This is a genomic window from Streptomyces sp. V1I1 (assembly GCF_030817355.1).
GTDB lineage: Bacteria > Actinomycetota > Actinomycetes > Streptomycetales > Streptomycetaceae > Streptomyces.
In genome coordinates this window covers 4,377,501-4,433,173 of the sequence record NZ_JAUSZH010000001.1, presented here as the reverse complement: position 1 = coordinate 4,433,173, position 55,673 = coordinate 4,377,501, and the positions used below count along the sequence as shown (strand labels likewise).

53 protein-coding genes, 2 rRNA genes and 4 pseudogenes (2 of these 59 cut by a window edge) are annotated in these 55,673 nt (G+C 69.2%); 28 read left to right on the top strand and 31 right to left on the bottom strand.

The features are described from left to right. Window positions 1-127, bottom strand: the start of a protein-coding gene (locus tag QFZ67_RS20920; RefSeq protein ID WP_307662595.1) for a carboxymuconolactone decarboxylase family protein. The gene continues 329 nt to the left of window position 1, outside the view; only the first 127 of its 456 coding nucleotides appear in the window; the start codon lies at window positions 125-127; its stop codon lies beyond the left edge, outside the window. Between the two features lie 162 nt (window positions 128-289). Between QFZ67_RS20920 and QFZ67_RS20915 the strand changes: the two genes are divergently transcribed. Further along, window positions 290-796, top strand: coding sequence for a DinB family protein (locus tag QFZ67_RS20915; protein ID WP_307662594.1), 507 nt, complete (start codon window positions 290-292; stop codon window positions 794-796). An 89-nt stretch (window positions 797-885) separates the two neighbouring features. Here the strand turns inward: QFZ67_RS20915 and QFZ67_RS20910 are convergent. Together QFZ67_RS20910 and QFZ67_RS20905 are read right to left on the bottom strand one after the other, a co-directional pair. Further along, a pseudogene (locus tag QFZ67_RS20910) lies at window positions 886-1,425 on the bottom strand (AAA family ATPase); the annotation flags it as partial. A 65-nt stretch (window positions 1,426-1,490) separates the two neighbouring features. Next, window positions 1,491-2,099 carry a TetR family transcriptional regulator gene (locus QFZ67_RS20905; protein ID WP_307662593.1) on the bottom strand — a complete coding sequence of 203 codons (609 nt, stop codon included), beginning with the start codon at window positions 2,097-2,099 and terminating at the stop codon, window positions 1,491-1,493. A 127-nt stretch (window positions 2,100-2,226) separates the two neighbouring features. Between QFZ67_RS20905 and QFZ67_RS20900 the strand changes: the two genes are divergently transcribed. Further along, on the top strand, window positions 2,227-3,198 hold the full coding sequence (locus tag QFZ67_RS20900) for a zinc-binding dehydrogenase (RefSeq protein ID WP_307662592.1): 972 nt from the start codon (window positions 2,227-2,229) through the stop codon (window positions 3,196-3,198). A gap of 47 nt (window positions 3,199-3,245) precedes the next feature. Here the strand turns inward: QFZ67_RS20900 and QFZ67_RS20895 are convergent. Continuing rightward, a pseudogene (locus QFZ67_RS20895) lies at window positions 3,246-3,624 on the bottom strand (TetR/AcrR family transcriptional regulator C-terminal domain-containing protein); the annotation flags it as partial. Between the two features lie 158 nt (window positions 3,625-3,782). On the opposite strand from QFZ67_RS20895, the gene QFZ67_RS20890 reads away from it, so the two are divergent. After that, window positions 3,783-3,923 (top strand): hypothetical protein, encoded by a 141-nt coding sequence (locus QFZ67_RS20890; protein ID WP_307662591.1) that lies wholly within the window; start codon window positions 3,783-3,785, stop codon window positions 3,921-3,923. 20 nt (window positions 3,924-3,943) lie between these two features. On the opposite strand, the pseudogene QFZ67_RS20885 reads toward QFZ67_RS20890, so the two are convergent. The 4 genes and pseudogenes from QFZ67_RS20885 to QFZ67_RS20870 form a co-directional block, all read right to left on the bottom strand. Next, window positions 3,944-4,817: pseudogene (locus QFZ67_RS20885) on the bottom strand (GntR family transcriptional regulator). A 50-nt stretch (window positions 4,818-4,867) separates the two neighbouring features. Then, window positions 4,868-6,112, bottom strand: a complete 1,245-nt coding sequence (locus QFZ67_RS20880) for a GNAT family N-acetyltransferase (protein WP_307662590.1) — start codon at window positions 6,110-6,112, stop codon at window positions 4,868-4,870. Window positions 6,113-6,187: 75 nt separating this feature from the next. Further along, window positions 6,188-7,154 (bottom strand): annotated as a pseudogene (locus QFZ67_RS20875) (asparaginase). Between the two features lie 63 nt (window positions 7,155-7,217). Beyond that, window positions 7,218-7,859: an AmfC protein gene (locus QFZ67_RS20870; RefSeq protein ID WP_307662589.1), complete on the bottom strand. Its 642-nt coding sequence runs from the start codon at window positions 7,857-7,859 to the stop codon at window positions 7,218-7,220. A gap of 147 nt (window positions 7,860-8,006) precedes the next feature. Between QFZ67_RS20870 and dtd the strand changes: the two genes are divergently transcribed. Then, complete coding sequence (dtd, locus tag QFZ67_RS20865; RefSeq protein ID WP_307662588.1) at window positions 8,007-8,432, top strand: D-aminoacyl-tRNA deacylase; 426 nt, start codon at window positions 8,007-8,009, stop codon at window positions 8,430-8,432. A 74-nt stretch (window positions 8,433-8,506) separates the two neighbouring features. On the opposite strand, the gene QFZ67_RS20860 is transcribed toward dtd, so the two are convergent. The 3 genes from QFZ67_RS20860 to QFZ67_RS20850 form a co-directional block, all read right to left on the bottom strand. After that, window positions 8,507-9,472 (bottom strand): folate-binding protein YgfZ, encoded by a 966-nt coding sequence (locus QFZ67_RS20860; RefSeq protein WP_307665906.1) that lies wholly within the window; start codon window positions 9,470-9,472, stop codon window positions 8,507-8,509. A 13-nt stretch (window positions 9,473-9,485) separates the two neighbouring features. Next, window positions 9,486-9,923 (bottom strand): Fur family transcriptional regulator, encoded by a 438-nt coding sequence (locus QFZ67_RS20855; RefSeq protein WP_307662587.1) that lies wholly within the window; start codon window positions 9,921-9,923, stop codon window positions 9,486-9,488. Between the two features lie 136 nt (window positions 9,924-10,059). After that, window positions 10,060-10,632, bottom strand: a complete 573-nt coding sequence (locus QFZ67_RS20850; RefSeq protein WP_307662586.1) for an FABP family protein — start codon at window positions 10,630-10,632, stop codon at window positions 10,060-10,062. A gap of 255 nt (window positions 10,633-10,887) precedes the next feature. Between QFZ67_RS20850 and QFZ67_RS20845 the strand changes: the two genes are divergently transcribed. After that, complete coding sequence (locus QFZ67_RS20845; RefSeq protein ID WP_307662585.1) at window positions 10,888-11,250, top strand: DsrE family protein; 363 nt, start codon at window positions 10,888-10,890, stop codon at window positions 11,248-11,250. A 48-nt stretch (window positions 11,251-11,298) separates the two neighbouring features. Here QFZ67_RS20845 and QFZ67_RS20840 read toward each other — a convergent pair whose 3' ends face one another. From QFZ67_RS20840 to QFZ67_RS20810, 8 genes are all read right to left on the bottom strand, one after another. Continuing rightward, window positions 11,299-11,565 (bottom strand): DUF3099 domain-containing protein, encoded by a 267-nt coding sequence (locus QFZ67_RS20840; RefSeq protein WP_307662584.1) that lies wholly within the window; start codon window positions 11,563-11,565, stop codon window positions 11,299-11,301. A gap of 108 nt (window positions 11,566-11,673) precedes the next feature. Next, the gene (locus QFZ67_RS20835; RefSeq protein ID WP_018101653.1) at window positions 11,674-11,961 is read right to left on the bottom strand and encodes a DUF1416 domain-containing protein; all 288 of its coding nucleotides are present in this window, start codon (window positions 11,959-11,961) and stop codon (window positions 11,674-11,676) included. Between the two features lie 31 nt (window positions 11,962-11,992). After that, window positions 11,993-12,838 (bottom strand): sulfurtransferase, encoded by an 846-nt coding sequence (locus tag QFZ67_RS20830; RefSeq protein WP_307662583.1) that lies wholly within the window; start codon window positions 12,836-12,838, stop codon window positions 11,993-11,995. A gap of 140 nt (window positions 12,839-12,978) precedes the next feature. Continuing rightward, complete coding sequence (locus tag QFZ67_RS39135; RefSeq protein WP_355172694.1) at window positions 12,979-13,059, bottom strand: putative leader peptide; 81 nt, start codon at window positions 13,057-13,059, stop codon at window positions 12,979-12,981. 229 nt (window positions 13,060-13,288) lie between these two features. Further along, a complete protein-coding gene (locus QFZ67_RS20825; RefSeq protein ID WP_307662582.1) occupies window positions 13,289-14,038 on the bottom strand; it encodes a DUF2993 domain-containing protein in 750 nt (249 codons plus the stop codon). A gap of 178 nt (window positions 14,039-14,216) precedes the next feature. After that, complete coding sequence (locus QFZ67_RS20820; RefSeq protein WP_307662581.1) at window positions 14,217-15,371, bottom strand: hypothetical protein; 1,155 nt, start codon at window positions 15,369-15,371, stop codon at window positions 14,217-14,219. 10 nt (window positions 15,372-15,381) lie between these two features. Further along, window positions 15,382-15,636: a MoaD/ThiS family protein gene (locus QFZ67_RS20815; RefSeq protein WP_266547325.1), complete on the bottom strand. Its 255-nt coding sequence runs from the start codon at window positions 15,634-15,636 to the stop codon at window positions 15,382-15,384. A gap of 46 nt (window positions 15,637-15,682) precedes the next feature. Beyond that, a complete protein-coding gene (locus QFZ67_RS20810; RefSeq protein WP_307662580.1) occupies window positions 15,683-16,498 on the bottom strand; it encodes an alpha/beta hydrolase in 816 nt (271 codons plus the stop codon). 220 nt (window positions 16,499-16,718) lie between these two features. Between QFZ67_RS20810 and QFZ67_RS20805 the strand changes: the two genes are divergently transcribed. From QFZ67_RS20805 to QFZ67_RS20785, 5 genes are all read left to right on the top strand, one after another. Beyond that, on the top strand, window positions 16,719-17,498 hold the full coding sequence (locus QFZ67_RS20805; RefSeq protein WP_307662579.1) for a response regulator transcription factor: 780 nt from the start codon (window positions 16,719-16,721) through the stop codon (window positions 17,496-17,498). A 24-nt stretch (window positions 17,499-17,522) separates the two neighbouring features. Then, entirely contained in the window at window positions 17,523-18,545 is a 1,023-nt protein-coding gene (locus tag QFZ67_RS20800; RefSeq protein ID WP_307662578.1) for a LacI family DNA-binding transcriptional regulator, read from the top strand. 580 nt (window positions 18,546-19,125) lie between these two features. Continuing rightward, the gene (locus tag QFZ67_RS20795) at window positions 19,126-20,106 is read left to right on the top strand and encodes a S1C family serine protease (RefSeq protein ID WP_307662577.1); all 981 of its coding nucleotides are present in this window, start codon (window positions 19,126-19,128) and stop codon (window positions 20,104-20,106) included. 20 nt (window positions 20,107-20,126) lie between these two features. After that, window positions 20,127-20,849, top strand: coding sequence for a response regulator transcription factor (locus QFZ67_RS20790; protein ID WP_215095113.1), 723 nt, complete (start codon window positions 20,127-20,129; stop codon window positions 20,847-20,849). Beyond that, window positions 20,849-22,276 carry a cell wall metabolism sensor histidine kinase WalK gene (locus QFZ67_RS20785; RefSeq protein WP_307662576.1) on the top strand — a complete coding sequence of 476 codons (1,428 nt, stop codon included), beginning with the start codon at window positions 20,849-20,851 and terminating at the stop codon, window positions 22,274-22,276. Before QFZ67_RS20790 ends, QFZ67_RS20785 begins: the two co-directional genes overlap by 1 nt. A gap of 24 nt (window positions 22,277-22,300) precedes the next feature. Here QFZ67_RS20785 and QFZ67_RS20780 read toward each other — a convergent pair whose 3' ends face one another. Together QFZ67_RS20780 and QFZ67_RS20775 are read right to left on the bottom strand one after the other, a co-directional pair. Next, window positions 22,301-23,170: a phosphatidylinositol-specific phospholipase C gene (locus QFZ67_RS20780; RefSeq protein WP_307662575.1), complete on the bottom strand. Its 870-nt coding sequence runs from the start codon at window positions 23,168-23,170 to the stop codon at window positions 22,301-22,303. Between the two features lie 207 nt (window positions 23,171-23,377). Continuing rightward, complete coding sequence (locus tag QFZ67_RS20775; RefSeq protein WP_307662574.1) at window positions 23,378-25,198, bottom strand: bifunctional UDP-sugar hydrolase/5'-nucleotidase; 1,821 nt, start codon at window positions 25,196-25,198, stop codon at window positions 23,378-23,380. A 195-nt stretch (window positions 25,199-25,393) separates the two neighbouring features. Between QFZ67_RS20775 and mshD the strand changes: the two genes are divergently transcribed. The 8 genes from mshD (at window position 25,394) to pstB (ending at window position 35,459) form a co-directional block, all read left to right on the top strand. Beyond that, on the top strand, window positions 25,394-26,317 hold the full coding sequence (gene mshD, locus QFZ67_RS20770) for a mycothiol synthase (protein ID WP_307662573.1): 924 nt from the start codon (window positions 25,394-25,396) through the stop codon (window positions 26,315-26,317). A 357-nt stretch (window positions 26,318-26,674) separates the two neighbouring features. Continuing rightward, window positions 26,675-28,903, top strand: coding sequence for an RNA degradosome polyphosphate kinase (locus tag QFZ67_RS20765; RefSeq protein ID WP_307662572.1), 2,229 nt, complete (start codon window positions 26,675-26,677; stop codon window positions 28,901-28,903). After that, window positions 28,890-30,197, top strand: a complete 1,308-nt coding sequence (locus tag QFZ67_RS20760; protein ID WP_307662571.1) for a CHAD domain-containing protein — start codon at window positions 28,890-28,892, stop codon at window positions 30,195-30,197. Before QFZ67_RS20765 ends, QFZ67_RS20760 begins: the two co-directional genes overlap by 14 nt. After that, a complete protein-coding gene (locus QFZ67_RS20755) occupies window positions 30,194-30,640 on the top strand; it encodes an NUDIX hydrolase (RefSeq protein ID WP_307662570.1) in 447 nt (148 codons plus the stop codon). The genes QFZ67_RS20760 and QFZ67_RS20755 overlap by 4 nt, the downstream gene beginning before the upstream one ends. A 708-nt stretch (window positions 30,641-31,348) precedes the next feature. Further along, window positions 31,349-32,485, top strand: coding sequence for a phosphate ABC transporter substrate-binding protein PstS (pstS, locus tag QFZ67_RS20750; RefSeq protein WP_307662569.1), 1,137 nt, complete (start codon window positions 31,349-31,351; stop codon window positions 32,483-32,485). A 104-nt stretch (window positions 32,486-32,589) separates the two neighbouring features. Further along, window positions 32,590-33,582: a phosphate ABC transporter permease subunit PstC gene (pstC, locus tag QFZ67_RS20745; RefSeq protein ID WP_307662568.1), complete on the top strand. Its 993-nt coding sequence runs from the start codon at window positions 32,590-32,592 to the stop codon at window positions 33,580-33,582. Further along, complete coding sequence (pstA, locus tag QFZ67_RS20740) at window positions 33,579-34,652, top strand: phosphate ABC transporter permease PstA (protein WP_307662567.1); 1,074 nt, start codon at window positions 33,579-33,581, stop codon at window positions 34,650-34,652. The genes pstC and pstA overlap by 4 nt, the downstream gene beginning before the upstream one ends. A 30-nt stretch (window positions 34,653-34,682) precedes the next feature. Then, a complete protein-coding gene (pstB, locus tag QFZ67_RS20735; protein WP_307662566.1) occupies window positions 34,683-35,459 on the top strand; it encodes a phosphate ABC transporter ATP-binding protein PstB in 777 nt (258 codons plus the stop codon). Between the two features lie 217 nt (window positions 35,460-35,676). Here pstB and QFZ67_RS20730 read toward each other — a convergent pair whose 3' ends face one another. Both QFZ67_RS20730 and QFZ67_RS20725 read right to left on the bottom strand, forming a co-directional pair. Further along, complete coding sequence (locus tag QFZ67_RS20730) at window positions 35,677-36,675, bottom strand: inorganic phosphate transporter (protein ID WP_307662565.1); 999 nt, start codon at window positions 36,673-36,675, stop codon at window positions 35,677-35,679. A 5-nt stretch (window positions 36,676-36,680) separates the two neighbouring features. After that, window positions 36,681-37,301: a DUF47 domain-containing protein gene (locus QFZ67_RS20725; RefSeq protein WP_307662564.1), complete on the bottom strand. Its 621-nt coding sequence runs from the start codon at window positions 37,299-37,301 to the stop codon at window positions 36,681-36,683. A 194-nt stretch (window positions 37,302-37,495) separates the two neighbouring features. On the opposite strand from QFZ67_RS20725, the gene QFZ67_RS20720 reads away from it, so the two are divergent. Further along, window positions 37,496-37,828, top strand: coding sequence for a metal-sensitive transcriptional regulator (locus tag QFZ67_RS20720; protein ID WP_251017580.1), 333 nt, complete (start codon window positions 37,496-37,498; stop codon window positions 37,826-37,828). A 101-nt stretch (window positions 37,829-37,929) separates the two neighbouring features. On the opposite strand, the gene QFZ67_RS20715 is transcribed toward QFZ67_RS20720, so the two are convergent. Then, complete coding sequence (locus QFZ67_RS20715) at window positions 37,930-38,112, bottom strand: hypothetical protein (protein WP_307662563.1); 183 nt, start codon at window positions 38,110-38,112, stop codon at window positions 37,930-37,932. 75 nt (window positions 38,113-38,187) lie between these two features. Continuing rightward, window positions 38,188-39,048, bottom strand: coding sequence for a hypothetical protein (locus QFZ67_RS20710; protein WP_307665905.1), 861 nt, complete (start codon window positions 39,046-39,048; stop codon window positions 38,188-38,190). Window positions 39,049-39,196: 148 nt separating this feature from the next. Here QFZ67_RS20710 and QFZ67_RS20705 point away from each other — a divergent pair, with 148 nt between their 5' ends. Together QFZ67_RS20705 and QFZ67_RS20700 are read left to right on the top strand one after the other, a co-directional pair. Further along, entirely contained in the window at window positions 39,197-39,376 is a 180-nt protein-coding gene (locus tag QFZ67_RS20705) for a hypothetical protein (RefSeq protein ID WP_307662562.1), read from the top strand. Between the two features lie 152 nt (window positions 39,377-39,528). Next, window positions 39,529-41,097: an FAD-binding oxidoreductase gene (locus tag QFZ67_RS20700; protein WP_307662561.1), complete on the top strand. Its 1,569-nt coding sequence runs from the start codon at window positions 39,529-39,531 to the stop codon at window positions 41,095-41,097. A gap of 117 nt (window positions 41,098-41,214) precedes the next feature. Here the strand turns inward: QFZ67_RS20700 and QFZ67_RS20695 are convergent, their stop codons facing one another. The 3 genes from QFZ67_RS20695 to QFZ67_RS20685 all read right to left on the bottom strand — a co-directional run bounded on the left by QFZ67_RS20695 (window position 41,215) and on the right by QFZ67_RS20685 (window position 44,165). Next, a complete protein-coding gene (locus QFZ67_RS20695) occupies window positions 41,215-41,940 on the bottom strand; it encodes a phosphatase PAP2 family protein (protein ID WP_307662560.1) in 726 nt (241 codons plus the stop codon). Window positions 41,941-42,189: 249 nt separating this feature from the next. Then, on the bottom strand, window positions 42,190-43,191 hold the full coding sequence (locus QFZ67_RS20690; protein WP_307665904.1) for a bifunctional lytic transglycosylase/C40 family peptidase: 1,002 nt from the start codon (window positions 43,189-43,191) through the stop codon (window positions 42,190-42,192). Between the two features lie 137 nt (window positions 43,192-43,328). Then, the gene (locus QFZ67_RS20685) at window positions 43,329-44,165 is read right to left on the bottom strand and encodes an SAM-dependent methyltransferase (protein WP_373430075.1); all 837 of its coding nucleotides are present in this window, start codon (window positions 44,163-44,165) and stop codon (window positions 43,329-43,331) included. Between the two features lie 293 nt (window positions 44,166-44,458). Here QFZ67_RS20685 and QFZ67_RS20680 point away from each other — a divergent pair, with 293 nt between their 5' ends. The 7 genes from QFZ67_RS20680 (at window position 44,459) to QFZ67_RS20650 (ending at window position 52,321) form a co-directional block, all read left to right on the top strand. Continuing rightward, a complete protein-coding gene (locus tag QFZ67_RS20680; RefSeq protein WP_307662558.1) occupies window positions 44,459-44,599 on the top strand; it encodes a hypothetical protein in 141 nt (46 codons plus the stop codon). Window positions 44,600-44,956: 357 nt separating this feature from the next. Next, window positions 44,957-45,265: a hypothetical protein gene (locus tag QFZ67_RS20675; protein ID WP_005315450.1), complete on the top strand. Its 309-nt coding sequence runs from the start codon at window positions 44,957-44,959 to the stop codon at window positions 45,263-45,265. A gap of 162 nt (window positions 45,266-45,427) precedes the next feature. Next, window positions 45,428-46,282, top strand: coding sequence for a hypothetical protein (locus QFZ67_RS20670; protein WP_307662557.1), 855 nt, complete (start codon window positions 45,428-45,430; stop codon window positions 46,280-46,282). Next, window positions 46,272-47,609 (top strand): hypothetical protein, encoded by a 1,338-nt coding sequence (locus QFZ67_RS20665; RefSeq protein ID WP_307662556.1) that lies wholly within the window; start codon window positions 46,272-46,274, stop codon window positions 47,607-47,609. Before QFZ67_RS20670 ends, QFZ67_RS20665 begins: the two co-directional genes overlap by 11 nt. Further along, window positions 47,606-49,165, top strand: a complete 1,560-nt coding sequence (locus QFZ67_RS20660) for an SCO6880 family protein (protein WP_307662555.1) — start codon at window positions 47,606-47,608, stop codon at window positions 49,163-49,165. Before QFZ67_RS20665 ends, QFZ67_RS20660 begins: the two co-directional genes overlap by 4 nt. A gap of 17 nt (window positions 49,166-49,182) precedes the next feature. Next, window positions 49,183-50,595, top strand: a complete 1,413-nt coding sequence (locus QFZ67_RS20655; protein WP_307662554.1) for an ATP-binding protein — start codon at window positions 49,183-49,185, stop codon at window positions 50,593-50,595. 1 nt (window position 50,596) lies between these two features. Beyond that, the gene (locus tag QFZ67_RS20650; RefSeq protein WP_307662553.1) at window positions 50,597-52,321 is read left to right on the top strand and encodes a type VI secretion protein; all 1,725 of its coding nucleotides are present in this window, start codon (window positions 50,597-50,599) and stop codon (window positions 52,319-52,321) included. Window positions 52,322-52,342: 21 nt separating this feature from the next. Here QFZ67_RS20650 and QFZ67_RS20645 read toward each other — a convergent pair whose 3' ends face one another. The 3 genes from QFZ67_RS20645 to QFZ67_RS20635 all read right to left on the bottom strand — a co-directional run. Next, window positions 52,343-52,891, bottom strand: coding sequence for a GNAT family N-acetyltransferase (locus QFZ67_RS20645; protein ID WP_307662552.1), 549 nt, complete (start codon window positions 52,889-52,891; stop codon window positions 52,343-52,345). 99 nt (window positions 52,892-52,990) lie between these two features. Continuing rightward, window positions 52,991-53,107, bottom strand: a 5S ribosomal RNA gene (rrf, locus tag QFZ67_RS20640). Window positions 53,108-53,194: 87 nt separating this feature from the next. Then, a 23S ribosomal RNA gene (locus QFZ67_RS20635) occupies window positions 53,195-55,673 on the bottom strand; it runs 644 nt beyond the window's last position.

The following is a 55,673-nucleotide window of genomic DNA, read 5'->3' as shown; positions in this document are numbered from 1 at the left end:
CGCGCAGGTGGACCAGCTCGAGCGTCGACTCCGGCACACCGCCCTTCCGCGTCGTCTTCAACAGGTCGAGGATGGCCGGCAGGGCCTCGGGAATGATCGTTACGGGGTTGTTCATCCGTGCCTGCATGATTGCTCTCCCTCAGGAAGTTCGTCGTCACTACACCGACGGAACGCGACGGGAGAATGTGACAGGCGCACCACAACAACTTTCCGGCGGGGCTCAGCTCTTCACGCGCTGTACCGTCGCCGTCGCCGTCACAGTCACCGTTGCCGTCGAAAGGAATCCGCCGTGACCGTCGAACGCGTAGGCCCGCCCCTGACCGCAGGCGAGCGCGAGACGCTGCGCGCCTTCCTCGACTACCACCGCGCGACGCTCGCCATGAAGACCGAAGGCCTCTCCGACGAGCAACTGCGCCAGCAGTCGATGCCGCCCTCCACACTCTCCCTGCTCGGTCTGGTGCGGCACATGGCCGAGGTGGAGCGCGCCTGGTTCCGCCGGGTGATCAACGGGGAGGACATCCCGTACGTCTGGTCGGACGAGGGCGACTACCAAGTGGCGTACGACGCGAGCGAGTCCACGTGCGCTGAGGCGTTCGAGGCCTGGCAGACGGAGGTCGAGCACGCCCGCCGGATCGAGGAGCGGGCCCCGTCGCTCGACGTGACCGGCTACCAGGCCAAGTGGGGCGAGGACGTGTCGCTCCGGCTGGTGATGCTGCACCTGATCCACGAGTACGCCCGCCACAACGGCCACGCCGACTTCCTCCGCGAGGGAATCGACGGAACGGTCGGCGTCTGACGGACTGAGGCCAACTCGCCTTACCTCAGGCCGAATTCGGGCGGCAGCGCGCGGATGTGCAGCACGTCCAGCCGGGAGACGGCCCGGGTGGTGGCGGCGATGTCGCGCATCGGGCCGACGCGGGGGCGCTCGATCTCTCCGGCCAGGATGGCGCTCGTGGCCGACTCCCCGGCGGCCAGGCGCTCGTCCTCCAGGCTGGTGAGGTCGCCGGGGTCGCCCTTGCTGAACGGGGCCCAGCCGAAGCGGCGGCGGACGGCGACGCCCTGCGGGTCGCGTGCGCTCGCCTGGTAGAAGGTGCGCGAGACGGGGGCGCGCCAGTCGACGACGAGGGGCGGGGCGGAGGGGTGTTCGGTGATGCGGCGGCGGCCGATGTAGTAGCTCTGGCCGTCCTGGTGGTCGAGGCGGCCGAAGAAGAGCGGACTGTCCGACTCTTCGGCCAACTCCTTGGTTCAGCTGCGGAGTTGATAACCGAGGACTTCGGCGTCGGCGCCGGAGGCGAATGCGTTCTCGCCGGTGACGACGCGGGTGGCCGCGGCGTCGACCATGCCGGTGAGGGCGGCGCGGCAGGCCTCGTGGTAGGTCCGTTCCTGGTTCAGGTCCTGGCTGAGGTCATCGTCGAGTGCCGTCATTCCGTCGAGAATAACGCAACTGAGTCACATATTTAACCGAGGCCCGTTAGTGATTCTGTCAGTGACTATGCGAGGCCTTCGCGCAGCTGGTCGAAGGCGAGCCGAGCGGCAGCCACGGCGCCCGGGCGAACCGCGTCGGCACTCTCGCCCGCCGCGATCCGCCGCCAGTTCTCCTCGGCGAGGATCCGCTGTACGACGACGATCTGACCGGCGGCCAGCCGCGCGCGAAGACCGCCGCCGAGGGCCGCGGTCAGCGCATCCTCCGACCTGCCCTGGTACGCGTACAGCCGAGCGACCAGACTCGGCGTCCCGTACAGCAGCCGGTGGTAGGCGAGTACACCCTCGTCGTCATTGAGCCCGGTCACCGGGTCGAACCGCTCCAGGCCGTCGAGGAAGTGCCGGTGCAGGGCGTCCAGCGGGGAGATCCCGGGCGGCCGGGCGGCGACGACGCGGGCCGCCTCGTCCTCGTGATCGGCGAACCGTTGCAGCACGAGGTCCTCCTTGGCGGGGAAGTAGCGGAAGAGGGTCGGCTTGGAGACGTCGGCGGCGGCCGCGACCTCGGCGACGGAGACCCGGTCGAAGCCCTTCTCGAGAAAGAGGGCGATCGCCGCGTCCGAGATCGCTTGGTACGTCTGCCGCTTCTTGCGTTCCCGGAGGCCCATCTCACCGCTCATGCCTCCGAGCGTACGCACCCACTGCCGACCGGCGGCCAGTTGGCCGGCTGACCAGCCGGCCAGTTGACCTCAACCGTGCTTGAGGTTTCAGACTTCCAGCAAGCAATCGAATTGAGGAGTGGACGGCATGCGCGTGGCACAGGTCAAGGAGTTCGGCGGCCCGGAGGTACTGGTCACGACCGAGGTCCCGGATCCGGTTGCGGGTCCGGGCGAGGCGGTCGTCGCCGTCTCCGTGGTGGACACGATTTTCGTGGAGACACAGATCCGGTCCGACGCCTTCGGCGAGCACTTCGCGGTCCAGCCGCCATACGTACCGGGCGGCGGCATCGCCGGCACGGTCCGGGCGGTCGGTGAGGGGGTGGACGAGGCGTGGATCGGCCGCCGCGTGATCACTTCGCTCGGCTTCACCGGCGGCTACGCGGAGCAGGCGGTGGCCTCCGCGGCCAAGCTGGTCCCCGTCCCGGACGGCCTGGAGCTGCGCGAGGCCGCGGCCCTGGTGCACGACGGCGTCACCGCGACGGCGCTCCTGGAGTCCACCGGCCTGGGGGCGGGCGACCGGGTGCTGATCCTGGGCGCCTCGGGCGGCATGGGCACGCTGCTGGTCCAACTGGCGAAGGCCGTGGGTGCGGAGGTCGTCGGGGTGGCGCGGGGCGGGCTGAAGACGTCCCTGGTACGGGAGTTGGGCGCCGACGCGGTGGTGGACGCCACGTCCCCCGACTGGGTCGCCCTGGCCCGTACGGCCCTCGGCCCGTCGGGCGCCGACGTGGTCCTGGACGGCGTCGGCGGCGAACTGGGCCTGGCGGCCTTCCCCCTGACGGCGGACGGCGGCCGCTTCTCGGCCCACGGCGCGCCGACGGGCGACTTCGCCCCGGTGGACGCGGCGGAGGCGGAGCGCCGGGGCATCAAACTGCTCGGCATCGGCGACGTCCAGCTGTCGGACGAGGAGTATGCCCGCCTTGCGGCCAAGGCCCTGACGGAGGCAGCGTCGGGCCGCCTGCACCCGGTGATCGGCGGCGAGTTCCCCCTGGAACGCGCATCGGAGGCACACGCCGCGATCGAGGGGCGGGGGTTGCGTGGGAAGGTGCTGCTGACGACGTGAACGGGTGGGGGTGAGGGGACAGGGAGGGAGCGGGCAACCCCCGCCCCTCACCCCCGCCGCTTGCGGATCAGGACCTCGATCCCGTCCAGCACGCGGTCCAGGCCGAAGCCGAACTCGAAGTCCGGCTCGTCCGGTTCGTACATCACCTCGGACTCCAGCATCCGCGCCACCGCCGGATAGCGGGCCGGGTCCGCCAGGCGCTTCAGGGTGGTCGCGTACCGGGCGCATGACCTCCTCCGGCGAGCCGCCGCTCGCCTCGATCGCCGCGCCCAGGTCCGCCATCAGCAGCGCCTCGTTCCGGACAAAGCCGCTGACCAGCAGGATCATCGAGTTCTTCTCGCCCGCGCTCAGCCCCGTCTCCTCCAGCGCGGCAAGGCCCCGCTCCCACCAGGCCACCGAGTTGGGCGTGGCGGGCGGGCCGGAGACCGCCGCGGCGCAGCGCAACAAGCTTCTCGCGCAGTCGCCCGGTGTGGAACTCGACCATGGTGGCCCAGCGTTCGTGCGGGCGCGCGTCCGCTGGGTCATCGGCCGCGGCCGGGAATGCCGGCCTCGGTTCGCGACTGGGCAGGAGCAGTCTCAGGCTGATGCTCCGAGGGCTCACTTCACGACGGGCCACCCGGTCGGCCTGCACGCCGACATGGTCGGTCCTCAGCATCGGCGTGAAGGCCAGGAACGCCGCGTGCACCGGAATCGGCGCGATCATCCTGGTGATGCTCGTCGCGTGACTTCCGCCGAGTCAGCCGAGTCAGCCGAGTGTCAGATCCGAAGAGCTCGTGTCCCACAGCCCGTCGAACCACGCCTGCGACTGCGCCACAAAGGCATCGTCCCGCTCGCCTCGGCCCGATTCGAAGGGGAAGAGCGTCCAATCGCTGCCGAGCACGTCGTAGATCTCGACCGGCCCGTCGTCGATCTGCTCCTCGCGCCGCTTGACGGTGTAGCAGCCGAAAAGCGCCTCCGAGCCGTTCAGCAGATAGAGCTTCACGGGCGGGGTGAAAGGCAGGGTGCGGAAGGTGAGATTGACGTCGCAGCCTATCGTCGCGAAGGGACATGAGGTTGTGGCGCAGCACCTGCCCCTGTGCGTTGCGCTGCGCCAGCCAGCGCTGGTGAAGCCGTTGATCGTCCTCCGGGGCGCCGAGCGGGGACGGGAAGGCGAGGTCGTTGTCCCGCTCGGGCAGCAGGATGCGGACTTCCACCGTGGACGGTCTGACGCGGCCTGTGTGGATCATGAGCAGCGGCTCCCCGAGCGCGAGCAACAAGGATTCCGCCGTCAGGCAGACGGCGTCGATACGGACCTCGCGGGCCGAGAACGCCTCGGTGAGGCGGGTTCCCAGGGCCACCTTGAACGGCTCGGGTGCGTCACCGCCTCGTGCGACCTCGGGCGGCGCGACGCGGGGCGGGCTGCCTTTGGTCACACCTGTGATCAGCCCCTCGTCATGCAGGCTCCGCAGGGCCTGCCGAACGGTGCCACGCTCCACACCGAACTCTTCAGCCAGCTGGGCCTGTGTCGGCATCCTCTCGCCGGCCCTCAGTTGACCCGTGCGGATGCGTTCGCGCAGCACGTCCGCCACGCTCTGGAAGGAGTGTCGCCCGGTGTTGTGTGCCGTACCATCGCCGTCCACACGCCAACGCTGCAACTCAACCTCGGTCCAAGGCAGTTGTGTGGCAGACGTCAGAAGATGTCCGGGCACCACGGCCGCCTCGGCGTACGGAACACCCCGTCCGCCACCCCCGCCGCCCCGGGCGTCCCCTCGTCCACCAGGCCCAGCGCCGCCAGCCGGACCGCCGACTCGTCGCCCAGGTAGAGCGCACCCAACTCCCGTACGCCCAAGGTCAGATCGGGCGACTCGGTCGACGGCACGCAGGCCACGCCCTCCGGTGAGGCGTCCAGCCGGAAGGTGCCGCCCGCCAGGCCGGCGGTGTCCTGGACGTCCAGGATGAGGGTCGCGGATGTCGCGTACGTACGCGCCTCCAGCGCCCGCACCACATCCAGGATCCGCACCCACAAGAAGTCCGCCTGCGTCAGGATCCTCGCCGCCCGCGGGTCCGGGAGCAGCAGCGGGAGCAGGTCGTCCGGGGCGCGGTAGCCCGACTTGACCGTGGTGATCCAGTCCACCGAGCAGACGTAGTGCCACAGGGCACGCTCCGCCGCCGGCGTCAGCGCGAGCATCTCGCGTACCGTCGCCGTGTTCAGCGGCTGCTTGGCGTCGCCCCACTTGTCGTCCGACTGATAGGCGAGCAGGCCCTCGACCTCGCCGGACGCCGAGCGGTGGACCGCGTAGAACGGCTCCGTCCATGGCTGGCTCGGCAGCTGCGCCTGGCCCGTGTTGAGCTGCCACCAGCGCTCGTCGCGGCTCACCACGCCCGGCTGCCTGGCCGCCAGCCGTGCATGCAGTTCCGGGCCGAGTTTGCGTACGTCCGTGGCGTCCACCAGGTCGATCCGGCCGCCATGGTCCGGGCCCGACAAGCGCCGGTCGAGGCCCGTGCGCGGGACGTCGACCGCCCACTCGGTGATCCAGGCGGCGGGACCGTAGCCGTACCGCCCGTAGATCGGGTACTCCGCGGCGATCAGCGTGGACACGATGTCGCCGCGCTCCTTCGCCTCGGCGAGGTCGGCGGTGATCAGGCGGCTGAGCAGGCCGCGGCGGCGGTGTGTGGGCGAGACCGTCACATTGGAGACGGCGTTCGCGGGCAGCGCGGCGCCCCCCACCGCCGTGAGCTGCTGCGCGAACGAGCGGTACGTCGCCACACAACGGCCGTCGTCGAACGCGCCGCGCACCCGCGCGAGGTCGGTGTGCGCCCTGCGCGAGATGGCCTCTTCCTCCGAGACCACCGGCGGCTGCAGAAATCCGGTCTTCAGGGCCCGCAGCCAGTCGGGGTACTCGGACTCGGTGATGACGCGGGTCTCGACGCTCATGCGGCCCACGCTAGGCCGAACGCCGACCGGCCCGCATCCGAGTTTCGACCAGGGGATTCGACCAGGAAAAATGCATCAGAACGCCGCGCGGATCGCTCCCACCTCCATGCCGCCCCCCAGCAGCGGCACGTGCCCGATCCGGCCCACCACCGGCGAGTCCACTCCCATCACCTCGAGCGCACGGCCCAGCACCGGGCTCAGCGCCCGCGTCGCGCCGTCGTCCACCTTGAAGGCCAGCGCGCGGCCGTCCGCCAGCGCCACCGCCTGGACCGCCTCCGCGCCCATCTTGGAGAGCGCGCCCGGCACCTCACGCATCAGCCAGGTGTCGGGGCGGCGGGTGCCCGCCACGTACTCGGGGTGGGCGCGCATCGCGTCCGCGACCCGGCGCTCGGCCGAGCCCGGCTCCGCGAGCACGAAGCGGCGGAAGGCCCGCGCCAGGCCGGTCAGGCTGATCCCCATCAGCGGTGCGCCGCAGCCGTCCGTGCCGACGGCCGCGACCCGCTCGCCGGACGTGTCCTCGACCACCGCGTGGACCAGCTGCTGGAGCGCGGTGCGCGGGGTCCAGGTAGTTCGTCCGGTCCCACCCGTTCAGCGCGCAGGCCGCGAGCATCGCCGCGTGCTTGCCGGAGCAGTTCATGGCCACCCGGTCCCGGACCTGGCCCCTGGCGAGATACGCCTCGGCCTCGACCGGGTCGAGCGGCAGGTCCGGCGGGGTCTGCAGTTCGTCCGCCGACAGCCCGTGCTCGGCGAGCATCTTGCGTACGAGATCGAGGTGAAAGCTTTCGCCCGAGTGGCTCGCCGCGGCCAGCGCCAGGCGCTCGCCGGAGAGAGCGAGCCCGGCCCGCAGTACGGCCGCGGCCTGCAGGGGCTTGTTGCTGGAGCGAGGGAAGACCGGCGCGTACGGGTCACCGAGCTCGAGTTGCACACTGCCGTCCGCCGCCAGGACGACGAGCGATCCGCGGTGATGGCCCTCGACAAAGCCGGAACGTACGACTTCGGCGAGGACCGGGGGTATGGCGGTGCTGGCGGCGGTGGGGCTCATCGTCGGCCTTCCGGGGCAGCGGCCCGCTCCCGGAAGGATCGGTTCGAAGGAGTCGGAATCGCTTCAGGTGAGCAGGTCGTCTACTTGTGCTTCGCCTTCACGGTACCTGCGGGCGATCTCGGCGCTGCAATCGTCGGCCGTCCGCTGCAGCAGCTGACGGCGGCGCGAGACCTGCTGCTCATAGCGGATCAGCCGTCCCATGGCCGCGTGCAGCTCCTCGTCCGTACGGGCGTCCAGGTCGGAGAGCTCGACCTCGGAGAGCATGTCGGCGGCCAGCCGCCGGTACTCCTCGCTGTGCGGCGTGGAGAGCGTCACATGGCGGGCGGACGAGCGGTGCCGCGACGGAGCGTCGGCCAGGATCTCCGACAGGCGGTCGACGACCGTGGCCTCCGGGAGGACCGGGGTCTGAGGGGCCGTACGCCGGGCCAGCTCGGCCCGCAGGATGTCGATCCGGCCCTGGAGCAGCCGGCGTACATAGCTGAGGTCCGCCTCGTCGCGGTGCGAGTCCCGGCGCAGCGTCCGCAGCTCCGGCAGCCGCAGGGTCGGGAGGTCGTGCTGCGGCGGCTCCGGCAGGGCGCCCGTGCTGCGCTGCTGGGGCGGTCGCTCGGCACAGGCCACGGGTGCCGGGAAAGCGGGAATCGACGTGGAAGCCGATACGGGAATCGATACGGGACCGGGCGGCTGCCCGGCGCCAGATGTACTCATGTGCGTTGTCCGTCCCCTCGACCGGTGCATGAGGTCTCCCCAGGCCCGAAGGACCGAGGGGAAGCACCGCCTTGTTGCATGGTGCCACTCCGGAACCTCCCGACGCAGGTGCTCTGCACCCGTTCAGCCCCAGATAGGTTGGTCTGTATGCGTGCAGTGGTGCAGAGGGTCGACGGCGCGAGCGTCGTAGTGGCGGGCGAGACGGTCGGCGAGATCGTCGGCGAAGGGCTGTGTGTGCTGGTGGGAGTCACCCACGAGGACACCCGGGAGAAGGCGGCGCAGCTGGCCCGCAAGCTCTGGTCGGTCCGGATTCTGGAGGGCGAGAAGTCCTGCTCGGATGTGAATGCGCCCTTGCTGGTGATTTCTCAGTTCACTCTCTACGGGGACGCCCGCAAGGGCCGCCGCCCCACCTGGAACGCGGCGGCGCCCGGCGATGTGGCCGAGCCGCTGGTCGACGAGGTGGTGGCGCAGCTGCGGGCGCTGGGGGCGCGGGTGGAGACGGGCCGCTTCGGGGCGGAGATGCGGGTCTCGCTCACCAACCACGGCCCGTTCACGGTGATCGTGGAAATCTAGCGCTCGGCGGCCGGCTCAGGACTCAGGACTCAACGGCCGGCTCGACGCTCGACGGCCGGCTCAAGCGCCCCGGCTCACGGCTCGACGACCGGCTCCTGCGCGGCCGCCGTGTCGCCCGCCAGCAGCTCCGCGTCCACCGGCACATTGCGCTTGATCAGCGCCAGCGCGATCGGGCCGAGCTCGTGGTGACGGGCAGACGTGGTCACAAAGCCCAGCTGGCGGCCCTCCGCACCCTCCGACGCGAGCCGGACCGGGGTGCCGGGGCCCGGCAGGTGCACCTCGCTGCCGTCCAGGTGCAGAAAGACCAGCCGCCGCGGCGGCTTCCCCAGGTTGTGGACGCGCGCGACGGTCTCCTGGCCGCGATAGCAGCCCTTCTCGAGGTGAACGGCGGTGCCGATCCAGCCCAGTTCGTGCGGGATGGTGCGGTGGTCGGTCTCGAAGCCGACACGGGGGCGGTGGGTCTCGATGCGCAGTGCTTCGTACGCGAGGATTCCGGCGACCGGGCCGTTCCCGGCGGCGTACGACTCGAGGTCGGCGCGCGGCAGGAACAGATCGCGACCGTGCGGGGTCTCCCGTACGACAACGCCGTCCGGCACCTGAGCGATGGAGCCCGCCGGCAGGTGCACGACCGCGAACTCCTCGGTACGGTCGGCCACTTCGACCTGGTAGAAGAACTTCATCGACTCCAGGTAGCCGATCAGCGCCTCCTGCGTGCCCGGCTCGACGTGCGCCCAGACCGTCTCGCCGTCGTCGACGAGATACAGGGCGTGCTCGATGTGGCCGTGCGCGGAGAGGATCAGCGCCTCGGTGGCCTGGCCCGCCGGGAGGTCGCTCACATGCTGGGTGAGCAGCAGATGCAGCCAGCTCAGCCGGTCGTCGCCGGTGACAGTGACAACGCCGCGGTGCGAGAGGTCGACAAGGCCGGAGCCGTCCGCGAGGGCGCGCTGTTCGCGGAACAGATCGCCGTAGTGCGCGGCGACTCCTTCGTCTCGTCCTTCGGCAGCGACCGCACCGGGCAGGGACAGCAGAGGGCTCTTCATCATGGGCCCAAGCCTACGACTCGGTAGTTGAAGCCTCAGCGGCGCATTTCTTGCAGCGGCCGAAGATCGCGAAGTGCTTCATGTCCGTCTCGAAGCCGAAGGTCTTGCGCAGCTTCGCGGTGAAGTCGGCGGCGACCGCGACATCCGCCTCGATCACATTCGTACAGTCCCGGCAGACCAGGTGGATGTGGTGGTGGCGGTCCGCGAGGTGGTAGGTGGGGGCGCCGTGGCCGAGGTGGGCGTGGGAGACCAGGCCGAGCTCTTCGAGGAGCTCCAGGGTGCGGTAGACGGTGGAGATGTTCACACCGGACGCGGTCTTTCGGACCTCGGAGAGGATGTCGTCGGGCGTCGCGTGCTCAAGGGTGTCGACGGCTTCGAGGACAAGCTGGCGCTGCGGGGTCAGCCGGTAGCCGCGCTGCCGCAGATCGCTCTTCCAGTCGGTGCTCACCACGCGTCCAGTGTAGGCGGGGCCTGAGCCATGGGGGCCCGAACTGGCGCTCGGCCCCCATGGCTGCCCGCCTCGCCCATGGCTACCCGTCGTACCTCGAAGGAGCCTTGGAGCGGCTTCGGGTTACTTGAAGTTCGGGTTACTTGAAGAAGGCGATGCCGTCGTCGGGGAGGTCGCCGAGGTCCTTGGCCCACGCCTCGACCTGCTCCGGGGAGACGACCTTCTTCAGATGCGCCGACATGTACGGCCGCAGCGGGACCTCCGGAGTGGTCTTCTCGCCCACCCACATCAGGTCGCCCTTCACATAGCCGTAGAGCCGCTTGCCACCGCTGTACGGGCCGGAGGCCGCGGTGCGCGCCACCGCGTCCGTCACCAGGTCGATCTGCGGCTTCTGGTCGGCGAGCTCGCCGTACCAGATCTCGACGATGCCCTGGTCACGGGCCATGACGACTTCGATCTTGCGGTCGGAGTCGATACGCCAGTAGCCGGACTCGGACTCCAGCGGGCGGACCTTGTTGCCCTCGGCGTCGAGCACCCACGTGCGCGAGACGTACTCGACGAAGTCCCGGCCGTCGTGGCTGAAGGTGACCTCCTGGCCGAAGTTGCACTTCTCGGCGCCGGGGAAGTCGGATACGCCCACGCCTTCCCAGTTGCCGAGGAGGAAGGCGAGGGGGACGAGGTCCGGGTTCAGGTCGGACGGAATCTCGATCATGAGCAGCTCTGGCGATCTGTAGAGATACGAGTGTGACTAGCGCTGACCCTGGTACAGCTTCTTCACCGTCAGACCGGCGAAGGCGGCGACGCCGACACAGACCAGAACCAGCAGGGCTTCGAAGAATGCCACAAGCACGGGGTGCTCCTCGGGATGAGCGGTGGGCGGTAAAAGGGCCGTGGCCCAGCCTAATGGGTTGGTGCCGCGCCCTCTCTGCGAGGTGTCCGTGACGGGCCGCCCATTAGAGTTCGGTGCATGGCGAAGAAGCTCGTGATCAAGGTGACCGCCGGCGCGGACGCGCCCGAGCGCTGCTCGCAGGCCTTCACGGTGGCGGCCGTCGCCGTGGCCAGCGGGGTGGAGGTGTCGCTCTGGCTGACCGGCGAGTCCGCGTGGTTCGCACTGCCGGGACGGGCGGCGGAGTTCGAACTGCCGCATGCGGCGCCGCTGCCGGATCTGATCGAGTCGATCAAGGCGGCGGGGCAGATCACGCTGTGCACGCAGTGCGCGGTGCGGCGCGACATCACGGAGAAGGATGTGCTCGACGGCGTACGGATCGCGGGCGCGCAGGTCTTCGTCAGCGAGATCATGCCGGACGGCGTCCAGGCCCTCGTCTACTGACGGCGCTCATTCACCGACGGCTGCTGACGGCTCATTTACTGACGGCGCTCATTGGTTGTTCCGGCGCTTCTTGCCGTCCAGCTCGTCCCACCACTCGTCGGACTTGGGGTCCCCGGACGGGTCGTCCCACCAGCGGTCCTCGGGCCCGCGCCGGTTCGCGACCATCGCGGCGAACGGCGGGATGATCATGGCGACGACGCACATGCCGACGGCGACGGGAACGGACCACAGACGCACCACGGCCCAGGCGGAGACGAAGAGCGCCAGGCACGTCCCCATCAGCAGAAAGTAGGCGTGGCGACGTCGCGCGTACATGCTTCCAGCGTACGACCGAAGGGCCGCACCCCGTTCCAGTGGCGTCCAACCCCCTGGGGTGCGGCCCTTCGGCCGGTACGTGCGGCCCTTCGGCCGGTACATGGTGAATCAAACGGCGATGGCTACCTCAGCCAGGCCGCCGGTCTGCGCGACGACCGTGCGGTCCGCCGTGCCGCCCGGAACGAGAGCGCGCACCGTCCACGTGCCCTCGGCCGCGTAGAAGCGGAACTGTCCGGTCGCCGAGGTCGGGACCTCGGCGGTGAACTCGCCGGTCGAGTCCAGCAGGCGGACGTAGCCGGTGACGGGCTCGCCGTCACGGGTCACGCTGCCCTGGATCGTCGTCTCACCGGGCTTGATCGTCGAAGCGTCGGGGCCGCCGGCCTTTGCTCCACACATAGGGGTAGTCCTTCAGGGTCGGAGGAGAGGGTTACTTGTTGGCGCCGAGCTCGATCGGCACGCCGACGAGGGAGCCGTACTCGGTCCACGAGCCGTCGTAGTTCTTGACGTTTTCGATACCGAGCAGCTCGTGCAGCACGAACCAGGTGAGCGCGGAGCGCTCACCGATACGGCAGTACGCGATCGTGTCCTTCGTCAGGTCCACCTGCTCCTCGGCGTAGAGCTCCTTGAGCTCGTCGTCCGACTTGAAGGTGCCGTCGTCGTTGGCGTTCTTGGACCACGGGATGTTGCGGGCGCTCGGGATGTGACCCGGGCGCTGCGACTGCTCCTGCGGGAGGTGCGCCGGGGCGAGCAGCTTGCCGCTGAACTCGTCGGGCGAGCGCACGTCCACCAGGTTCTCGTTGCCGATCGCGGCGACGGCTTCGTCGCGGAAGGCGCGGATCGAGGTGTCCTGGGCCTTGGCCTTGTACTCGGTCGCGGCTCGCTCGGGCACCTGAGCGCCGTCGACCAGGTCGCGGGAGTCCAGCTCCCACTTCTTGCGGCCGCCGTCGAGGAGCTTGACGCTGTCGTGGCCGTAGAGCTTGAAGTACCAGTACGCGTACGAAGCGAACCAGTTGTTGTTGCCGCCGTAGAGAACGACGGTGTCGTCGTTGGCGATGCCCTTCGCGGACAGGAGCTTCTCGAAACCCTCCTGGTCGACGAAGTCACGGCGGACCGGGTCCTGAAGGTCGGACTTCCAGTCGATCCGGACGGCGTTCTTGATGTGGTTCTTGTCGTACGCGGAGGTGTCCTCGTCGACCTCGACGATGACGACCTTCGGGTCGTCGATGTGGGCCTCGACCCAGTCGGCGTCTACCAGGACGTCGCTGCGGCTCATGCTCTTTCTCCTCCGGGGCAGTGTGCGGCGGGTGATGCGAAGAGAGGGGTGTGCTGGTACGCGGACGCGCGGCGTACGGCACAGGGTTTGGCCCTGACAACTGTCAATGGGCCCGGGGGATACGGGAGTCGAGCTCCCGCTCAGAAAGCGCGACAGAGCATGGCGGCGACGCGGCACAGGTCTACTGCCCGCCGCTTCGTGAGATCCGCCTGTCGCTTCATGTGTCCGATCGTAGGGACGAGGCGGCCACCATGTCACCGGCGTGTCGGATGTTGAGACGCGATCATCCACTATGCGGGACAGGAGGGAGCCCCGGACGATCCGTGCCGGTCTCAGGGGCGGATTGGGCCTGTCCGCCTTCTACCCAGCGGACAGGGTCGTCTCACCATGCGGCCGGGTGGGTGAGCGTAGGGCGGAATTGCCCTCTCCGCCCTTCAGCGAGGGTGTGGTCTAGCCGGCCAGCGAGACGTTCGTACCCGTACCCGAGAACCGCAGTCCGGCGTCCGTCGCCGCGACCTTGTCCAGCTTGATACTCGACGGCATCCCGGCGATCTTCAGGTCGTAGTCGATGGCCTTGCGCAGCTTCTCGTCGAAGCCCGGGACCGGCAGCTTCGGCAGCTCCTCGGCCCTCAGCTGGACCGTGCTGCCGCCCTTGAGCAGGACCGTGCTGTGGGCGCTGACCGTGCGGCCCTTGAGCAGTCGCTCCACCGCGCCGGGAACCGGAACGCCCGCGCCCTCGAGCAGGTCGGCGAGCGGTCCGGTGACCTTGACCTGGCCCTTCGCCGCCCGGTCGGGTCCCGCGTAGCTGATCGTGGCGCCCTTCGGCGCGGCCTTCGTCAGGTCGGCGTAGGAGATCCGGGCGGAGCCGTCGGCCCGGTCCGCGACGGCGGAGGAGAAGCTGCTGTCGATCCGTACGCTGCGCAGCTCGGCCCTGACCTCGGTCACGTTGACCGAGTGGCCGCCCGCGGTGGCGGTGATGCCGGACAGGCTGACGTCCACCTCGTCGAGCTCCTTGCCCACCACCTGGGTGAGGAAGGGGAAGCCCTTGATGGAGATCTCCGGGGTCGAGCTCAGCCCCTGGCTGCTCTTGATCTTGTCGGCGGCCTCGGACTCCGCCATGTTGACCGCGATCCGGTCGGCGGCGACGAAGATGCCCCCGATGATCACGGCGATGATCAGCAGTATTCGCAGTGCGCGCATTGCTCGGTGTCCCCCACCCTCGTCCGTCTGGCCCCCCGTGACGCCCGCGAGCCTAACCAGTCCGGACGACGCCATGCCTTGAATGATCGACGTTTGGGTGGGGTCCTTTGGTTCCTGCCGACGGCACAGGGTCCGTCACACGAGAACCCGTCACCAGAGCCCGTCACACCACGGCCCGTCACACGAGGGCGCGGCCGATCAGGTAGACGGCGGGGGCCGCGGCGGTCAGCGGCAGAGCCACGCCGGCCGTCATATGGACGAAGCGGGACGGGTAGTCGTAGCTCGCGACCCGCAGCCCGATCAGCGCGCAGCCACCCGCGGCGAGGCCGAGCAGCGCGCCCTTGGCGCCCATGTCGGTGAGACCTCCGGCCGCGATACCCGCACCGGCCGCGGCCAGCAGCGCCACGGCGACGGACGCGACGCCCGGCAACGGCAGCGCTCGGGCCAGGACGGCCACGGCCACCGCGATCCCGCCGACCACGACCGCGTCGTCAGGGCCCGCGAGATGCCCGGTCGCGAGGATCGCGAGGGCGGCGGATGCCACCGTCGCCATCAGGCCGTACATCCTCTCGTCGGCGCCGACGTGACAGCGCAGCTGCAGTACGAGGGTGAGCAGCACCCAGACGCCGAGGGTGCCGATGATCGCGGCGGGGGCGTTCTCCCGGCCGACGGAGAGCAGCACGGCGTCGGCGGCGACACCGCCGGCGAAGGCGAGCGCGATGCCCTGGCGGGCGGGCCACATGCCGTTCAGCCGGAACCAGCCCGCCGCGGTGACGGCCTGCAGCAGGACGAGCGGCACGAACAGGGCGTACGGGCCGATGGCCGCGCCGCCGGCGAGCAGCAGTCCGAGGGCGGCGGTCAGCCCGGCTGGCTGCACGCCCGGCGCGATGATCGGCGAGCGTCCCTCGGCGCGGGCGCGCTGGGCGTCGGTGATCCGGGCGTTCCCGATGGTGGTGGGGGCGCTGTATCCGGCGTCGGCGGCCAGATCGGCCGGGGGCTCGTACGCGGCCGGTCCGGGCGTCGTGAGCGGGGCCTCGGGCGGCAGCGGGTACGCGGCCTGCGGCGGCAGATACGCGGTGTCCGGGGCGGCGGCCTGCGTGGGCTGCACGACCGGCTGGTACTGCGTGTCCCAGGTCTCGGCCTGCCAGGTCTGGGCCGTGCCGGGGTCGCGCTGCTCCGGGTAGCCGGGCTCCTGGTAGCCGGGCTCCTGGTAGGGCGCCTGATACGGCTGCTGGTGCTGGTGCTGGTGCTGGTGCTGCTGACCGGCGTACTGGCCCTGGTGCGGCTGCGGCGGCTGCTGCTGTCCGTACGGATACTGCTGATCGCTGCTCATGATGTGCGGTTCACCCTCCTGCGAACGGCGGGAGCACCTCGACCGTGCCGCCCTCGGCAAGCCGTACGGTCTCATGGCCGCGGGTCCCGACGGGGTCACCGTCGATGAGGAACGAACACCGTTGCAGTACGCGCGTCAGCTCCCCCGGGTGCCGCTCGCGCACGGCGTCGAGCGCCTCGGCGAGCGTTCCCGCCGCGTACGGCTCCTCCGCGATCCCGGCCGCTGCCTTGGCCGCGGCCCAGTAGCGGATCGTTCCCGCTGCCATAGCGGCACTCCTTTCGTCGGCTTCCATGATGGGCTACGCGGATGAGCTACTCGGCGACGAGCCAGTCTGCGAGGCGGCCGAGCAGCTCGTCGTCCGCGGCGTTCTCGGCATGTCCCATGCCCGGCTCCAGCCATAGCTCGGCCGTTCCTTCCCTGGCCGCGGCCGCGAGCATGCGCGGGTGGTCCAGGGGAAAGTACGGGTCGCGGTCGCCGTGCACGATCAGCAGCGGTGTCGGGGCGATGAGCGGCACGGACTCGACCGGGGAGAGGGGGACGGGGCTCCAGTCCTCTGGGTGGATCCGGGTGCCGAGGCCGTAGCGGCCGACGAGCCGGCCGAGAGGCCGGGTGACCACCCAGTGCAGCCGACGCATCGGGGCCGTACCGCGGTAGTACCAGCGTGCGGGGGCGCTGACGGCGGCGACCGCGTCCGTACGCGCCTCAGTGCGCCCCCCGTGCATCGCAGCGTGCCGCAGTACCACCGAGCCGCCCATGGAGAACCCGACTGTCACCACGCGACTGTGACCGAAGGCACGCGCCCACTCCACCGCGGCCGCCAGATCGAGCACCTCGCGGTCGCCGACCGTGGAGCGGCCGCCGGATGCTCCGTGCCCCCGAAACGAGAAAGTGACCACGGCCGCACGCTGCGCGAACGCCCGCGCCGCCCGGCGCACCGCGGGCCGGTCCACCGACCCCGTGAACCCGTGCGCGACAACGATCGCGGTGTCCGTGACACCTGCCGTACACGGCTCGTACACGGCCTCAATTCGGACCCCGTCTTCCGTAAGGAGGATCTTGCGACGCGGCCCCCGCGTGAGCGAGGGAATAATTGATCTGCGGAAAGACCCCTCTGCCTCGGAACTCATGTGGGTTATTCTGCTTGGCAGAGGACTCGGGCAACGTAGCCCCCGGGTCCTTTTGTGTTTTCCCGCCGTTGTTACAGGCAGGTGAACAAAGGCTCCCAGGGCGCGGGAGCCACCGTACGAAGCAGATGCCGCAACGTCCTCGCAGGGACCGAGGAGGAACCGACGTTATGGGCGAGCGAACCGTGCACGACCGCAAGACGACCCGGGCAGGTGGGGCGCGATGAGCTCTCTGCTGCTCCTGACCAATGCCCTCCAGCCGTCGACGGAGGTGCTTCCCGCCCTCGGACTGCTTCTGCACAACGTACGGGTGGCCCCCGCCGAGGGCCCGGCCCTCGTCGACACCCCCGGTGCCGACGTGATCCTTATCGACGGCCGCCGCGATCTGCCGCAGGTCCGGTCGCTGTGCCAGCTGCTGCGCTCCACCGGGCCCGGCTGTCCGCTGATCCTCGTCGTCACGGAGGGCGGGCTCGCGGCCGTCACCGCGGACTGGGGCATCGACGACGTGCTGCTCGACACGGCGGGTCCCGCCGAGGTCGAGGCGAGGCTGCGCCTCGCGATGGGCCGCCAGCACATCACCTCGGACGACTCTCCGATGGAGATCCGCAACGGCGATCTTTCGGTCGACGAGGCGACGTACAGCGCGAAGCTGAAGGGGCGGGTCCTGGACCTGACCTTCAAGGAGTTCGAGCTGCTGAAGTACCTCGCGCAGCACCCGGGGCGGGTCTTCACCCGCGCGCAGCTGCTCCAGGAGGTCTGGGGCTACGACTACTTCGGCGGTACGCGCACGGTCGACGTGCATGTACGGCGGCTGCGGGCGAAGCTCGGCCCGGAGCACGAGTCGCTGATCGGGACCGTACGGAACGTCGGCTACCGCTTCGTCGCGCCGGAGAAGGTCGAGCGCGCGGCCAAGGAGGCCGATGCGAAGGCGGCGGCTCCTGTCGCCCGTACGGAGGATCCGGCGGAGGTGCAGGAAGCCGCCGTACGCCCTGCCCAGAGGTAGGTCACCCCGCGTAGACTGCCGCGCGTGGCCAAGGTGACGCGGGACGATGTGGCGAGACTGGCGGGTACGTCGACCGCGGTCGTCAGCTACGTCATCAACAACGGACCCCGGCCGGTTGCCCCGGCCACGCGCGAGCGGGTGCTCGCCGCGATCAAGGAGCTGGGTTACCGGCCGGACCGGGTCGCCCAGGCGATGGCCTCGCGGCGGACCGACCTCATAGGAATGATCGTGCCGGACGCGCGCCAGCCGTTCTTCGCGGAGATGGCGCACGCGGTGGAACAGGCCGCGGCGGAACGCGGAAAAATGGTACTCGTCGGGAACTCCGACTACCGCGACGAGCGCGAGGTCCACTATCTGCGGGCCTTCCTCGGGATGCGGGTCTCGGGGCTGATCCTGGTCAGCCAGGGCCCGAGCGAACGGGCGGCGGCGGAGATCGAGGCGTGGGACGCGCGGGTCGTCCTCCTGCATGAACGCCCCGAGGCGATCGACGACGTCGCGGTCGTCACGGACGACATCGGCGGCGCGCAACTGGCGACGCGGCATCTGCTGGAGCACGGGCATCCGTATGTCGCCTGCCTCGGCGGCATCGAGTCGACCCCGGCGGTCGGCGACCCGGTGACGGACCACGTCGAGGGCTGGCGCCGGGCGATGCTGGAGTCGGGCCGCTCGGTGGAGGGCCGGCTCTTTCAGGCCCCGTTCAACCGCTACGACGCGTATCTCGTGGCCCTCAAACTGCTCTCGGGCCCGGAGCGTCCGCCGGCGATCTTCTGCGCGACGGACGACCAGGCGATCGGCGTCCTGCGCGCGGCGCGTGAACTGCGCATAGACGTCCCGGGCGAGCTGGCGGTGGCAGGCTTCGACGACGTCAAGGAGGCGGCGCTGACGGACCCGCCGTTGACGACGATCTCCTCGGACCGCCCGGCGATGGCACGGGCGGCGGTGGACCTGGTCCTGGACGACGGCCTGAGGGTGGCGGGTTCGCGCCGGGAGAGGGTGAAGCAGTTCCCATCGGGCTTGGTAATCCGCCGCTCGTGCGGCTGCGGTTAGCCTCCGGCGGGGGTGCGTTGCGGGGTGCGGCCGTCCGCGGCGCGGGTCGCGGGGTTGCCCGGTGCCGTGCGGCGCGGGTTCCGGGGCCCCTCCGGGCTCGACTCCTCGGGGCCGGCGGCGTGAAGGGGTTCGTGTTGATCACTGGGTCCGGCCGCCGATCCCCTGCGGGGACGACCCTGCACGGCCCCTCCCCAACGGGAGGTACTCGGTTCGGGCCAGCCCGGGGGCGCGAAGCCGCCGCCCGGTGGGACGCGGGGGCGCCAGCCCCGCTTTCGCGGGCTCCGCGGCGAAGCCACCGGAGTAGCCGGGGGTGTGGGGGCGTCAGCCCCCACGTACCCTCCCCCTCCCCGCCAGGGGGCCTGGGGGCAGTGCCCCCAGTCTCGGGAAGGGGCGGGGTGGGGGAGAAAGACCCGCCCGCACCTCGCGTACCCCTCCGCCAGGGGCCGCCGCACGCCCCCGAGTGCGGGAAACCCCCCGCCACCACGCCCCCCGTGCCCCCTGAACTCGGGCATACCCCTTCTGGCCGGCTTCTCAGCGCCGCCTCAGGCTGCTCTCATGTACGGCCCCCAGAGTCATCCCCATGACGGACTATTACCGCTACCCGCAGCCTGAGCCACAGCCGGAGCCGTACGACACCGGCGCCTACCTTCCGCCCCCACTCCACCCCCCCGCGCCCCCGCCCCCACCGCACCGTGCCAAGGCCAAGCGGCCCGTCGCGCTCATCGTCGCCGTTGCCGTCGCAGCCGCGGTCATCGGCGGCGGAGCCTCCGCGCTCGTCGGGCAGTTCGTCGGCGGCGACAAGAGCAGCGGTACCGGCGTGACCGGCACCAATGTGTCGCGGAGCAGCACCGGCACAGTCTCCGGCGTCGCCCAGGCCGTCTCGCCGAGCATCGTGGAGATCAGCGCGACCTCCTCCGCCGGGCAGTCCACCGGCTCCGGCGTGATCATCACCGCCGACGGTGAGGTCATCACCAACAACCACGTCGTCTCCGGCGCCGACACCGTCAAGGTGAAGCTCAGCGACGGCAAGACGTACACCGCCAAGGTGGTCGGCACCGACCCCGACAAGGATCTCGCTCTCATCAAGCTGCAGGGCGCGACAGGCCTCAAGGCGGCTTCCCTCGGCGCCTCCAGCAAGGTCAAGGTCGGCGACGAGGTCGTCGCGATCGGCTCGCCCGAGGGCCTGACCGGCACCGTCACCAGCGGGATCGTCTCCGCGCTCAACCGCGATGTGACCGTCGCGAAGGACCAGGACCAAGGCCGGCAGCAACAGCAGGACGGCGGCTGGCCCTTCGAATTCGGCGGGCAGCAGTTCAACGGCGACACCGGCGACTCCAAGACCACCTACAAGGCCATCCAGACCGACGCCTCGCTCAACCCCGGCAACTCCGGCGGCGCGCTCATCAACATGAACGGCGAGATCATCGGCATCAACTCCGCGATGTACTCGCCCAGTTCGGCCACCGGCTCCACCGCCGGCAGCGTCGGCCTCGGCTTCGCCATCCCCATCGACACCGTCAAGGCCGACCTCGACGACCTGCGCTCCGGCGGCAACAGCTGACCCCGTGCGAGGCTGAAACCATGACTACCCCCCGTGAAGGCGACCGCATCCTCATCGTCGACGACGAGCCCGCCGTCCGTGAGGCGCTCCAGCGCTCGCTCGCCTTCGAGGGGTACGGGACCGAGGTCGCCGTCGACGGCGTGGACGCCCTCGCCCGGGCGGAGGCGTACGCGCCCGATCTGATCGTGCTCGACATCCAGATGCCCCGGATGGACGGCCTGACCGCGGCCCGGCGGCTGCGCGCCGCCGGGTCGACGACGCCGATCCTGATGCTGACCGCGCGGGACACGGTCGGCGACCGGGTCACCGGGCTGGACGCGGGCGCCGACGACTATCTGGTCAAGCCCTTCGAGCTGGACGAGCTGTTCGCCCGGATCCGCGCGCTGCTGCGGCGCAGCTCGTACGCGACGACCGCGGGCGCGGCTCCCGACGACGACGTGCTGGCCTTCGCCGATCTGCGGATGGACCTGGCGACGCGCGAGGTCCACCGCGGCACGCGCCGGGTGGAGCTGACTCGTACGGAGTTCACGCTGCTGGAGATGTTTCTCGCGCATCCGCGCCAGGTGCTGACCCGGGAGCAGATCCTCAAGGCGGTCTGGGGCTTCGACTTCGAGCCCAGTTCGAATTCGCTGGATGTGTATGTGATGTATCTGCGACGCAAGACGGAGGCGGCCGGCGAGCCGCGCCTGGTCCACACGGTGCGCGGCGTGGGGTACGCGCTGCGGTCGGGCGGCCCGGAGTGATGAGAAGGTTCCGTGCGCTGCCCCTGCGGTCGCGGCTGGCGCTGCTGGTGGCGGTCGCGGTGGCGGTCGCGGTCGCGGCCGTATCCACCACCTGCTGGTTCGTCGTGCGCGGCAAGCTGTACGACGAGATCGACTCCAAGCTGAAAGCCGCGAGCGCGCCCTTGCAGGGCGAGGAAATCGCCGCCGCGTTGCGCAGCTGTTCCCAGACCCCCGCCGCGCGGACCGGCTACGGCCCCAAGCCCGTCTTCTACCTCCAGCTCGTCCAAGCCGGCAGCGGCAAACCGTGCGTCGCCGCCGGCTCCGCCGGCACCGTCCAGGTCGACAGCAGTGACCAGGAGGTGGCGCGGAACGCGGACCCGACCGTCTGGACGTTGCGCAACGGCCAGGACACCGAAGGGAAGGATGTCCGCGTACTCACCGCCGCGGCCGTCGTCCAGGGCCCGGCGAGCGGGGTCGTGACGGACACCGCGGTGATGATCGCGTACCCGCTCAAGGAGACCGAGGGCACCCTCAACGATCTGGCGCTCCTGCTGCTCGTCGTGTCCGGCGTCGGCGTCCTGGGCGCGGGCGCGGCCGGGCTGTGGGTCGCGCGGGCCGGGCTCAAACCGGTCGACCGGCTCACCGGGGCGGTCGAGCATGTCGCCCGCACCGAGGATCTGACCGTACGCATCCCGGTCGAGGGCGAGGACGAGATCGCCCGGCTGTCCCGCTCCTTCAACTCGATGACCGCCGCGCTCGCCTCCTCCCGGGACCGGCAGGCGCAGCTGATCGCGGACGCCGGGCACGAGCTGCGTACGCCGCTGACCTCGCTGCGTACGAATATCGAACTGCTGGCCCGCAGCGAGGAGACGGGCCGGGCGATCCCGCCCGCGGACCGTACGGCGCTGATGGCCTCGGTCAAGGCGCAGATGACCGAACTGGCGGCCCTCATCGGTGACTTGCAGGAGCTGTCGCGGCCCGACGCGGTGGACCGGGGACCGCTGAAGGTGGTCGCCCTGCACGAGATCGCCGAGGCAGCGCTGGAGCGGGCCCGGCTGCGCGGGCCCGAGCTGACCTTCGCGGCGGACCTGGCGCCCTGGTACGTACGGGCGGAGCCGGCCGCGCTGGTGCGGGCGCTGGTCAACGTCCTGGACAACTCGGTGAAGTTCTCGCCGCCGGGCGGGACGGTCGAGGTGGCTCTCAAGGGCGGCGAGCTGACGGTACGGGACCACGGTCCCGGCATCCCCGCCGATGAACTCCCGTACGTCTTCGAGCGGTTCTGGCGCTCGCCGTCGGCGCGGAGTCTGCCCGGCTCCGGTCTTGGGCTGTCGATCGTGGCCCGTACGGTCCAGCAGTCGGGCGGCGAGGTTTCGATCGAGCCCGCTGCCGGCGGCGGTACGCGCGCGGTGATCCGGCTGCCGGGCGCGGCGACGCCACCGCCCGCCTAGCCCTGACGCCGACCGGCGCGCCGCCTAGTTGTGCCGCAGGAGCGAATCGACGAGTCCCGAGCGGGTGTTGGGGTAGTCCATCGGCACAATGCCGAGGCCCCTCCAGCCGCTCGCCTCGGAGCCGTTGACGAAGGAATGGACCCTCGGGTTGAGGTTGTCGGAGTTCCAGCGCGGCGGCAGGTACGCGGAGGTGCTGACGAAGTTGATGAACAGCTTTCCGGGCTGCTGGGACGCCTTGCGGAACTGTGCCTCGATCTTGGGGTACTTGGCGTTCGGCGCGGCGTTCCAGTCGTCCTGGATGTCGAACACCGCGCTGTCCCACCATTTGACGCCGGGCAGTCCGCCGTTGTCGGCGATGAGGACGACCTTGCCGCGGGCCTCGCCCAGCGACGGCAGCCCGTCGCCGATGCGGAACAGCGGACGCCAGCCCTTGCCGTCGAGGTAGGTGTCGAAAACGCGGCGGAAGGTCGCGTCGCTCTCCTCCGAGTACTCCTGCTTGACGCGCATGAGGACCGTCTCGGACGGGTGGGCGTTCAGGAAGTCCCGGCAGGCGATGAGCACATCGCCGAACATCAGGTTCTGGTAGTACGCCCCGTGGTGGATGGCGAAGGAGTCCCCGGTGACCCGGCAGCGGACGTCCAGGAAGCGGATGCCGCTGTTCAACTGGTTGGCGATGGTGGTGTTCTGGCACTCCGTCCAGAGTCCGCCGAAGCGCGCGCCCGAGTCGTGTGTGCCGGGGATCGTCAGCCTCGCGAGGGTGGTGCTGTCCGCGGAGCCCGCCATCCAGTCCTGCGCGGACAGGGTGCGGCGAGGTGCGGCGAAGGCGGGGGGTGCGCCGATGAGGGCGGTTGCGGAGACGGCTGCCGCGCCCGCGAGAAAGCTCCGTCGGTCCATGGTCCGGGATTATGGCGTGGTCACGTCAAGAAGCGCCAGGGTCAGGACTGGCCAGTAACCAACGGCTGAATCAAGCCTCGTCCGTGAACGCCGGGGTGGACGCCGGTGGTGAACGCCGGGGTGAACGCCGGGGTGAACGCCAGTGGGGCGAACGCCAGTGGGGCGGCAGCCCCGTGGCCCGCCGCCCCACCGTCCCGCCGCGTACCGCTACTTCACGACGGTGATCCGGCCCGTCGCCGGCGGCGCGAGCGGCGCGCTCGCGCTGGAGTGCGCGGCCAGATAGGCGTTGAGGATGTCCAGGTCGGACGCACCGACCAGCTTGTTCTTGTGCTCCTTCAGGACGGCGAAACCATCGCCGCCGCCCGCCAGGAACTCATTCATCGCGACCCGGTAGGTCTTCGCCGGGTCGATCGCCTCGCCCTTCAGTTTGACCGAGCCGGCCACGATCCTCTCGGCTCCGGTCTTCGTCAGATCCAGGGTGTAGGTGAAGCCGTCAGACACCTGGAGGATCTTCGGGGAAGCCTGGTTCACGCCACTGACCTGCTGCTGGAGTGCAGTGATCAACTGGGCGCCGGTCAGGTCGACGACGGTCATCATGTTGGTGAACGGCTGCACGGTGAACGCCTCGCCGTAGGTGACGACACCGTCGCCCTCACTGCCGGACGCCTTGTGGACGAGGCCCGCGCGGATTCCGCCCGGGTTCATCAGCGCGAGCTGCGCCCCGCCCTTGTCCGCCGGGGCGAGACCCTCCAGCTGCGCGTCCGCGATCAGATTGCCGAGCGGCTTCTCGGGCGCGTCGAAGGGGTTCTCGATGTCGGCGGAGATATAGCCGACGGGCCGGCTCGCGACCGGCGCGGCCAGCGTGTTCCAGCGCGCGATCAGCGAGGTCATGTCCTCGGCCCTCGGCACGTCGCGGGTGACGACGTGGTTCGCGGAGGCGACGGCCGTACGGACGATGTCCTTGGTGCGACGGTCGTAGGTGAGCGTCGTGTCGGTGTACAGCTTGCCGAACGAGGCCGCCGATGTGACCGTACGCGGCCGGCCAGACGGGTCCGGGATGGTGCACGCGTACGCCTGGTGGGTGTGGCCGGTGACCAGGGCGTCGACCTGCGGGCTGATCTTCTTGGCGATGTCGACGATCGGGCCGGAGACACCGTCGCCGGGGCCCGGGCTGTCGCAGTTGTAGTTGTACGAGGAGGAGGCCGGCGCGCCGCCCTCGTGGATCAGGGCGACGATCGACTTGACGCCCTTGCGCTCCAGCACCTTGGTGTACTTGTTGATCGTCTCGACCTCGTCGCCGAACGTGAGGCCCTTGACGCCCTCGGCGCTGACGATGTTCGGCGTGCCCTCCAGGGTCACCCCGATGAAGCCGATCTTGACCCCGTCCTTCTTCCAGATGAAGTACGGATCGAGCAGCGGCCTGCCGGTCTTGTCGTTCGCCACATTCGCGGCGAGGTACGGGAAGTCCGCGCCCCTGAACTTCCTGCCCTTCTCGAAGCAGCCGGCGGTGGGGTGACAGCCGCCGTTCTGTATCCGGGCGAGTTCCTTGGCGCCCTCGTCGAACTCGTGGTTGCCGACGGAGGAGACATCGAGCTTCAGCGCGTTCAGCGCCTCGATGGTCGGCTCGTCGTGGAAGAGCCCGGAGAGCAGCGGCGATGCGCCGATCATGTCACCGGCCGCGGCGGTCACCGAGTACTTATTACCCTCGCGGGCCTGGCGCAGGTGCGTGGCGAGGTACTCGGCGCCGCCCGCATTGATCTTCTCGGTGGTGCCGTCCGGGCGGGTGTGGGTGACCTGACCGGCCGAGCCGGCGGGCGGCTCCAGGTTTCCGTGCAGGTCGTTGAAGGACAGCAGCTGCACGTCGACGGTGCGCGGCTTGTGGTGACGGTCGCCGCTGCTCCCCTCGTCGACGGCGGCACCGGCCGGCATCGCGGCGAAGAGCGCGCCGACGGTGGCCAGTCCGGCGGCCGCGGCGAGAACCCGACGGCTCCGGCGGGCCGCACGGTGTTTGTTCGGTGTCGCTGACATCTGTCCCCTTGTCAGTTCAGCGTGGCGTGAGGGTTGCGAGCGGCAGCCTAGAGTCAACGCGCGTAGCGCGACAGGGGGGTAGGGGTTACGACCTGGTTGCCTTTGTTCGTCATCGGGTGGTTCCTCGCGTATCACCCGAACGCAGGGCCCCTCCCGTATCGCCGACAACGTGCTGTCCAGCCGTACCCTCGTCCCATGAGCATTGATGCTGTGATTCCGGAGCCCGGCCGGCAGATCGAGACCGTTGACGAGCTCAGCCCCGAGCAGGCTCAGGCCGTGCTCGGCATGCTCGGCGAGGCCGCCCGCGCGGACGGGATGCAGGCCGTCTCCGAGCAGGGGCGGCTGCAGCTGCGCGGCGGAAAGCGGGAGGGCGTACGGCATCTCCTGCTCACCGTCGGCGGCGAGCTGATCGGGTACGCGCAGCTGGAGGACACCGACCCCATCGAGGCTCCGGCCGCCGAGCTCGTCGTGCACCCCGCGCATCGCGGGCGCGGCCACGGGAGGGCGCTCGGCAGCGCGTTGCTGGGAGCGTCCGGGAAGCGGCTGCGGGTGTGGGCGCACGGCGGGAAGTCCGCAGCGCGGCATCTGGCGCAGGTGCTCGGGCTCACCCTCTTCCGTGAACTGCGCCAGCTGCGGCGGCGGTTGAGCCCGCTGGACATTCCCGAGCCGGTGTTCCCGGCGGGCGTCACGGTGCGCAGCTTCGTGCCCGGCCAGGACGACGCGGCCTGGCTCGCCGTGAACGCCGCCGCCTTCGCGCACCACCCCGAGCAGGGCTCCATCACCCAGCGGGACCTCGACGACCGCAAGGCCGAGCCGTGGTTCGACCCCAAGGGCTTCTTCCTGGCCGAGCGGGGCGGGGAGCTCATCGGCTTCCACTGGACGAAGGTGCACGCCGCGGAGCACCTCGGCGAGGTGTACGTCATCGGCATCCGGCCCGACGCGCAGGGCGGCGGCCTCGGCAAGGCGCTGACCGCGATCGGGCTGCGGTATCTCGCCGCGCATGGGGTGCCGACCGCGATGCTCTACGTCGACGCGGACAATACGGCTGCGCTGCGGGTGTACGAAGGCCTCGGCTTCGTCACGCACGAGGTGGACCTGATGTACCGCACCGAGTCCTGACGGACCGCCCCCGGGCGGCCACTGCTCGGTAACGCATCGGGACCGGCATCGCGCCGGCTCTTGCCGACGCCGACGCCGCCGCCCCATTCTGGCTGCGGCGCGCGCGCACACCGCCCGAGCAGGGCCCGCACAGGGCCGCACAGAGCCCCATACGCCGTACAGGACCCCCCGCGACCGACCCCGGGGGGTCCCGCCACGCTTCCCCTCACGTCATGTCGTCGTTACCGGGCATTCAGACGCCCTTGCGACCCTCACTCAATGCAGCCCGCTGGACCCGCCTCCCCGAACGGGAAGCTCCCCCTCACCCCAGCCCTCTCCGACGCGCCCGTCATGCCCTCGAGGCGGAAGAATGGGTTCATGAGCCAGCAGCCCGCCGAGGTACCGGTCCAGCATCCCCAGCCGTCCGTCGGTTCCATAGCCGCGCACCGGCCGCACACCGTCGCCGCCACGGTCTCCGACCTGGAACCCGATCTCGACGCCGACCTCGACTCGTACGAGGAAGATCACGAGGGAGACGGCGCCGAACTGCCCCAGGGGCGGTTCCTCGACCGCGAGCGCAGCTGGCTCGCGTTCAACGAGCGCGTCCTGGAGCTCGCCGAGGACCCGGCCACCCCGCTCCTCGAACGGGCCAACTTCCTGGCAATCTTCGCGTCCAACCTGGACGAGTTCTTCATGGTCCGCGTCGCCGGCCTGAAGCGCCGCATCGCGACCGGTGTCGCCACCCGGTCCGCGTCCGGCCTGCAGCCCCGCGAAGTGCTGGACCTGATCTGGAACCGCTCCCGCGAGCTCATGGCCCGGCACGCCGCCTGCTACCAGCAGGACATCGCCCCGGCGCTCGCCGAAGAGGACATCCACCTCATCCGCTGGCCGGACCTCACCGAGAAGGAGCAGGCGCGCCTGTTCACTCTCTTCCGGCAGCAGATCTTCCCGGTCCTGACCCCGCTGGCCGTGGACCCCGCGCACCCCTTCCCGTACATCTCGGGCCTCTCGCTGAACCTCGCCGTGGTGGTACGGAACCCGGTCAGCGGCCACCGCCACTTCGCCCGCGTCAAGGTCCCGCCGCTCCTGTCCCGCTTCCTGGAGGCCTCCCCGCAGCGGTACGTCCCCCTCGAGGACGTCATCGCCGCGCACCTCGAAGAGCTCTTCCCCGGCATGGAGGTGCTCGCGCACCACATGTTCCGGGTGACCAGGAACGAGGACCTGGAGGTCGAGGAGGACGACGCCGAGAACCTTCTGCAGGCCCTGGAGAAGGAGCTCATGCGGCGCCGCTTCGGCCCGCCCGTGCGGCTCGAGGTCGAGGAGTCCATCGACCCGTACGTCCTGGACCTGCTGGTCCGCGAGCTGAAGATGTCCGACGCCGAGCTCTTCCCGCTGCCCGGGCCGCTCGACCTGACCGGCCTCTTCGGGATCGCGGCCCTGGACCGGCCCGAGCTGAAGTACCCGAAGTTCGTCGCCGGCACCCACCGGGACCTCGCCGAGGTCGAGTCGGCATCCGCGCCCGACATCTTCATGGCGCTGCGCGAGCGCGACGTGCTGCTGCACCATCCGTACGACTCGTTCTCGACGTCCGTCCAGGCATTCCTGGAGCAGGCCGCGGCCGACCCGGACGTGCTGGCGATCAAGCAGACGCTGTACCGCACCAGCGGCGACTCCCCGATAGTGGACGCGCTGATCGACGCCGCCGAGTCGGGCAAGCAGGTCCTCGTACTCGTAGAGATCAAGGCCCGCTTCGACGAGCAGGCCAACATCAAGTGGGCGCGGAAGCTGGAGGAGTCCGGCTGCCATGTCGTCTACGGGCTCGTCGGGCTGAAGACCCACTGCAAGCTGTCGCTCGTGGTCCGCCAGGAGGGCGAGACGCTGCGCCGCTACTCCCACGTCGGGACCGGCAACTACCACCCGAAGACCGCCAGGCTGTACGAGGACCTGGGGCTGCTGACCGCGGACCCGCAGGTCGGCGCCGACCTCTCGGACCTGTTCAACCGGCTGTCGGGATACTCCCGCCGCGAGACCTACCGCCGACTCCTGGTCGCCCCCAAGTCCCTCCGCGACGGCCTGATTTCGCGAATAAACAAGGAAGCCGCACACCACCGGGCCGGCCGGCCCGGCTACGTCCGCTTCAAGGTCAACTCGATGGTGGACGAGGCGGTCATCGACGCCTGCTACCGAGCCGCCATGGAGGGTGTGCCGGTGGACATCTGGGTGCGCGGCATCTGCGCGATACGCCCCGGAGTCTCCGGCCTCTCCGAGAACATCCGGGTGCGCTCGATCCTCGGCCGCTTCCTGGAGCACTCCCGGATCTTCGCCTTCGGCAACGGCGGCGAGCCCGAAGTGTGGTTCGGCAGCGCCGACATGATGCACCGCAACCTCGACCGCCGTATCGAGGCTCTGGTCCGGGTCACCGACCCGGCCCACCGCGCGGCACTGACCCGTCTCCTGGAGAACGGCATGTCCGACACCACGTCCTCCTGGCACCTCGGCCCGGACGGCGCCTGGACCCGGCATGCGACGGACCCGGAAGGCCAGCTGCTGCGGAATCTACAGGAGATGCTCATAGACGCCCGGAGGCGCCGGCGTGCACAGCCCTGATCTCTCCCGGCCTGACGCTGCCGCCGTCCCGGCCGGTGCCCCCACCGCGGGCACGGCCGGCGAAGCGCTGGCCCGGTACCTCCATGCGCAGGCAGGTGGCTTCCTGCGCAGTCTGCGACTGCACAGCGAGAGCGGCGCGGACACGGCGGGCGTGGGGGAGGCCGCCGCCGCGCTGCGTCAGGTGTCCCGCCGTATCAGCGGGACGCTGCACACCTTCCGGCCGCTGCTCGACCCCGCCTGGGCGGACGATCTGCGCACCGAACTGGCCTGGCTCTCCGCGACGCTGGCCCAGGAACATGCCTGCACCTCGCGGCTCGGGCGGCTGCTCGACGCGCTGGCACGGCTGTCGGGGGCGATTCCGCTGCCGCCGGCGAGGGGGGAATCGCGCACGCCAAGCCCCAGCGACCGGGCCGTCGCTCCGGGCGAACGCGGCCTGTCGGCCGGTCCCGGCGCACCCGTACCGACCGGTCCCGGCTCCGGCTCCGTTACGTCGGCCGGCTCCGGCTGCGGCTCCGGCTCCGGCTGCGGCTCCGGCTCCGGCTCCGGCTCCGGCTCCGGCTCCGGCTCCGGCTCCGGCTCCGGCTCCGGCTCCGGCGATCTTGGCAGCCCCGCCGACGCCGACGGCCCCGTCAGCCCGGCCGGCAGCGCGGACGCTCCGCGCGCCACCGGTTCCCTGACCGTGGGGGCCGCGCGGGCAGGCGCCCTGCTGGAGCGGCAGCTCACCCTCGCCCGGACCCGGGCCCACTCCGCCGCGCTCCAGGCCCTCGGCTCCTCCCGCTTCCACGCGGTCGCCGACTCCGTCGCCGTACTGGCATCCGAACTGCCGCTCGGCCCGATGGCCGGCGCCCCGGCCTCCGAGGCCCTGGCGCTGCCCGTGGAGCTCGCCGAGCGGCGGCTGCTGGAAGCGGTGGCCGCGCTACCGCTGGGCCGGGCCGCTCACCCGTACAACGCGGAGGCCCTGGTGCACGGCCTCGCCACCACATCGGCCGGGGAGGCGCAGGACGCCCCCTGGCACCAGGTGCGGCTGCTGCTGCGGCTGCACCGGTACGCACAGGAGGTGCTGCACCCGGAGGCGGACCCGGTGCTGCGCCACGCGGGCCTGGTCCTCGACCGTCACCGCGACGCGGCCGAGGCCGCCGCTGCCGCCGCAAACGCTGCCCGCACTCCACGCATCGCCCCGGCCACCGCGTACGCCCTGGGGGTGCTCCACGCCGACCAGCGGCACGAGGTGGAGGCCGCCCGGTTCGCCTTCCAGCAGGTGTGGCAGAGGGCCACGGCGGTGACGGCCCCATGAGCGGGGCCCCGACGATGGGGGACGACACGGTACTGGCCGCGGGCTGTGTGCTCTGGCGGCGTTCCCCGCACAGCGACGAGGGCATCGAGATCTGCCTCGTACACCGGCCCAAGTACGACGACTGGTCGTTCCCGAAAGGCAAACTGAAGCGCGGCGAGTATGCCCTAGCCGGCGCGGTGCGCGAGGTGCTGGAGGAGACGGGGCACCAGTGCGTGCCGGGAGCCCGGCTGCCCACCGCGTACTACATTGCGAATGGACGTCCGAAGCAGGTCAGCTACTGGGCGGCTGAAGCGACGACGGGTTCGTTCGCCCCCAACGAGGAGGTGGACCGCATCCTGTGGCTGCCTCCTGCTGCTGCGCGCGACCTCCTGACCCAGGACAGGGACAAAGAGCTGGTCTCCGCCCTCCTCAACGCCCTTCACCTGACCAGGGAGGGGCTGTGATGGCGGCACAAGAAGAGCGGGGCTGGAACGATCGGCTCGCCTCATCTGCCCAGCCCGGCATACCTGGACGGTGTAATGCCCTACACCGGCGGACGGACGCCTAGTTTGTGGGCAGGGTCCAGGACGGTCCGGCCAGTTCGCGGTACCGGACACTCTGGTGGGCGGGAGTGATCGTGAGGGCAAAGCCCTCGCGGGCAGGGGCCAGCCATGGGCGGTCGCGCCACGTTACGTGTAACGAACACACTGTAACCTTGGTGCACTACGTCCAGTAATGTCATGCTATTTGTCACAGCCGAAGGTCAAGTTGCAGCCGCGGGGGACGCCCCACCGGCGCCGTTCACACAAGCGACGACGGGTCCTTCCCCGAGCGTCGAGACGGACAGCATCCTGTGGCTTCCACCGGCGGAAGCCAGCAACCGCCTCACCCAGCCCCACAACCGCATTCTCGTAGACGCTCTGCTCGAGACTCTTCACTCGGCGTGAGGTGTCGGCGTGGGCCGGCAGGCGTCCCGTGCGGCTGGCACTTAGCTGCCCGACACGGTTCACCTTCCGTTCACCCTCTCCCGTCGGCGGCTTCACCTGATCTGCCTAATTTCGGCCCTACACGGTGACCGGTGCAGTACCGGTCCCCCCACCCCGACACACGCCGCCATAGAACGTGTCAGACATCAGTCAGCGTCCGGCGGCTCTTGGAAGGAACACCCGAAAGTGAAGCTTCAGCGCAAGAACGGGCTTCGCGCCACCGCGCTCGGCGCGCTCGCCATCTCCGGCGCCCTGGTCCTCACGGCGTGTGGTTCGGACGACAACGCGGGCGGCACGGGCGGCAGTGGTGAGAAGACCAACGCCGCCTCGAACGTCAAGTGCGATGGTGCCAAGGGCCAGCTGCTCTCCGCCGGCTCCACCGCCCAGAAGAACGCCATGGACCTCTGGGTCAAGAACTTCCAGGCCGCCTGCTCCGGCGTGGAGATCAACTACCAGGCCATCGGCTCCGGCGGCGGCATCACCAAGTTCAACCAGGGCCAGGTCGCCTTCGCGGGCTCCGACTCGGCGCTGAAGCCCGAAGAGGTCGTCGAGTCGAAGAAGATCTGCAAGACCGGCCAGGGCATCAACCTGCCCATGGTCGGCGGCCCGATCGCCATCGGCTACAAGCTGACCGGCGTGGACAACCTGGTCCTGGACGCCCCGACCCTCGCCAAGATCTTCGACTCGAAGATCACCAAGTGGGACGACGCGGCGATCAAGAAGCTGAACCCGGACGCCAAGCTGCCCAGCACCACGATCCAGGCCTTCCACCGCTCGGACGAGTCCGGCACCACCCAGAACCTCGGTAAGTACCTCAGCGAGGCCGCCCCGGCCGACTGGAAGTACGACCCGAAGACGAAGTCCTGGCCGGCCAAGGGTGGCCAGGCCGCCAACGGCTCCTCCAGCGTCGCCAGCTCCGTCAAGGACACCGAGGGCGCGATCGGCTACTTCGAGCTGTCGTACGCGACCGCCAGCAAGATGAGCACCGTCAAGCTGAACACCGGTGCCGCGGCCCCGGTCGAGGCGACCACCGAGAACGCCTCCAAGGCCATCGGCGCCGCCAAGATCAAGGGCACCGGCAACGACCTCGCCCTCTCGCTCGACTACAAGACCAAGGTCGACGGCGCGTACCCGATCGTCCTGGTCACGTACGAGATCGCCTGCGACAAGGGCAACAAGGCGGAGACCCTGCCGACCCTCAAGGCGTTCCTGAACTACGCGGTCAGCGAGGAGGGCCAGAAGGTCCTCGCCGACGCCGACTACGCCCCGCTCCCGGCCGAGATCGCGACCAAGGTCCGCGAGATCGTCCCGACCCTGTCCTGATTCCGACCGAGGCTGGTCCGTGCCGCAGCACGGGCTCGGACCGGCCTCGGTATCCGGTGCACCGCCGCCAGGAGCCCACAGGCTCCGCAGACCGGAGAGTCCCGATGGTTACCACAACACCCACCGAAACTCCGCCGCCCGCCCGCGGCGGCATACGCACGTCCAGGGGCAGCACCCGCCCCGGCGACCGGATCTTCCTGGGCCTGTCCCGCGGATCCGGGATCACCCTGCTGGTGATCATGGCCGCCATCGCGGGGTTCCTCACCTACCGAGCCGTCCTCGCCATCTCGAAGGACGACGCGAACTTCCTCACCACCTCCGAGTGGAACCCGGCCGGCAGCCCGCCAGTCTTCGGCATCGCCGTACTGGCCTTCGGCACGGTCATCAGCTCGGTCATCGCGATGCTCATCGCCGTGCCGATCGCGATCGGCATCGCGCTGTTCATCTCGCACTACGCGCCGCGCAAGCTGGCCGCTCCGATCTCTTACGTCGTCGACCTGCTCGCCGCCGTACCGAGCATCATCTACGGCCTCTGGGGCGCCATCTTCCTGGTCCCCTACCTCGACGGTCTCAACAAGTGGCTGAACGAGTACTTTGCCTGGACGTACATCTTCGCCAAGGCCAGTGACGGCGTCGCCCGCAACCTCTTCACCGTGGGCATCCTGCTGGCGATCATGATCCTGCCGATCATCACCAACGTCACTCGTGAGGTCTTTCTCCAGGTGCCGAAGATGCATGAAGAGGCCGCTCTGGCCCTCGGCGCCACGCGCTGGGAGGTCATCCGGATGTCGGTGCTCCCCTTCGGCCGCTCCGGCATCATCAGCGCCTCGATGCTCGGCCTCGGCCGTGCGCTCGGCGAGACGATGGCCGTGGCCGTGGTGCTCTCCCCGAGCTTCATCATCTCCGGCCATCTGCTCGACCCGGGTGGCGGCACCTTCGCCCAGAACATCGCGGCGAAGTTCAACGAGGCCAACGAGTTCGGCCGGGACGCTCTGATCGCCTCCGGTCTGGTGCTCTTCTTCATCACGCTGCTGGTCAACGGCGCGGCACGGTGGATCATCGCGCGCCGCAAGGAGTACTCGGGGGCCAACGCATGAGCAACGTCGTCCAGGACAAGCGGCCGATTGCGCCCCTGCGCCCCGCCGCCCTGTCCCACGCCCGCCTCCCCCGCTGGGCTCCGGCCGCCATCGCGGCCGCGTCCATCGCCGCAGGCTGCGCTCTCGGCCTCGTCGCCGGCTGGCAGAGCAGGATCCAGTGGGGCCTGCTGGCCGCGCTCATCTTCGTGCTCTCCAGCTACCTGATCACCACCAAGGTCGAGGGCAGCCGCCAGGCCAAGGACCGGTTCGCCACCAGCGTCGTCTGGGTCTGCTTCCTCCTCGCCGTGATCCCGCTGCTTTCGCTGGCCTGGGTCACGATCAGCAAGGGCATAAAGGTCGTCGACGGGTACTTCCTGAGTCACTCGATGGGCGGCGTACTCGACGCCGATGTCGGCGGCGGTATCTACCACGCGCTGCTCGGCACCATCGAGCAGGTCCTCATCGCGACCGTCATCGCCGCCCCCATCGGCATGCTGACCGCGATCTACCTGGTCGAGTACGGCCGCGGCAAGCTCGCGAAGGCCGTCACCTTCTTCGTCGACGTCATGACCGGCATTCCGTCGATCGTCGCGGGCCTGTTCATCCTGGCCACCTGGAACCTGATGCTGGGCTTCGGGCCCTCCGGGTTCGCCGGCTCGATGGCGCTCGCCATCCTGATGATGCCGGTGGTCGTCCGCTCCACCGAGGAGATGCTCAAGCTCGTCCCGAACGAGCTGCGCGAGGCCTCCCTCGCCCTGGGCATCCCCAAGTGGCGCACGATCCTCAAGGTGGTCCTGCCCACCGCGATCGGCGGCATCACGACAGGCGTCATGCTCGCGATTGCCCGTATCACCGGCGAAACGGCCCCCGTGCTGCTGCTCGTCTTCGGTACGAAGCTGATCAACAACAACCCCTTCGAAGGCGCCCAGTCCTCGCTGCCGCTGTATGTGTACGAGCAGTACGCCGTCGGCACCGACGCAGCGGTCGACCGCGCCTGGGCCGCCGCCCTGGTGCTGATCGCCTTCGTCATGATCCTCAACCTGGTGGCCCGCGGCATCGCCCGCTGGAAGGCCCCGAAGACCGGTCGCTGACCGCGGCCTTCTGAAAGCGAAGTGATTCACATGGCCAAGCGCATCGACGTCAGCGGCCTCAGCGCCTTCTACGGCTCCCACAAGGCGATCGAGGACATCTCGATGACCGTGGAGCCCCGCTCCGTGACGGCCTTCATCGGCCCGTCCGGCTGCGGCAAGTCCACGTTCCTGCGCACCCTGAACCGGATGCACGAGGTCACCCCCGGTGGCCGCGTCGAGGGCAAGGTGCTGCTGGACGACGAGAACCTGTACGGCTCCGCCGTGGACCCCGTCGCCGTACGCCGTACGGTCGGCATGGTCTTCCAGCGGCCGAACCCTTTCCCGACGATGTCGATCTTCGACAATGTCGCGGCGGGCCTGCGGCTGAACGGCTCGTACAAGAAGAACCAGCTGGCAGAGGTCGTCGAGAAGTCCCTCAAGGGCGCGAACCTCTGGAACGAGGTAAAGGACCGGCTGAACAAGCCCGGCTCCAGCCTCTCCGGCGGCCAGCAGCAGCGTCTGTGCATCGCCCGCGCGATCGCGGTCGAGCCGGATGTGCTGCTGATGGACGAGCCGTGCTCGGCGCTGGACCCGATCTCGACCCTTGCGATCGAGGACCTGATCGGTGAGCTGAAGGAGCGCTTCACGATCGTCATCGTGACGCACAACATGCAGCAGGCGGCGCGCGTCTCGGACCGTACGGCGTTCTTCAACCTGTCCGCGGTCGGCCAGCCCGGCAAGCTGATCGAGATAGACGAGACGGAGCGGATCTTCGCGAACCCGTCGGTGCAGGCGACCGAGGACTACATCTCGGGCCGCTTCGGCTAGGCCGGAACCCATAGACGTCCTGCGGTGCTGCATGGCGGTGCCACCGCAAGGCGAAGGGCCCGCCCCCTCTCCCAGGGGGGCGGGCCCGCTCATTTCAGTTACCCGAGTCCGTGGTGGCCGTGGGCCGGGGGGGCGTTGACGGTTGCTGCCGGTGGCGGGTTTCGCCGGGGGACTGGCCCCTACCGCAGGTCGGGCTGACATGGGGCTGTCCCGGCCGTCAGCCGAAGACCAGGTAGACCACGCCATAGCTCAGCGCAGCGACAATCGCGGCCGCCGGCATGGTGATGAACCACCCCATGACGATGTTCTTGGCGACGCCCCAGCGGACCGCGTTCACCCGCTTCGTCGCTCCCACACCCATGATCGCCGAGGTGATCACATGCGTCGTCGAGATCGGCGCATGGAACAAGAACGCCGAGCCGAACATGATGGACGCCCCCGTCGTCTCCGCCGCGAACCCCTGCGGCGGATCCAGTTCGATGATCTTGCGCCCGAGCGTCCGCATGATGCGCCAGCCACCCGCGTACGTACCGAGCGAGAGCATCATCGCGCAAGCGATCTTGACCCAGACCGGAATCGCGTCGCCCTGGTTCTCCACATCGGCGATGACCAGCGCCATCACCACGATGCCCATCGTCTTCTGCGCGTCCTGCAGACCGTGGCCGAGCGCCATGGCCGCCGCCGAGACCGTCTGCGCTATCCGGAAGCCGCGCTTGGCCTTGGACGGATTGGACCTCCGGAACATCCACATGATCGCGACCATCACCAGATAGCCGCAGATCAGACCGACGACCGGCGAGACGAACATCGGGATGACGATCTTCTCGAGCACACCGGTCCAGATGACCTCGGTCCCGCCCGCCAGCGCCGCGCCCACCATGCCGCCGAACAGCGCGTGGGACGAGGACGACGGCAGTCCGAAGTACCAGGTGACCAGGTTCCATACGATCGCGCCGACCAGCGCCGCGAAGAGGATGCCCATGCCCTGCGAGCCCTGAGGCGTCTCGATGATGCCCTCGCTGACGGTCTTGGCGACGCCCTGACCGAGGAAGGCTCCGGCGAGGTTCATCACCGCGGCCATCGCCAGCGCCGCGCGCGGCGTCAGCGCGCGCGTGGAGACCGAGGTCGCGATCGCGTTCGCGGAGTCGTGAAAGCCGTTGGTGTACGTGAATCCGAGCGCGACACCAATGGTCACGATCAGAGCAAAGGTGTCCACGAAGCTCAGGACTCCTTGACCGCGATGGTCTCCACGGTGTTCGCAACATGCTCGAAGGCGTCCGCGGCCTCTTCCAGCACATCCACGATCTGCTTGAGCTTGAGCACCTCGATGGCGTCGTACTTACCGTTGAAGAGCGTCGCAAGGAGCTTGCGGTGAATCTGGTCGGCCTGGTTCTCGAGGCGGTTGACCTCGATCCAGTACTCGGTGAGGTTGTCCATGGTCCGCAGATGCGGCATGGCCTCCGCCGTCAGCTCGGCCGCCCGCGCCAGAACCTCGATCTGCTGCTCCACACCCTTGGGCAGCTCCTCGACCTGGTACAGCACGACCAGGTCGACGGCCTCCTCCATGAAGTCCATGATGTCGTCGAGCGACGAAGCGAGTTTGTAGATGTCCTCGCGGTCGAACGGCGTGATGAAAGAGGAGTTCAGCTGGTGGAAGATCGCATGCGTCGCGTCGTCTCCCGCATGCTCCGCTGCCCGCATCCGCTCCGCGATCTCAGCCCGGCCGGAGGCGTCCGCTCCGAGCAGTTCCATCAGGAGCTTGGAGCCCGTGACGATGTTGTCCGCGGATGCGGCAAACATGTCATAGAAGCTCGTCTCCCTGGGGGTCAGACGAAAGCGCACGTGGGGTCCTCGGGGTGCTCTGGATTTGGTCAGGCTGATGCTAGGCGCATCATCCGGCCACGGCTAACCGGCGTTCCTCAGTGTCGCCCATCAACCAGCGTGATCAGCACGGGCCCCCGGTCCCGATCCGGCACGATTCGTTACGATATACCCACGAGGGGTATCCACACCCCTGTGGACAGCGGGAGGACGCGATGACGACCACTGAGGCGGCCGGCCCCCCGGTCACGGACCACGACCACGGCGTGCACGGCTACCACAAGCAGAAGGACGAGCATCTGAAGCGGCTGCGCCGGATCGAGGGCCAGATCCGCGGGCTGCAGCGGATGGTCGACGAGGACGTGTACTGCATCGACATACTCACGCAGGTCTCCGCGTCCACCAAAGCGCTGCAGTCCTTCGCGCTCCAGCTGCTCGAGGAGCATCTGCGGCACTGCGTCGCCGATGCGGCGGTCAAGGGCGGCGAGGAGATCGACGCGAAGGTCGAGGAGGCGACGAAGGCGATCGCACGCCTTCTTCGTACCTGAGGCGCCCAGTCATTCCGGTCGGGTCATTCCGGCCCAGTCATTCCGGCCGGGCGGCCAGGCCATTCCGGCCAGGCCATTCCGGCCAGGCCATTCCGGCCGGGTCATTCCGGTCGGGAAAGCGCAGACCGTTCCGCTGCCACCTTCAGCACCTCGTCGATACGGTCCGGGCTGAGCCGTTCCTCGTCCGCGGCCGATGCCGCGATGATCAACTCGCCGCACAGCTCGATCTCGGCGAGGGCCACGTGGTCCTGGACGGTCGTCGTACTGGGAGGAGCCACGTGCATTCACCTCTTCCTGCCGGTATCGACTTCCTAGCGTAGGGAGTGATGCACGCACTGCGCATGGCACGTCCGGACCATTTAGGCCCTGATCTTCCCTGCGTAAATGTCCCGTTGGTCGGGCAGACGCACGGCGACCGGCGTCCCGAAGTCGTACAGCAGAGTGGTCGAGGTGACGGCGACCGTGCCGGTCTCATTGGTGAAGCTGAAGCGGTGGCGCACCTTGCGCAGCCGGCCCTCCTCGTCGAGATACGCGTCGAACGGCACGGTGTCCATGGCGAACCCTTTCGCCGCGGCGGCCAGCGAGGCGCGTGCATGTGGTTCGGCGATCCGTGCGGCCTGGGCGATGTCCGTGATGCCGCGGTAGTGCCGCACCTTCGCCCCGGCGAGCTTCTCCTCGCCGACGTACGTCACGTCCCGCGCGCTGCGCAGCAGTTCGGCGGCGGCGAGCGGATCGGTGGCGCCGCCGGTGACCAGGTTCCCGTCCTCGAGGGTGGTTGTGTCGACTCGTACCCATTTGTCCACTGGTACGCCCGCGCCACGGTTCTTCATGTACAGCGCGCCTGGGGCCAGCAGCTCGGTGACCGGACGATGTTCGTCCGCTCCGGCCGGTCCCTTGGGCAGCACGACGGTGAGCTGCCCCATCCGCCGCACGAAGTCGTACCCGCCCTCGCCCCGGATGGTCACCCGGGTCCCGCCGGTGGCCGTCTCCATGGACGTACGGGCCTTAGCACTCCTTGCCCCGGCGAGCACATCCGCGGCCTTGCGCACTTCGTCGACCCGCGTCTCGTCGACCCGCGCCCGACCGGCCTGCCCGCCGCCCCGCCGGTCGTCGGCGACGGCGCCCCAGCCGCCGGAGCAGCCGCTGGTCGCCACCGCCCCCACTACGGCGGCCGCGACGGCGAAAGCCCCGCCCCTGCGCCTGTGCTGCTGCACCACCATCGCCTGCCAACCCCCAACACGGGACCGCTGCTTGTACGAGACGCCCACCCGCCCCGCATAACGACGGCCCGGTCCCCTCGTCACGCCGCTGCCCACGCCCTCTCCTTGCCGCGCCTCGTATTCCGCCCGGCCCCAGTACTGTGGAGAGGTGCCTCAGCAAGCCTCACCCGGCGATGCCCCGGCCTTCCACCAGACCTCCACCACCGAGCGCGGCTCGTTCGCCGTCGCCCGCTGCTCCTGCGGCTGGGCCGGCCCGGCTCGCCGCTCCCGTGAACGGGCCCGGACGGACGCCGGGTTGCACACATCGGCCCTCACGGAGGGGCGCTGACGCATCCCCCGGCGCATCACGCCCTCGGCCGCATCGGGCCCCGCATCCTCGGCCGCACGGACACCAACCTCGGCCGCATCACCGGCAACGAAAAACCACCCGCGCCCGGAACCCCCCACCCCGCACAGCCGTCTCGTCCTCCAGGAGGCCCCATGGACCGGCGCGCGCTGCTCACCACCGCTGTTGCTCTGACCGCCGCTGCCTGCACAGGCAGCGGCGGCGACGGAGCGACCGCGGCCACGACGACCACGCCCACCCGCAGCGCCTCGCAAGGGAGACCGGCGACCACCTCCGCTGCCGTCGCGCCCGACTGGAACGCGCTCGCGCGCGGACTCGACGGGAAGCTCGTGCGCCCCGGGGACGCCGCGTACCCGACCGCGCGACAGCTCTACAACACCCGGTTCGACACGCTGAAGCCCGCCGCCGTCGCGTACGTGGCGGGCGAGGACGACGTCAAGGAGTGCCTGGCCTACGCCAGGGCCCACCGCACGCCCGTCTCCATCCGCAACGGCGGACATTCCTATGCCGGTTGGTCGTCCGGCAACGGCCGGCTCGTCATCGACGTGTCCGCCCTGAACCGCGTCGCTACCGACGGCTCCATAGGCGCGGGCGCCAAGCTGATCGACGTGTACACCGCGCTCGCCCGCAGCGGCCGCACCATCCCCGCGGGCTCCTGCCCCTCGGTCGGCGTGTCCGGGCTCACCCTCGGCGGCGGGCACGGCGTCACCTCCCGTGCGTACGGTCTGACCTGCGACAGCCTCACCTCCGCGACCATCGTCACGGCCGACGGCAAGGTGCTGACCACAAGCGCGAAGGAGAACAAGGAGCTGTTCTGGGCGCTGCGCGGCGCGGGCAACGGCAACTTCGGCGTGGTGACCCGGCTCCATTTCCGTACGCATCCCACGCCGCCGTCCGTCACCGCCTATCTCACCTGGCCCTGGTCGAAGGCCGCGGCCGTCCTGGCCGCCTGGCAGAAGTGGGGACCTGCCCAGCCGGACGAGATCTGGTCGTCGGCGCATCTCGCGGCCGGTCCCGGCGGCCGCACGCCCACGCTCTCGGTCGCCGCGTTCTCGCTCGGCAGCGAGAGCGACCTGCGCAACGCGCTCGACCGCCTCGCCGACCGGGTCGGCTCGCCCGCCCGCTCGGTCTCGGTGCGCCGCCGCAGTTACCAGGACGCGATGCTCGGCTACGCGGGCTGCTCCACTCTCAGCCAGGCCCAGTGCCATCTGCCCGGCACCACTCCGGGCCGAACGAAACAGGGCGCGCTCCAGCGTGAGACGTACGCGGCGGCCTCCGACTTCTTCGACCGTGAGCTCTCACCGGCCGGGCTGCGCGCGCTGATCGCCGCGACCGAGGCGTTCACCCGGATCACGCCCGGCCAGGGCGGGGGCGGCGGCTCCATCGCGCTGACCACGCTCGGCGGGGCGATCAACCGGGTTGACCCGCTGGCGACGTCGTTCGTGCACCGGCGCTCCAGGGTGCTCGCCCAGTACATCGGAGCGTGGCGCCCCGGCACCCCGGGCTCCGCCCAGCAGGCGTGGCTGAAAAGCGCCCATGCGTCGATGCGCCGATACGCATCCGGGGCCGCCTACCAGAACTACGTCGATCCCACGCTGCCCGACTGGCGCCGGGCCTACTACGGGCCGGCCGCGGACCGCCTCACCCGGTTGAAGAAGCAGTACGACCCGGACAGGCTCTTCAACTTCCCGCAGGCGCTGTAGGGCGTGCGGGTCGCGCGGCCGTGCGGGGCGCGCCGGCCCGTGCAGCCATGCAGCCGCACGGGGGTCGCGCGGCCCTACGGCCCGTGCGGCCCGTGCGGCCCGTGCGTGCCCGTGGCGTCAGGCCGCGAGATCTTTCTCCCCGGCCCCTGACCCCTCGGTACTCGGCTCTGGAATGTCGAGCGTCTCGTGCCGGTCCGCCGAACCGGCAACGGGCACCCGCTTCGACCGTACGAGCCGGCCGGTCCGGTCCGATCCGGCGGCCGCCGACACCACCGGCGTAAGGAGCGCCAGCGCGAGGGGCGCGAGCAGCAGGGCCACCGCCGTGCCGAGCGCGAAGCCGCCGACCACGTCGGAGGGGTAGTGCACGCCCATGTAGACCCGGCAGAAGCCCTCGGCCAGCGCCAGACCGATCGCGGCGAAGCCGAACTTCCGGTGTGCGACGAAGAGTCCGGCCGCGAGTGCCATCGCCATCGTGGCGTGGTCGCTGACGAAGGAGTAGTCGGTCTTGCCTGCGACCAAGACCTCGATGCCGCGGTGGTCCACGAACGGCCGCGGTCGCTCCACGAAGCCGCGGATCGGGATGTTGACCAGCAGCGCGATCCCGGCGGCCAGCGGCGCCCAGATCAGTCCGGCGACCGCCACGACCGAGTCCTCGGCGGTGCCGCGCCGGCGCACGCTCCACCAGCACCAGAGCACCACCAGGACCATCGCGAGCATGATCCCGTACTCGCCGGTCAACTCCATGGTGCGATCGAGCCACGACGGGGCGTCCTTGGCCAGGCCGTTGATGTCGCGGAGCAGGCTGAGATCGGGGTTCAAACCGTCCGACGCGAGTCCAGCCATCTGCTGCGGCCCCTTGCCTTGTCGCCTGGCGCGGCGCACCTGCCGAGTGCGCCGCCTCTACCAACCCCCGCGGTCATTACGGTGTCTGCTGCATGGTCAGTGCCGCTGTCCCTGTCCAGGGAACGGCCTGTTCCCTGTGTACGTTCCACTCTCCACCGAACGATCACCATGACGTTATCGAAGAGTGACACATCGTCGCAGCTCAGGGCCTTGGCTTAGCGGAGAGTTCCGGCCACGTACAGCGCTTCGTCATGCTTCCGGCAGATGCGTGGGCAGCGCTTTCGCGCCATCCTCGGTGACTCTCGTCGCGCCGAAGTAGTCCGGGGTGTCGATCTTGTCGAAGCGGATCACAGCTCCGGTGTACGGCGCGTTGATCATGTACCCGCCACCGACATAGAGCCCGACGTGCCGGATCGCCCGCGAGTTGGTGAGGTCGTCCGAGAAGAAGACCAGGTCGCCCGGGAGCAGTTCGTCGCGCGAGGGATGCGGACCGGCGTTGTACTGATCGTTCGCGACCCGAGGCAGCTCGATGCCCACCGTCCGGTACGCGGCCTGGGTCAGCCCGGAACAGTCGAAACGTCCGCCCTGCTCAGGGGTGCCGTTGCCGCCCCACAGATACTTCGTGCCCAGCCTCTGCTGCGCGAAGTAGATCGCACCGGCCGCCTGCCGCGACGGCTCGACCCTTCCGACGGGCCGGGCGAAGCTCTTCTCCAAGGTACGGATGACCTTCACATAGTTCTGCGTCTCGCGGTACGGAGGGACGCCGCCGTGCTTGATGACGGCGTATGCGCCCGCGTTGTACGCCGCGAGCATGTTGTCGGTCGGGTCGCCGGGCACCTTCTTGACGTATCCGGCCAATTCACAGTCGTACGAGGCAGCAGACGGAATCGCGTCCGCCGGATCCCAGACGTCGCGGTCCCCGTCCTTGTCCCCGTCGACGCCGTGCGTCGCCCAGGTGCCGGGGATGAACTGCGCGATGCCCTGGGCCGCGGCCGGGCTCTGCGCCCTGGGGTTCCAGCCGCTCTCCTGGTACAGCTGGGCGGCGAGCAGCGCGGGGTTGATTGCCGGGCAGAGGTTGCCCCACTTCTGTACGAGCGGCTGATAGAGCGCGGGCACGGCTCCCTTGGCAAGCCCGACCGCCCGCCCGCCGCTGCCGTTCGCGCCCATGAGCCCGGCGGCCGCGGAGTAGGTCCCGACGACGAGCAGCGCGACGAAGCTCAGGCAGAGCCCGATCCCGGCCCCACTGGCCATCCAGACTTTTCGCACGCCCTCAACCCTCTCCCATCCGGGCCGCGTTCCAGCCAGTTTCGGCCCGCGCCTACGGTTCGCGTTCTGCGGTTCGCGTCCTGCGGTTTACGTTCTACGGCTTACGTCCTGCGGTTTACGTTCTACGACTTGCGCCCGACGCCGCCGAACATGGCGACCTCGTCGGGCTCTTCGCCGCCGGCCGCCTCGGGCCGCCAGCGCGAACACGACACCAGACCGGGCTCCAGCATGTCGAGCCCGTCGAAGTACCGCGTCAGCTGCTGCGGGGTGCGCTGGGTGAGCCGGGGCGTGCCGTGCTCGTTCCAGAACGCGACGGCGGCGTCCACATCGGGCATCGCCGGGCTGGTGATGGTGTGGGAGAGAACGAGATGGCTGCCGGCGGGCATCGCGTCCATGAGGCGGCGGACGATTCCGTACGACTCCTCGTCGTCCTCGATGAAGATCACCACCCCGAGCAGCATCAGCGCGACGGGCTGCGAGAAGTCGAGCGTGGCGGCGGCGCGTTCCAGGACGGTGTCGACGTCGCGCAGATCGGCATCGAGGTAGTCGGTCCGCCCCTCGGGCGTACCGACGAGCAGGGCGCGGGCCTGCGCGAGGACGAGAGGGTCGTTGTCCACGTACACGATCCGCGCCTCGGGCGCCGCCCGCTGAGCCACCTCATGGGTGTTGTTGGCGCTGGGCAGCCCCGTCCCGATGTCGAGGAACTGCCGGATGCCGACATCCGCGGCCAGATGATGCACGGCCCGCCCCAGGAACAGCCGGTCGGCGAGGGCGTAGTCAACGATGCCGGGGTGGAGCCGGCGAATCTGGTCCCCGGCTTCGCGGTCGACGAGGTAGTTGTCCTTGCCGCCCGTCCAGTAGTTCCAGATACGGGCGGTGTGGGGGCGCGAGGTGTCGATCCTGGACTGTAAGTGCGCGTTGTCGGTCACACAGTCCAAGATATCCAACTCTGCGGGCATCCAACTCGCCCCGTCACAGCCGGTGTTGAAACGACAGACGAGCGCTGACGGCCAGGTACTCAGGGAGCTCTGAGTACCTGCCCCCAAGCATCGGCGCGGTTCGCGCCATAGCGTTGCCTCGTGATCGGTGCACACGAACCCGCAGAGGTTCCGCTCGGCAGAACCAGTCGCGCGCGTCGCATCGTCCTCACCGACCTCAGGGGAGTGGCTGACTCTCACCCCACCGCGTACGACGGACACCGACCCGTCCGTTCGGTCACGCGATTTGTCCGCTCAGCACGGGGGAGGGCGCATTGGCGCTCAGCGCGAAATGGGGAGAGCTGTTCGGCAACGACAGCTCCGGCACCGGAATGAAAGAGCCCTTGATCCTGGTGACAGTGGTCTCCGGCTGTTACCGAGCGCCGGAGGGCGCGGACCTCAACGGCGTGCACTGACTCGGCTGAACATAACAGCACCTCCTGCGGGCGGCACCTCAGCGAGGGTGCCGCCCGTGCAGGTAACCGCGACCGGACACGGGCGAAGGGCGCGTGCAGCGCCAAAGGGCGGCACAACGACAGTCATTGCCCGGAGTCACCCTCCGTGATACACAGAGTGACCATAGGTACTCATCATCGCGCCGAACCGGTCCACGCCGCCGCAGGTCAGGACGGTGAGATCGGTCATACGTGCGGAGATCGGGTAAAGAGACCCGCCAAGTCGGCTTACGCGGGCGATTTCATCAGCGAAGATAGAACGACGGCCCGTGCCGAGGGGCAGGGGCACTGAACAACCCAACAGGGGCGGTGAGTTACATGATCCTGGCAGCCGAAAAGGGCGACATCACCACCATCATCGGCGGAATCGCCCCGAACTGGGGGCCTTTCGGGAGCCTGGGGAACGAGGCCCGAGTGATGATCGAGGTGGTGATGGCCATTGCCATCCTCCTCTGCCTCGGCATCGCGATCTGGGGCGCGGCCAAACAGCGCATCGGCGCGACGGCACTTCGCGACACCTTCAGCGCCGAGCAGGGCAAGGGCCTGATCGTCGCCGGGCTGACCGGCGTCTTCATCATCGGGTCACTGGGGACCTTGTTCACCATCGTGTACGGGATGGCTGTCTGACCCGTCCGTCGTCCTCTCCGAGCGTGCCCGGCCCACCCTTTGAGGTTGCGTCTCCCTGATGTCGAGTCACCACACCGCGCCCGCGCGGGAAGCAGCACGACTACCGTCGTACTACGTGTCGTACGACGTGGAACTGCGAACGGTTGAGGGGGCATACGCGAGATGAGCCTCGGTGACGAGCACGGCTACGGCGGCGAGCCGGGCGGCCGCACGGACGAGGGCTTCGGCGGCACGGGCCAGACGCGTACGCGTCTGCCGGGCGGCGGCGACACGGACATCTACGGCGGCGCGCGCAGACCGGTGCGGAGCTCCCGCTCCCTGATCACAGTGGTGGGCGTCGTAGTGCTGCTGATCGCGGCTATCGCGTTCGCGAACCAGGGCGGGGGCGACGACAACTCGTCAACGACCGACGCGAAGGGCACGGGGACAGCACCGACGGCGGCGACGGGGGTGCGACCGGTGACGGGGAAGAACGGGGAGATTCCGTCGGGGTTCGCGAAGGACGAGCAGGGGGCGCAGAGCGCGGCGGCGAACTATGCGGTCGCGCTCGTCTCCGCCGAGATCCTGAAGCCCGACCGACGGCGCGAGATCGTGCGCCAGCTCTTCGTCACCGCGAAGGTCGGTGAGCTGGAGGCCAGGCTCGACCAGGCGTACAACAAGGAGTTCCTCGGCAAGATCGGGCTCGACGCGAAGGGCGATGCCCCCGCGGGGCTCACGTACGTGTCACGCACGGCGCCTGTCGGCACCAAGGTCACGGAGTACACGAACACGTCCGCCACCGTCGAGGTCTGGTGCACCGGCGTCTTCGGCACCGCCGGAGTCAGCTCCACCAATCCGGTGTCCAACGACTGGTTCACCATGACGCTCAAGCTCCAGTGGGCAGACGGGGGCTGGAAGGTCGAGAGCTTCTCCCAGAAGGACGGCCCGGCACCGGTGAACGCTGACCGCACAGCCTCCACCGCCGACGAGATCGCCAAGGCAGTCGAGCAGTACGGAGGGTTCACGTATGCCCGGTAGCCCCCGCGGCGCGCTCACGCTTACGGGCGTTTTCGTGGCCGTCCAGACGACAGCCGTACTCATGGCATCGCGCGCGTTCGCGGCACCGACACCCACGCCCACGCCCACGCCGACACCGTCCAACAGGGACAAGTGCGACCTCATCGTGGGGCCCGCGCGGGACTACTGCGACAACGGCGACCCCGGAGGCGGCGCCGCCCGCACCGGCCCCCCCGACCCCACCACCGCCCTAGACCCCCTCGCCTCCCTCGCCCGCGGCTGCGCCGACGCCGCCGTGAAAATCGTCGACGTCCTCTCCAACGCCGTGAAGTCCACCGCCGAGGTCGACTTCACCAACTCCGCCTTCCTCGCCCGCTACGCCATCGTCTTCGCCGCCGCCACCATCCTCACCCTCATCCTCTGGCTCCTCGCCGTCGCCAAGCGAGCCATCCGCGGCGTCCCCCTCACCACCGCCATCGGCGAAGCCGTCGGCTTCCTATGGCTCACCGTCCTCGCCTCCGCCTTCACGCCGCTGATCCTCTACACCCTCGTCTCCGCCACCGACGCCGTCACCGAGGTCATCGCCTCCGGCACCGGCCAGCAGACCGACGTCTTCTTCGGGAGTTTCAAGGAGGCCCTCCAGAAGGGCGACAGCATCGGCGGCGGGCCGATCATGCTGATCGTCGTCTCGCTCGTCACCGTCCTCGCCGCCGGCGTGCTCTACCTCGAGCTCTTCATCCGCGCCGTCCTCCTCTACGTCGGCGCCCTCCTCGGCGTCGTCGTCTACGCCGGACTCGTCGACAAGAACATGTGGGGGCACGTACGCCGCTGGGCCGGGATCATGATCGCCGTCATCCTGGTCAAGCCGGTCATCGTCATCGTCCTCGGACTCGCCGGCGCCCTCGCCGCGGACAAGGGCCCCGACTCCTTCTCCGCCGTCGTTTCCGGACTCGCGATCATCCTGCTCGCCATCTTCGCCTCCGCGATGATCTACCGCTTCGTCCCCGGCTTCGGCGACGAGATCGCCGCCTCCCGCAACAACCGCCTGCAGAACGGCGCCGAGAACGCCGCGGCCGCCGTCATCAGCTCCCCCGCCGCCCTCGTTTCGCAAGGCATCAAGACCCACAGCAGCCGCGGCAACCAGGGCGGCGGCGACAGCAACGGCAGCGCGCCCCGCCCGGCCAACCCCCTCAGCGGAGGCGTCGCCGCGCACAGCAGCCGCAACCCCGGCCCGAGCGGCGGCGGGGGCGGCGGATCTGCACCCGCCGCGCCCCCACCCCGTAGCAGCACACCCGGCACCAGCAACCCGCACAGCAACCGCAAGAGCACAGGAGGTGGAGGGCGTTGACCACCCAGTCCCATCCGATCACGCCCCGCCGTACGTATCTCATCGGCCGGGCCCGGCCGAACGCGATCGTCGGCAAGAACCGCGAGACCGGCGAGATCGCGCTGATCATCGCCGGCGCGTTCCTCGGCATGATGAGCGGGCTGCTGGTCCCCGTCCTGTCCCTGCGTATCGTGCTCCTGATGGGCTTCCCGCTCCTCGCGCTCGCCGCCGTGTACGTCCCGTACAAACACCGCACCTTCTACAAGTGGTTCGAGATCAACCGCAGTTACAAGCGCACCCTGCGCAGCGGCACCCTCTACCGCTCCACCGCCGCCGAGGCCGGCACCCGGCTCGACGGCCGTGAGATCGAGGTCGGCCCACCCCCGGGCATCGGCCGGATCAACTGGCTCGCGGCCCCCTTCGGCCCCGACGAGATCGCCGTGCTGCTGCACGCCGACCGCCGCACGGTCACCGCCGCCATTGAGATCGAGGGCCCGGGCGTCGGACTGCGCGACAGCGAGGACCAGGAGGCCCTCGTCGACCGCTTCGGCACGCTGCTGAAGCATGTGGCCAACGGCGACGGCTTTGTGACCCGCCTTCAGATGCTGGCCCGCACGCTGCCCGCCGACCCCGACGCGCACGCCAAGGACGTCGCCCAGCGCGGCGACCAGCAGTCGCCCGGCTGGCTGCGCGACTCGTACGACCAGCTCCAGTCGATGGTCTCCACCTCCAGCGAGCAGCACCGCGCGTACCTTGTCGCCTGCATGCACTACACGCGCGAGCTGGCCGCCGAGGCGCACGCCATGGCCCGCGCCGCCCGCCACGCCACAGGTTCCAACTCGCGGAAGCTCGACAAGGACGCGGGCCTCGCCGTCGTCATGGCCCGCGAGCTCACGGACATCTGCGCGCGCCTCGCCGAGGCCGACATCCGGGTCCGCCAGCCGCTCGGCCAGGGCCGGCTCGCCTCCCTCGTGCACTCGATGTACGACCCCGACCATCCCATCGACCACATCCAGGCCATGACGAAACGCAACGCCTGGCCCGCCGAGCTCGACGCCATGGAGCCCACCTTCCTCCAGGCGAAGACCCGCGAGTCGTCCACCCGCGCGCCCTGGTGCCACTCCACCGCCTGGGTGAAGGAGTGGCCGATGACCCCGGTCGGCGTCAACTTCCTTGCGCCGCTGCTCGTCCACACCCCCGATGTGATCCGTACGGTCGCGGTCTGCATGGACCTGGAGCCCACCGAGGTCGCCATCGAGCGGATGCTGACCGAGAAAACCAACGACGAGGCGGACGCCAGCCGCGCCGCCAAGATGAACCGGACCGTTGACCCGCGCGACATCGCCGCGCACGGGCGACTCGACCAGAGGGGTGAAGATCTCGCCAGCGGTGCGGCGGGGGTGAACCTTGTCGGGTACATCACAGTGTCTTCGCGGTCTCCGGAGGCGTTGGCCCGCGACAAGCGGACGATCAGGGCCTCGGCCGGCAAGTCGTATCTGAAGCTGGAGTGGTGCGACCGCGAGCACCACCGTGCCTTTGTGAACACCTTGCCGTTCGCGACCGGCATCCGACGCTGACGAGAGGGCACTCCGCCATGCGAGATCCGCTGTCCGTCTTCACGGATGCCTTCACCTCCTTCCTGTTCGGGAAGGTTGAGACGACCCGGCTTCCGGTGCGTACGTCCACGGGCCAGGCACAGGCCGTCTACCTGCCCACCGCCGCGCCCGGCCTCGGCGACTCGGGCGTGATCATCGGCCGCGAGGTGTACAGCGGAAAGGGCTATATCTACGACCCCTTCCAGCTGTACGGCCAGCAGCTGCCGGCGCCTCACTGGCTGGTGCTCGGCGAGTCCGGGAACGGCAAGTCGGCGCTGGAGAAAACGTACGTGCTGCGGCAGTTGCGCTTCCGCGACCGCCAGGTGGTGGTGCTGGACGCGCAGGGCGAGGACGGGGTCGGCGAGTGGAATCTCGTCGCCCAGGAGATGGGGATAACCCCAATCCGGCTCGACCCGATGACGGCGCTGGACGGCGGGATCCGGTTGAACCCGCTGGACCCGGCGATCACCACGACCGGCCAGCTCGCCCTCTTGAGGACCATCATCGAGGTCGCGATGGGACACGGCCTGGACGAGCGGTCCGGCTTCGCGCTGAAGGTGGCGCATGCGTACGTCAACGAGACGATCGTCGACCGGCAGCCGGTGCTGACCGACATCGTGGACCAGCTGCGGCACCCCGAGCCGGAGTCCGCCGAGGCGATGAACGTCGACATAGACGACGTACGCGCGTGGGGTCTGGACGTGGCGCTGGTGCTGGACCGGCTGGTCGACGGTGACCTCCGTGGCATGTTCGACGGCCCGACGACGGTCGGGATCGACCTCGACGCGCCTCTTATCGTTTTCGATCTCTCCCACATCGACCGCAACTCCATCGCCATGCCGATCCTGATGGCGATCGTGGGTGTGTGGCTGGAGCACACCTGGATCCGTCCCGACCGGAAGAAACGGATCTTCCTGGTCGAGGAGGCCTGGCACATCATCAACAGCCCGTTTGTCGCCCAGCTCTTCCAGCGCCTGCTGAAGTTCGGCCGCCGCCTGGGCCTTTCCTTCGTAGCCGTGGTCCACCATCTCTCGGACGTGGTCGACGGCGCGGCGGCCCGGGAGGCGGCAGCGATCCTGAAGATGGCGTCGACACGGACGATCTATGCGCAGAAGGCGGACGAGGCGAGAGCGACGGGGCGGGTGCTCGGCCTTCCGCGCTGGGCGGTGGAGATCATCCCTACGCTCACTCCCGGCATCGCGGTCTGGGACGTCAACGGCAACGTCCAGGTGGTCAAACACCTGGTGACGGAGGCGGAGAGACCACTGGTCTTCACGGACCGGGCGATGACGGAATCCTCGGGGCCCGCGCTGCCCGAGGACGTAGCGGCCGCGGAGTGGGAGGCGGAGCAGCGCGCGGCCCTCATCGAGCAGCAGCAGCTGGGCGCGTCCTCCGAGTCGACGGTGGCATGACATGCGCACCCGTCACCACCATCACGAGGACGAACGCGGCATCCCGGACGGCCTGTTGGTGGGCCTGCTCGGCTTCCTGCTCGGCCTGACGCTGCTGGTCTGGACGGCGACGGGTCTGGCGGGCGTACTGGCGCGCGGTGCGTGGCCGAAGGGCGTCACGTTCACCAACACGCCGTTGGCGATGCGCGCGCTGGCGTCGAACCCCCACGACCTCCCGGCGGCGTGGCCACAGACGCCGACTGCGGAGCTTTCGGGCTACGGCCTGTTCTGGGGCCTGGCGATCGGCGAACTGATGGTGCTGGTGGTCCTGACGGTATTCACCCTGGGCACGCTGGCCCGCTGGCGAGCAGTCCGCGCGGGGCAAGTGCGGGGCGCGGCGGCGAAGGGGAGAGGTGCTGCGTCGGGCAGGCGCTTGGGGACGGGACCCAACCGGGGCGAGGGACAGACCTCGGGCGGCTGGGAAACCACCCCGGTGGGCCATGGCGAAGCCGCCGGCCCGAACCCGGCGCAGCCGGTTGAGGTAACCCCCGCAGGCAGCGGCGCAGCCACAGGCCCCAACCCCCTCGCGGTGCAAGGCGCGGGCGGGCGGGAAAACGCCCCCGCCGACCGGGAAAACACCCTCGCCGACCGGCCGGCCGCCGACATGGTCCACGGCGGAGCCGTCGGCCCGGGCCCGGCGCAGCCGATTGAGGGAACCCCCACGGGCAGCGGCTCAGCCGCGCACCCGCCCCCCGGGGCCGCAGGCCGCAACCCCCTTGCGGGACAAGGGGCCGGCGGGTGGGAAACCCCCGTCCCCGCGCCCCGCACCCCCCGCCTCCTCTACGGCGACCCCGCCACCCGTCGCCCCACCACCGTCCAGGCCGTCCTCGACGCCGACGGCCCCGCCCTCGTCGTCACCTCCGACCCCACCGTGTGGGCCGAGACCAAAGACGCCCGGGCCAAGCTCGGCCCCGTCCTCGTCTACGACCCCGGGCACCTCTGCGACACCCCCGCCCGCCTCCACTGGTCCCCCACGGCACACTGCGAAGACCCCGCCACCGCCCAGGCACGCGCCACGGCCCTCCTCGCCCCCGTACGCCCCCGCGCCCTCCTCGACGCCGCCATGGCCGACACCGCCGAGACGCTCCTGCGCTGCTGGCTGCACGCCGCCGCCGTGGACGGACGCCCGTTCAAACAGCTCCACCGCTGGGCGCTCGGCGGCGGCGCCCATGACGCCGTACGCATCCTCCGTACGCACCCCAAGGCCACCGCCGGACTCGCCGGCCTCCTCGAGTCCGCGCTCACCGCGCACCCCGAACGCCGCGAGATCGCCCAGCAGTTGGTGGTACGCGCCCTCTCCGCGCTCTCCTCGATCCACATCCGCGAGGCCTGCACCCCGAACCGAACGGATTCGCTCACCCTGGAATCTTTTATCGACGAAGGGGGCACGCTTTACCTGGTGGGGGAGCCCATTGAGGACCCCCGGACCCACCCCGGCACAATGCCTCTGCTCACCGCACTGGCCTCAGACGTGGTCGAGCACGGCCGCCGCATGGCCGCACGGTCATCCGACGGTCGGCTCGACCCACCAATGACGCTCGTCCTCGACGACGTCGCCGCCGTGGCGCCGCTTCCCCGGCTTCCGGAGCTGCTGGCCACCGGTCAGGACCAGGGACTGCCGACCCTGGTCCTGCTGCGTTCAGCCGAACAGGCGCGCGCCCGCTGGCCCGAGCCACTCGGCCAGTAGCGCAAACCGACCTGAAGCCCCCTACCGCAAGACCTCGAGTTCCAGCTCCCGCGCCGCGGAATCACCCGGTACGGGCACGGTGTCCCCGCTCGCCACGAACCCCATCCGCCGGTAGAACGCCGCGGCCCGCGCGTTGCGCTCGTGCACATACAGCCGCACCCGCTTCACCGGCGGCCCGGCCAACTCCCACGACCACTCCATGGCCGCCCGGAACAGTGCCTCCGCGACACCCGCGCCACGTGCCTCGGGCCGTACGAACACCGCGACCACATGCGCCTGGTCGACCTTCGCCGCCTCCCCGAACCGCACCTCGCCCGCCGGCCGCTCGACCAGCACGGTGACCGTGCCCGCCCACTGCCCGTCCGTCGCCTCGGCGATGAACTGCCGCCCCACGATCCCCTCGGCGACTCTGGATGTGCGCTCCTGCCAAAATCCGTCGGGCCGCTCGACGGCCTGCTCGTACGTCTCCAGGAAGGCGATGGGTGCGGCGGGATCACGCAGGGCGGCGAGCCGGATCTCCCGGGCCTTGGCCCACTCCTCGGCCTGTACGGGTCGAATGACATAGTCCATCTCCCGATACTGACCGCGTCACGCACCTCTGAGCAACGCGGTTTAAACGCAAAAATGCCTCAGTCCCCGGACAAGGTCCGGGGACTGAGGCTAAAAATTGTTCGGCGGCGTCCTACTCTCCCACAGGGTCCCCCCTGCAGTACCATCGGCGCTGAAAGGCTTAGCTTCCGGGTTCGGAATGTAACCGGGCGTTTCCCTAACGCAATGACCACCGAAACTCTATGAAGATATCGATCCGGAGCCCCGGCCATGGGGGCTCGACAGTTCGTTACTTCAGAACTGACACAGTGGACGCGAGCAACTGAGGACAAGCCCTCGGCCTATTAGTACCAGTCAGCTTCACCGGTTGCCCGGCTTCCACATCTGGCCTATCAACCCAGTCGTCTACTGGGAGCCTTACCCTCTCAAGGAGGTGGGAGTCCTCATCTCGAAGCAGGCTTCCCGCTTAGATGCTTTCAGCGGTTATCCTTTCCGAACGTAGCCAACCAGCCATGCCCTTGGCAGGACAACTGGCACACCAGAGGTTCGTCCGTCCCGGTCCTCTCGTACTAGGGACAGCCCTTCTCAAGACTCCTGCGCGCGCAGCGGATAGGGACCGAACTGTCTCACGACGTTCTAAACCCAGCTCGCGTACCGCTTTAATGGGCGAACAGCCCAACCCTTGGGACCGACTCCAGCCCCAGGATGCGACGAGCCGACATCGAGGTGCCAAACCATCCCGTCGATATGGACTCTTGGGGAAGATCAGCCTGTTATCCCCGGGGTACCTTTTATCCGTTGAGCGACGGCGCTTCCACAAGCCACCGCCGGATCACTAGTCCCGACTTTCGTCCCTGCTCGACCCGTCGGTCTCACAGTCAAGCTCCCTTGTGCACTTACACTCAACACCTGATTGCCAACCAGGCTGAGGGAACCTTTGGGCGCCTCCGTTACCCTTTGGGAGGCAACCGCCCCAGTTAAACTACCCATCAGACACTGTCCCTGATCCGGATCACGGACCCAGGTTAGACATCCAGCACGACCAGAGTGGTATTTCAACGACGACTCCCCCTGAACTGGCGTCCAGAGTTCACAGTCTCCCACCTATCCTACACAAGCCGAACCGAACACCAATATCAAACTGTAGTAAAGGTCCCGGGGTCTTTCCGTCCTGCTGCGCGAAACGAGCATCTTTACTCGTAGTGCAATTTCACCGGGCCTATGGTTGAGACAGTCGAGAAGTCGTTACGCCATTCGTGCAGGTCGGAACTTACCCGACAAGGAATTTCGCTACCTTAGGATGGTTATAGTTACCACCGCCGTTTACTGGCGCTTAAGTTCTCAGCTTCGCCACACCGAAATGTGACTAACCGGTCCCCTTAACGTTCCAGCACCGGGCAGGCGTCAGTCCGTATACATCGCCTTACGGCTTCGCACGGACCTGTGTTTTTAGTAAACAGTCGCTTCTCGCTGGTCTCTGCGGCCACCCCCAGCTCAGAGTGCAAGACTCATCACCGGTGATGGCCCCCCTTCTCCCGAAGTTACGGGGGCATTTTGCCGAGTTCCTTAACCATAGTTCACCCGAACGCCTCGGTATTCTCTACCTGACCACCTGAGTCGGTTTAGGGTACGGGCCGCCATGAAACTCGCTAGAGGCTTTTCTCGACAGCATAGGATCATCCACTTCACCACAATCGGCTCGGCATCAGGTCTCAGCCTTGATGTGTGACGGATTTGCCTATCACACGGCCTACACCCTTACCCCGGGACAACCACCGCCCGGGCTGGACTACCTTCCTGCGTCACCCCATCGCTTACCTACTACCACCTTGGGCCGGCGGCTCCACCACTCCCCTTCACCCGAAGGATCCAGGGCGGCTTCACGGCCTTAGCATTAATGGGCTCGATACTGGGCGTTTCAAAGCGGGTACCGGAATATCAACCGGTTGTCCATCGACTACGCCTGTCGGCCTCGCCTTAGGTCCCGACTTACCCTGGGCAGATCAGCTTGACCCAGGAACCCTTAGTCAATCGGCGCACACGTTTCTCACGTGTGTATCGCTACTCATGCCTGCATTCTCACTCGTGTACCGTCCACCACTCGCTTACGCGGCGGCTTCACCCGGCACACGACGCTCCCCTACCCATCCCAGCGGGCGTTGGCCCTCATGCTGGAATGACACGACTTCGGCGGTACGCTTGAGCCCCGCTACATTGTCGGCGCGGAATCACTTGACCAGTGAGCTATTACGCACTCTTTCAAGGGTGGCTGCTTCTAAGCCAACCTCCTGGTTGTCTCTGCGACTCCACATCCTTTCCCACTTAGCGTACGCTTAGGGGCCTTAGTCGATGCTCTGGGCTGTTTCCCTCTCGACCATGGAGCTTATCCCCCACAGTCTCACTGCCGCGCTCTCACTTACCGGCATTCGGAGTTTGGCTAAGGTCAGTAACCCGGTAGGGCCCATCGCCTATCCAGTGCTCTACCTCCGGCAAGAAACACACGACGCTGCACCTAAATGCATTTCGGGGAGAACCAGCTATCACGGAGTTTGATTGGCCTTTCACCCCTAACCACAGGTCATCCCCCAGGTTTTCAACCCTGGTGGGTTCGGTCCTCCACGAAGTCTTACCTCCGCTTCAACCTGCCCATGGCTAGATCACTCCGCTTCGGGTCTTGAGCGCGCTACTGAACCGCCCTGTTCGGACTCGCTTTCGCTACGGCTTCCCCACACGGGTTAACCTCGCAACACACCGCAAACTCGCAGGCTCATTCTTCAAAAGGCACGCAGTCACGACGCAAGGA

Coding starts and splice junctions, on each gene's coding strand:
- QFZ67_RS20905 (WP_307662593.1), bottom strand. CDS start 2,099: ATGAGCGGTGAGATGGGCCTCCGGGAACGCAAGAAGCGGCAGACGTAC.
- QFZ67_RS20900 (WP_307662592.1), top strand. CDS start 2,227: ATGCGCGTGGCACAGGTCAAGGAGTTCGGCGGCCCGGAGGTACTGGTC.
- QFZ67_RS20890 (WP_307662591.1), top strand. CDS start 3,783: ATGCTCCGAGGGCTCACTTCACGACGGGCCACCCGGTCGGCCTGCACG.
- QFZ67_RS20880 (WP_307662590.1), bottom strand. CDS start 6,112: ATGAGCGTCGAGACCCGCGTCATCACCGAGTCCGAGTACCCCGACTGG.
- QFZ67_RS20870 (WP_307662589.1), bottom strand. CDS start 7,859: ATGAGTACATCTGGCGCCGGGCAGCCGCCCGGTCCCGTATCGATTCCC.
- dtd (WP_307662588.1), top strand. CDS start 8,007: ATGCGTGCAGTGGTGCAGAGGGTCGACGGCGCGAGCGTCGTAGTGGCG.
- QFZ67_RS20860 (WP_307665906.1), bottom strand. CDS start 9,472: ATGAAGAGCCCTCTGCTGTCCCTGCCCGGTGCGGTCGCTGCCGAAGGA.
- QFZ67_RS20850 (WP_307662586.1), bottom strand. CDS start 10,632: ATGATCGAGATTCCGTCCGACCTGAACCCGGACCTCGTCCCCCTCGCC.
- QFZ67_RS20845 (WP_307662585.1), top strand. CDS start 10,888: ATGGCGAAGAAGCTCGTGATCAAGGTGACCGCCGGCGCGGACGCGCCC.
- QFZ67_RS20840 (WP_307662584.1), bottom strand. CDS start 11,565: ATGTACGCGCGACGTCGCCACGCCTACTTTCTGCTGATGGGGACGTGC.
- QFZ67_RS20835 (WP_018101653.1), bottom strand. CDS start 11,961: ATGTGTGGAGCAAAGGCCGGCGGCCCCGACGCTTCGACGATCAAGCCC.
- QFZ67_RS20830 (WP_307662583.1), bottom strand. CDS start 12,838: ATGAGCCGCAGCGACGTCCTGGTAGACGCCGACTGGGTCGAGGCCCAC.
- QFZ67_RS39135 (WP_355172694.1), bottom strand. CDS start 13,059: ATGAAGCGACAGGCGGATCTCACGAAGCGGCGGGCAGTAGACCTGTGC.
- QFZ67_RS20825 (WP_307662582.1), bottom strand. CDS start 14,038: ATGCGCGCACTGCGAATACTGCTGATCATCGCCGTGATCATCGGGGGC.
- QFZ67_RS20820 (WP_307662581.1), bottom strand. CDS start 15,371: ATGAGCAGCGATCAGCAGTATCCGTACGGACAGCAGCAGCCGCCGCAG.
- QFZ67_RS20815 (WP_266547325.1), bottom strand. CDS start 15,636: ATGGCAGCGGGAACGATCCGCTACTGGGCCGCGGCCAAGGCAGCGGCC.
- QFZ67_RS20810 (WP_307662580.1), bottom strand. CDS start 16,498: ATGAGTTCCGAGGCAGAGGGGTCTTTCCGCAGATCAATTATTCCCTCG.
- QFZ67_RS20805 (WP_307662579.1), top strand. CDS start 16,719: ATGAGCTCTCTGCTGCTCCTGACCAATGCCCTCCAGCCGTCGACGGAG.
- QFZ67_RS20795 (WP_307662577.1), top strand. CDS start 19,126: ATGACGGACTATTACCGCTACCCGCAGCCTGAGCCACAGCCGGAGCCG.
- QFZ67_RS20790 (WP_215095113.1), top strand. CDS start 20,127: ATGACTACCCCCCGTGAAGGCGACCGCATCCTCATCGTCGACGACGAG.
- QFZ67_RS20785 (WP_307662576.1), top strand. CDS start 20,849: ATGAGAAGGTTCCGTGCGCTGCCCCTGCGGTCGCGGCTGGCGCTGCTG.
- QFZ67_RS20780 (WP_307662575.1), bottom strand. CDS start 23,170: ATGGACCGACGGAGCTTTCTCGCGGGCGCGGCAGCCGTCTCCGCAACC.
- QFZ67_RS20775 (WP_307662574.1), bottom strand. CDS start 25,198: ATGTCAGCGACACCGAACAAACACCGTGCGGCCCGCCGGAGCCGTCGG.
- mshD (WP_307662573.1), top strand. CDS start 25,394: ATGAGCATTGATGCTGTGATTCCGGAGCCCGGCCGGCAGATCGAGACC.
- QFZ67_RS20765 (WP_307662572.1), top strand. CDS start 26,675: ATGAGCCAGCAGCCCGCCGAGGTACCGGTCCAGCATCCCCAGCCGTCC.
- QFZ67_RS20755 (WP_307662570.1), top strand. CDS start 30,194: ATGAGCGGGGCCCCGACGATGGGGGACGACACGGTACTGGCCGCGGGC.
- pstC (WP_307662568.1), top strand. CDS start 32,590: ATGGTTACCACAACACCCACCGAAACTCCGCCGCCCGCCCGCGGCGGC.
- pstA (WP_307662567.1), top strand. CDS start 33,579: ATGAGCAACGTCGTCCAGGACAAGCGGCCGATTGCGCCCCTGCGCCCC.
- pstB (WP_307662566.1), top strand. CDS start 34,683: ATGGCCAAGCGCATCGACGTCAGCGGCCTCAGCGCCTTCTACGGCTCC.
- QFZ67_RS20720 (WP_251017580.1), top strand. CDS start 37,496: ATGACGACCACTGAGGCGGCCGGCCCCCCGGTCACGGACCACGACCAC.
- QFZ67_RS20715 (WP_307662563.1), bottom strand. CDS start 38,112: ATGCACGTGGCTCCTCCCAGTACGACGACCGTCCAGGACCACGTGGCC.
- QFZ67_RS20710 (WP_307665905.1), bottom strand. CDS start 39,048: ATGGTGGTGCAGCAGCACAGGCGCAGGGGCGGGGCTTTCGCCGTCGCG.
- QFZ67_RS20700 (WP_307662561.1), top strand. CDS start 39,529: ATGGACCGGCGCGCGCTGCTCACCACCGCTGTTGCTCTGACCGCCGCT.
- QFZ67_RS20695 (WP_307662560.1), bottom strand. CDS start 41,940: ATGGCTGGACTCGCGTCGGACGGTTTGAACCCCGATCTCAGCCTGCTC.
- QFZ67_RS20690 (WP_307665904.1), bottom strand. CDS start 43,191: ATGGCCAGTGGGGCCGGGATCGGGCTCTGCCTGAGCTTCGTCGCGCTG.
- QFZ67_RS20685 (WP_373430075.1), bottom strand. CDS start 44,165: ATGCCCGCAGAGTTGGATATCTTGGACTGTGTGACCGACAACGCGCAC.
- QFZ67_RS20675 (WP_005315450.1), top strand. CDS start 44,957: ATGATCCTGGCAGCCGAAAAGGGCGACATCACCACCATCATCGGCGGA.
- QFZ67_RS20670 (WP_307662557.1), top strand. CDS start 45,428: ATGAGCCTCGGTGACGAGCACGGCTACGGCGGCGAGCCGGGCGGCCGC.
- QFZ67_RS20665 (WP_307662556.1), top strand. CDS start 46,272: ATGCCCGGTAGCCCCCGCGGCGCGCTCACGCTTACGGGCGTTTTCGTG.
- QFZ67_RS20655 (WP_307662554.1), top strand. CDS start 49,183: ATGCGAGATCCGCTGTCCGTCTTCACGGATGCCTTCACCTCCTTCCTG.
- QFZ67_RS20650 (WP_307662553.1), top strand. CDS start 50,597: ATGCGCACCCGTCACCACCATCACGAGGACGAACGCGGCATCCCGGAC.
- QFZ67_RS20645 (WP_307662552.1), bottom strand. CDS start 52,891: ATGGACTATGTCATTCGACCCGTACAGGCCGAGGAGTGGGCCAAGGCC.